The 54,037-nt window shown below is 30.7% G+C and carries 45 protein-coding genes and 7 tRNA genes (1 of these 52 running past the window's edge); 13 read left to right on the top strand and 39 right to left on the bottom strand.

Annotation, left to right across the window (positions count from 1 at the left end; all coding sequences use genetic code 11):
• Positions 1–95 precede the first annotated feature (95 nt).
• The 10 genes from Q0714_RS09845 to Q0714_RS09800 form a co-directional block, all read right to left on the bottom strand.
• Positions 96–929, bottom strand: coding sequence for a DUF4382 domain-containing protein (locus tag Q0714_RS09845; protein ID WP_298264576.1), 834 nt, complete (start codon positions 927–929; stop codon positions 96–98).
• Between the two features lie 159 nt (positions 930–1,088).
• A tRNA-Val gene (locus tag Q0714_RS09840) sits at positions 1,089–1,166 on the bottom strand.
• Positions 1,167–1,261: 95 nt separating this feature from the next.
• Positions 1,262–1,339: transfer RNA gene (locus Q0714_RS09835), tRNA-Val, on the bottom strand.
• A gap of 149 nt (positions 1,340–1,488) precedes the next feature.
• Positions 1,489–2,292 carry a hypothetical protein gene (locus tag Q0714_RS09830; RefSeq protein WP_298264575.1) on the bottom strand — a complete coding sequence of 268 codons (804 nt, stop codon included), beginning with the start codon at positions 2,290–2,292 and terminating at the stop codon, positions 1,489–1,491.
• 296 nt (positions 2,293–2,588) lie between these two features.
• The gene (locus Q0714_RS09825; RefSeq protein ID WP_298264574.1) at positions 2,589–3,806 is read right to left on the bottom strand and encodes a folylpolyglutamate synthase/dihydrofolate synthase family protein; all 1,218 of its coding nucleotides are present in this window, start codon (positions 3,804–3,806) and stop codon (positions 2,589–2,591) included.
• 6 nt (positions 3,807–3,812) lie between these two features.
• On the bottom strand, positions 3,813–4,706 hold the full coding sequence (locus tag Q0714_RS09820; protein ID WP_298264572.1) for an energy transducer TonB: 894 nt from the start codon (positions 4,704–4,706) through the stop codon (positions 3,813–3,815).
• Positions 4,707–4,712: 6 nt separating this feature from the next.
• Positions 4,713–5,105: a biopolymer transporter ExbD gene (locus Q0714_RS09815; RefSeq protein WP_298264571.1), complete on the bottom strand. Its 393-nt coding sequence runs from the start codon at positions 5,103–5,105 to the stop codon at positions 4,713–4,715.
• 1 nt (position 5,106) lies between these two features.
• Complete coding sequence (locus tag Q0714_RS09810) at positions 5,107–5,799, bottom strand: MotA/TolQ/ExbB proton channel family protein (RefSeq protein ID WP_298264569.1); 693 nt, start codon at positions 5,797–5,799, stop codon at positions 5,107–5,109.
• 102 nt (positions 5,800–5,901) lie between these two features.
• Positions 5,902–7,272 (bottom strand): sodium:proton antiporter NhaD, encoded by a 1,371-nt coding sequence (nhaD, locus tag Q0714_RS09805; RefSeq protein ID WP_298264568.1) that lies wholly within the window; start codon positions 7,270–7,272, stop codon positions 5,902–5,904.
• 10 nt (positions 7,273–7,282) lie between these two features.
• Positions 7,283–8,515 carry a Glu/Leu/Phe/Val dehydrogenase dimerization domain-containing protein gene (locus tag Q0714_RS09800; protein WP_298264567.1) on the bottom strand — a complete coding sequence of 411 codons (1,233 nt, stop codon included), beginning with the start codon at positions 8,513–8,515 and terminating at the stop codon, positions 7,283–7,285.
• Between the two features lie 349 nt (positions 8,516–8,864).
• Here Q0714_RS09800 and Q0714_RS09795 point away from each other — a divergent pair, with 349 nt between their 5' ends.
• Positions 8,865–10,004, top strand: a complete 1,140-nt coding sequence (locus Q0714_RS09795) for an acyl-CoA dehydrogenase (protein ID WP_298264566.1) — start codon at positions 8,865–8,867, stop codon at positions 10,002–10,004.
• A gap of 68 nt (positions 10,005–10,072) precedes the next feature.
• On the opposite strand, the gene Q0714_RS09790 is transcribed toward Q0714_RS09795, so the two are convergent.
• The gene (locus Q0714_RS09790; RefSeq protein ID WP_298264565.1) at positions 10,073–11,086 is read right to left on the bottom strand and encodes a thioredoxin-like domain-containing protein; all 1,014 of its coding nucleotides are present in this window, start codon (positions 11,084–11,086) and stop codon (positions 10,073–10,075) included.
• 14 nt (positions 11,087–11,100) lie between these two features.
• Positions 11,101–12,474, bottom strand: a complete 1,374-nt coding sequence (locus Q0714_RS09785) for a TlpA disulfide reductase family protein (protein ID WP_298264564.1) — start codon at positions 12,472–12,474, stop codon at positions 11,101–11,103.
• A gap of 135 nt (positions 12,475–12,609) precedes the next feature.
• On the opposite strand from Q0714_RS09785, the gene hutH reads away from it, so the two are divergent.
• Entirely contained in the window at positions 12,610–14,118 is a 1,509-nt protein-coding gene (gene hutH, locus Q0714_RS09780) for a histidine ammonia-lyase (RefSeq protein WP_298264563.1), read from the top strand.
• Between the two features lie 457 nt (positions 14,119–14,575).
• On the opposite strand, the gene Q0714_RS09775 is transcribed toward hutH, so the two are convergent.
• Positions 14,576–14,896 (bottom strand): DUF962 domain-containing protein, encoded by a 321-nt coding sequence (locus tag Q0714_RS09775; RefSeq protein WP_298264562.1) that lies wholly within the window; start codon positions 14,894–14,896, stop codon positions 14,576–14,578.
• A gap of 68 nt (positions 14,897–14,964) precedes the next feature.
• Here Q0714_RS09775 and Q0714_RS09770 point away from each other — a divergent pair, with 68 nt between their 5' ends.
• On the top strand, positions 14,965–15,447 hold the full coding sequence (locus tag Q0714_RS09770) for a YciI family protein (RefSeq protein WP_298264560.1): 483 nt from the start codon (positions 14,965–14,967) through the stop codon (positions 15,445–15,447).
• Positions 15,448–15,496: 49 nt separating this feature from the next.
• On the opposite strand, the gene Q0714_RS09765 is transcribed toward Q0714_RS09770, so the two are convergent.
• Positions 15,497–17,296 (bottom strand): TonB-dependent receptor, encoded by a 1,800-nt coding sequence (locus tag Q0714_RS09765; protein WP_298264559.1) that lies wholly within the window; start codon positions 17,294–17,296, stop codon positions 15,497–15,499.
• A 66-nt stretch (positions 17,297–17,362) separates the two neighbouring features.
• Between Q0714_RS09765 and Q0714_RS09760 the strand changes: the two genes are divergently transcribed.
• Positions 17,363–18,862 carry a PLP-dependent aminotransferase family protein gene (locus Q0714_RS09760; RefSeq protein ID WP_298264558.1) on the top strand — a complete coding sequence of 500 codons (1,500 nt, stop codon included), beginning with the start codon at positions 17,363–17,365 and terminating at the stop codon, positions 18,860–18,862.
• 36 nt (positions 18,863–18,898) lie between these two features.
• Here the strand turns inward: Q0714_RS09760 and Q0714_RS09755 are convergent, their stop codons facing one another.
• The 23 genes from Q0714_RS09755 to Q0714_RS09645 form a co-directional block, all read right to left on the bottom strand.
• Positions 18,899–19,213 carry a DUF3467 domain-containing protein gene (locus Q0714_RS09755; protein ID WP_298264556.1) on the bottom strand — a complete coding sequence of 105 codons (315 nt, stop codon included), beginning with the start codon at positions 19,211–19,213 and terminating at the stop codon, positions 18,899–18,901.
• A 2-nt stretch (positions 19,214–19,215) separates the two neighbouring features.
• Positions 19,216–23,490, bottom strand: coding sequence for a DNA-directed RNA polymerase subunit beta' (rpoC, locus tag Q0714_RS09750; RefSeq protein WP_298264555.1), 4,275 nt, complete (start codon positions 23,488–23,490; stop codon positions 19,216–19,218).
• Between the two features lie 86 nt (positions 23,491–23,576).
• The gene (gene rpoB / locus Q0714_RS09745; RefSeq protein WP_298264553.1) at positions 23,577–27,392 is read right to left on the bottom strand and encodes a DNA-directed RNA polymerase subunit beta; all 3,816 of its coding nucleotides are present in this window, start codon (positions 27,390–27,392) and stop codon (positions 23,577–23,579) included.
• Positions 27,393–27,511: 119 nt separating this feature from the next.
• A complete protein-coding gene (gene rplL / locus Q0714_RS09740) occupies positions 27,512–27,886 on the bottom strand; it encodes a 50S ribosomal protein L7/L12 (RefSeq protein ID WP_298264552.1) in 375 nt (124 codons plus the stop codon).
• Positions 27,887–27,928: 42 nt separating this feature from the next.
• A complete protein-coding gene (gene rplJ / locus Q0714_RS09735; RefSeq protein WP_298264551.1) occupies positions 27,929–28,447 on the bottom strand; it encodes a 50S ribosomal protein L10 in 519 nt (172 codons plus the stop codon).
• 22 nt (positions 28,448–28,469) lie between these two features.
• The gene (gene rplA, locus Q0714_RS09730) at positions 28,470–29,159 is read right to left on the bottom strand and encodes a 50S ribosomal protein L1 (RefSeq protein WP_298264549.1); all 690 of its coding nucleotides are present in this window, start codon (positions 29,157–29,159) and stop codon (positions 28,470–28,472) included.
• Between the two features lie 14 nt (positions 29,160–29,173).
• Positions 29,174–29,617 carry a 50S ribosomal protein L11 gene (gene rplK / locus Q0714_RS09725; RefSeq protein WP_298264547.1) on the bottom strand — a complete coding sequence of 148 codons (444 nt, stop codon included), beginning with the start codon at positions 29,615–29,617 and terminating at the stop codon, positions 29,174–29,176.
• A 74-nt stretch (positions 29,618–29,691) separates the two neighbouring features.
• Positions 29,692–30,243: a transcription termination/antitermination protein NusG gene (nusG, locus tag Q0714_RS09720; RefSeq protein WP_298264546.1), complete on the bottom strand. Its 552-nt coding sequence runs from the start codon at positions 30,241–30,243 to the stop codon at positions 29,692–29,694.
• A 15-nt stretch (positions 30,244–30,258) separates the two neighbouring features.
• A complete protein-coding gene (gene secE / locus Q0714_RS09715; RefSeq protein ID WP_298264545.1) occupies positions 30,259–30,447 on the bottom strand; it encodes a preprotein translocase subunit SecE in 189 nt (62 codons plus the stop codon).
• Between the two features lie 14 nt (positions 30,448–30,461).
• A tRNA-Trp gene (locus tag Q0714_RS09710) sits at positions 30,462–30,534 on the bottom strand.
• Positions 30,535–30,599: 65 nt separating this feature from the next.
• On the bottom strand, positions 30,600–31,787 hold the full coding sequence (gene tuf, locus Q0714_RS09705) for an elongation factor Tu (RefSeq protein ID WP_298264543.1): 1,188 nt from the start codon (positions 31,785–31,787) through the stop codon (positions 30,600–30,602).
• Positions 31,788–31,843: 56 nt separating this feature from the next.
• A tRNA-Thr gene (locus Q0714_RS09700) sits at positions 31,844–31,915 on the bottom strand.
• An 8-nt stretch (positions 31,916–31,923) separates the two neighbouring features.
• Positions 31,924–31,996 (bottom strand) — tRNA-Gly (locus Q0714_RS09695).
• Positions 31,997–32,045: 49 nt separating this feature from the next.
• Positions 32,046–32,126 (bottom strand) — tRNA-Tyr (locus Q0714_RS09690).
• Positions 32,127–32,148: 22 nt separating this feature from the next.
• Positions 32,149–32,222, bottom strand: a tRNA-Thr gene (locus Q0714_RS09685).
• 97 nt (positions 32,223–32,319) lie between these two features.
• On the bottom strand, positions 32,320–32,619 hold the full coding sequence (gene raiA, locus Q0714_RS09680) for a ribosome-associated translation inhibitor RaiA (protein ID WP_298264541.1): 300 nt from the start codon (positions 32,617–32,619) through the stop codon (positions 32,320–32,322).
• On the bottom strand, positions 32,616–33,512 hold the full coding sequence (locus Q0714_RS09675; RefSeq protein WP_298264540.1) for a tyrosine-type recombinase/integrase: 897 nt from the start codon (positions 33,510–33,512) through the stop codon (positions 32,616–32,618). The genes raiA and Q0714_RS09675 overlap by 4 nt, the downstream gene beginning before the upstream one ends.
• Positions 33,513–33,585: 73 nt before the next feature.
• Positions 33,586–33,783 (bottom strand): 30S ribosomal protein S21, encoded by a 198-nt coding sequence (gene rpsU / locus Q0714_RS09670; protein WP_298264538.1) that lies wholly within the window; start codon positions 33,781–33,783, stop codon positions 33,586–33,588.
• A gap of 93 nt (positions 33,784–33,876) precedes the next feature.
• Positions 33,877–35,034, bottom strand: a complete 1,158-nt coding sequence (locus Q0714_RS09665) for an acyl-CoA dehydrogenase family protein (protein ID WP_298264537.1) — start codon at positions 35,032–35,034, stop codon at positions 33,877–33,879.
• A 37-nt stretch (positions 35,035–35,071) separates the two neighbouring features.
• Positions 35,072–35,935 (bottom strand): helix-hairpin-helix domain-containing protein, encoded by an 864-nt coding sequence (locus tag Q0714_RS09660; RefSeq protein WP_298264536.1) that lies wholly within the window; start codon positions 35,933–35,935, stop codon positions 35,072–35,074.
• A 6-nt stretch (positions 35,936–35,941) separates the two neighbouring features.
• On the bottom strand, positions 35,942–37,546 hold the full coding sequence (locus Q0714_RS09655; RefSeq protein WP_298264534.1) for a sodium:alanine symporter family protein: 1,605 nt from the start codon (positions 37,544–37,546) through the stop codon (positions 35,942–35,944).
• A gap of 109 nt (positions 37,547–37,655) precedes the next feature.
• A complete protein-coding gene (locus Q0714_RS09650; RefSeq protein ID WP_298264532.1) occupies positions 37,656–38,651 on the bottom strand; it encodes a TrkA family potassium uptake protein in 996 nt (331 codons plus the stop codon).
• A 3-nt stretch (positions 38,652–38,654) separates the two neighbouring features.
• Entirely contained in the window at positions 38,655–38,882 is a 228-nt protein-coding gene (locus tag Q0714_RS09645) for a PspC domain-containing protein (protein ID WP_298264531.1), read from the bottom strand.
• A 103-nt stretch (positions 38,883–38,985) separates the two neighbouring features.
• On the opposite strand from Q0714_RS09645, the gene uvrA reads away from it, so the two are divergent.
• From uvrA to Q0714_RS09600, 9 genes are all read left to right on the top strand, one after another.
• Positions 38,986–41,811, top strand: coding sequence for an excinuclease ABC subunit UvrA (gene uvrA / locus Q0714_RS09640; RefSeq protein WP_298264530.1), 2,826 nt, complete (start codon positions 38,986–38,988; stop codon positions 41,809–41,811).
• A 60-nt stretch (positions 41,812–41,871) separates the two neighbouring features.
• On the top strand, positions 41,872–42,582 hold the full coding sequence (locus Q0714_RS09635; protein WP_298264529.1) for a TIGR00730 family Rossman fold protein: 711 nt from the start codon (positions 41,872–41,874) through the stop codon (positions 42,580–42,582).
• A 13-nt stretch (positions 42,583–42,595) separates the two neighbouring features.
• Positions 42,596–45,400, top strand: coding sequence for an aminopeptidase (locus Q0714_RS09630; RefSeq protein WP_298264527.1), 2,805 nt, complete (start codon positions 42,596–42,598; stop codon positions 45,398–45,400).
• Positions 45,401–45,557: 157 nt separating this feature from the next.
• Positions 45,558–48,008: a thiamine pyrophosphate-dependent enzyme gene (locus Q0714_RS09625; protein WP_298264526.1), complete on the top strand. Its 2,451-nt coding sequence runs from the start codon at positions 45,558–45,560 to the stop codon at positions 48,006–48,008.
• A gap of 212 nt (positions 48,009–48,220) precedes the next feature.
• Positions 48,221–48,451: a 4Fe-4S binding protein gene (locus Q0714_RS09620; protein WP_298264524.1), complete on the top strand. Its 231-nt coding sequence runs from the start codon at positions 48,221–48,223 to the stop codon at positions 48,449–48,451.
• A gap of 18 nt (positions 48,452–48,469) precedes the next feature.
• Positions 48,470–49,594 carry a 3-methyl-2-oxobutanoate dehydrogenase subunit VorB gene (locus tag Q0714_RS09615; protein ID WP_298264523.1) on the top strand — a complete coding sequence of 375 codons (1,125 nt, stop codon included), beginning with the start codon at positions 48,470–48,472 and terminating at the stop codon, positions 49,592–49,594.
• On the top strand, positions 49,548–50,321 hold the full coding sequence (locus Q0714_RS09610; RefSeq protein WP_298264522.1) for a thiamine pyrophosphate-dependent enzyme: 774 nt from the start codon (positions 49,548–49,550) through the stop codon (positions 50,319–50,321). Before Q0714_RS09615 ends, Q0714_RS09610 begins: the two co-directional genes overlap by 47 nt.
• A 6-nt stretch (positions 50,322–50,327) precedes the next feature.
• Entirely contained in the window at positions 50,328–50,894 is a 567-nt protein-coding gene (locus Q0714_RS09605; RefSeq protein WP_298264521.1) for a 2-oxoacid:acceptor oxidoreductase family protein, read from the top strand.
• A gap of 78 nt (positions 50,895–50,972) precedes the next feature.
• Positions 50,973–51,875, top strand: coding sequence for a TIGR01777 family oxidoreductase (locus tag Q0714_RS09600; protein WP_298264520.1), 903 nt, complete (start codon positions 50,973–50,975; stop codon positions 51,873–51,875).
• Positions 51,876–51,885: 10 nt separating this feature from the next.
• Here Q0714_RS09600 and Q0714_RS09595 read toward each other — a convergent pair whose 3' ends face one another.
• Together Q0714_RS09595 and Q0714_RS09590 are read right to left on the bottom strand one after the other, a co-directional pair.
• Positions 51,886–52,836, bottom strand: a complete 951-nt coding sequence (locus Q0714_RS09595; RefSeq protein ID WP_298264519.1) for a nitronate monooxygenase — start codon at positions 52,834–52,836, stop codon at positions 51,886–51,888.
• Positions 52,837–52,920: 84 nt separating this feature from the next.
• Positions 52,921–54,037, bottom strand: the 3' portion of a protein-coding gene (locus tag Q0714_RS09590; protein ID WP_298264518.1) for an NAD(P)/FAD-dependent oxidoreductase. It continues 161 nt past the right edge of the window; the window shows 1,117 of its 1,278 coding nt (coding positions 162–1,278); its start codon lies beyond the right edge, outside the window; the stop codon is at positions 52,921–52,923.

Here is a 54,037-nt window from a genome sequence, read left to right as displayed (position 1 = left end):
TGGAATTTTAAAACGGATTAAATAAATATAATTTGACAACCTATAAAAAAAGCTTCTAATTTGGAAGCTTTTTTTATAGGTTAATTGTTCATCAATTATTCTATAATTTTTAACTCTAGAACACCTAAATCGGTTATTACTCCAACTTCAACACTAATATTATTTAATTCGATGGTTTCAAATCCTTCTCTTTCAATTTTTAAATTATAAATATCATTTCCACTAGGAATACCTTGGAATAAAAATTTACCTTCTTCGTTAGTAATAGTGGTCCATTCATTCACCCCATCGGTAAGTAATACTGAAATATCTTGTTGATCAATTTCATCATTATCAACAACTTGGATAACACTTCCTGAAATAGCTCCTGAATTGACTTCAGTATTTACTTTTATCACAGGCTTTAAATTATATTTATTTGAACTACCTGCAGCTACAATAGATTTTTGTACATCCCAATCTAAAATAAATGTATAAGAAAAACCTGCCTCTAACTCAGTATCAATATTTAATTTTAATCCAGATTGCATTGCACTAGGCGTATCTAAATGAACTACATTCTCATTGCCGTCTATTACAAGAGTATTATTTTCTCCTAAAACTAATCGTATTTGTTTTAGCATTCCAGCAGGCATAATTTGATCTGTTAATAGTAGACTATTTCCAGCTATTAATTTAGTAAGATCAACCATTAATGGATACGTTTTCCCTTCAGATAATTCAAAACTTTTCCAGCCACCTTCATTCTCAGAGTCATTAAATAAAATATCTACTATTTCAATATTCACTTCTAAGTAATCTCCAGGAGCATCAATTAATTTTAACTGTACTCTAGCTGTATCATTATTTACGGTATTATTGCTACAACTTTGTAATCCAACTAGAGAGATGAACAAACCTAAAATTAAATAAATTTTTCTCGATAACATATTTTATAGTTTTAATTAATTAAAATTAGCTTCCCCTTTATTAAAAAACGAAAAATTAACAAAATTGTTTTATAGACTTAAATATACTTTATGTAAAGTAAATGGTAAAAGAATATAAAAAGAAATAAAAAAAGCTTCCAAATTGGAAGCTTTAAATTTTGGTGGGCAATGAGGGATTCGAACCCCCGACCCCCTCGGTGTAAACGAGGTGCTCTGAACCAACTGAGCTAATTGCCCTAAGCGGATGCAAATATATAATCTATTTTTAACTTAGCAAAGATTTTTTAATAAAAGAAATAAAAAAAGCTTCCAAATTTGGAAGCTTTAAACTTTGGTGGGCAATGAGGGATTCGAACCCCCGACCCCCTCGGTGTAAACGAGGTGCTCTGAACCAACTGAGCTAATTGCCCTAAGCGGATGCAAATATATAATCTATTTTTAATTTGACCAACATTTTGATAGCAAAAAAATGAATTAACATGAATGTTTTTTTAAATCAAAAACAACTAAAAAAAAACTCCAAACCAAAAGGCTTGGAGTCAACATCTTATCATCAATTTTATTTATGAAGTTCTGGAACATTTTGGTAAATATAATCTCCATGTCCTGAAAATATTTTACTATACTTATCAAAAAATTCTTTTCTTTTATCCTTATCAGCCCAATAGGCTTCAATTAATTTATTATTTTCTTTAAAGGAATTCTCAATGTCAGCAAAATTATCAAATACAAAAACTTCAATAGCATCTTTACTATTTGCCCCCCATAAATGACGATGGGTATAATATCCTTTTATTAAGCTATTTTTATTGGTAATGTTTTCAAAATACTCTTTAAACCCTGCACCTCCTCCATTTCCTAATTGATTTTTTTTAACATAAAAAATCAAAGGCTTATCTGAAGGTTCATGAAATTTTGAAAAAGGTAATGATCTATAAATCTCATCACTATGCATATCTTCATAATAACTTGACTGCTTTTTAAAAAACTTATCTCTTTCGTCTTTATCTGGCCAGCCTTCTTCAATTAATTTATTGGTAACGTCGTTTGCTTTTTCAATATCATCCCAATTCTTATAAACTGACACCAACAATACTTCTGTATCATCTGGTGTAAAATAATGGAAGTAAAAACCTGAACCAATAATTAAATCGTTTTTACTAGTAACTTTTTCATAATACTCTGTTTCTGTCTTCAACCAATCTGAAAAATCCACTGTAGGGTCAGAACTTCTATGCATAGTTGTAACCGTTAAATAAACAGGTTTATTTTCTTCTTTTGGTTCTTCCTGTCCATAGGTTTTAGTAGTAAATAAAAATACAAACACTACTAATACAAGCAATAATTTTTTAATTGTTTTCATGATATATAAAATTTAGTTAGTAATCAAAAACAATTTATTATTCAAAAAAATAATAAACCTATTAGAGGTTAACATCATTAAGCTTGAGGTTAAAAGTATTTAAAAATGGAAAGGAGTGGTTAAAAAATTAATCCATTAAATGAGGTTCAATTTGTTATCTTATTAAAAAGATTTAAAAATATTGAATTACGATATCAATATTTTTTTGATATTTCGATTACTAATATAATAATATTTTTGGAATAAAAAAATTATATTATCAAAATAAAGACAATATAAATAAAATAAAAACAAAATCACACAACTTCTGCAACTACAAATGTACTACCTCCTACAAATATCAAATCATTGGTATTTGCCATTTTTAATGCTGAATCATAAGCATCTTGAACAGAATTATATACATTACCAATTAAATTAAATTGTTTACAAATATTTTTCAACTCTTCAGCATCTAAACCTCTAGGGATATTGGGTTTACAAAAGTAATATATTGCTTTTTGAGGAAACATCGGAAGAATTTCTTTAAGCTCTTTATCATTTACAACTCCGAAAACAATGTGTAGGTTATTGAAATTCTCTTGTTGTAATTGTTTTAAAACATAGGTTAACCCTTCTTTATTATGTCCAGTATCACAAATTACTTTTGGTTGCTCATTTAATATTTGCCAACGCCCCAGTAATGAGGTGTTATTTACCACATTTAATAAACCTATTTTTAAGTTTTGCTTAGAAATTTTATAGCCTAAGTTTGTTAAAACTTTTATAGTTTGTACAACCGTTTTTAAATTATTTTGTTGGTAAGTACCTTTTAAATCTGTTTGTATATTTGAAACATTTAACTTGGATGCTAAATATAGCGGAGCACACTTTTCGTTGGCTATTTTTTCAAAAACAGGAAATACTTCTTTCTGAAATTCACCTATAACAACAGGAGTATTAGATTTAATAATACCCGCTTTTTCAAAGGCTATTTCGGGTAAGGTTTCTCCCAAAAATTGCGTATGATCATAACCTATATTTGTGATAACAGAAACTACAGGAGTAATAATATTTGTTGAATCTAACCTTCCTCCTAGTCCAACTTCTATAATTGCAATATCTACATGGTGCTTTGCAAAATGATTAAAAGCCATTCCAACGGTCATTTCAAAAAAGGAAAGCTGATTTTTCAATAAAAAATGTTGGTTATTTCCAATAAAATCAACTACTTCATTTTTTTTAATTTCAATACCATTAATTTTAATTCGCTCTCTAAAATCTTTTAAATGAGGCGAGGTATACAAACCTACTTTATACCCAGCTTCTTGCAAAACAGACGCCAGCATATGACTGGTTGATCCTTTACCATTTGTTCCTGCAACATGTATAGTTTTAATTTTTTTTTCTGGAAAGTTTAAATGTTTAGAAAGTGCTAAACTATTGGTTAAATCTTTTTTAAAAGCTGTTTTACCTTGCCTTTGATACATTGGCAATTGAGAAAACATCCAATTTAGAGTATCGTTATAGTTCATTAAAAATTATTGAGATAATGAAAATCTGTATTTTATAGTTCCTATTTGTTTAGAAGGTGCGTTAGCGTCTGGTTGCCATCTAGTTTTCAATGCTGCTTCTTTAGCTTGTGTCAATAAACAAGCTGCTGTATTTGTAGAACCCTTAACACCTGCCGTGGCCTTAATTACTCTTCCATTAGTATCAACTTCAATTCTAACAACTACCAATCCTTCTTCATTACAAATATAATTAGGCTTTGGTCTACTTAAAGGCTTTCTATTTCCTAATTGATAGTCTCCGTTACCACCACCTCCACCATTTCCGTAGTAGCCACTTGCATTAGGGTCACCAGTTATTTTACCTTTATCACCAGCCTGATTATCATTCCCTTCTCCTCCAGTTGCTGTACCTTCAGAATTATTAATCCCTCCTATTAAAGCATCTAATTTTTTTCGTTTTGCTTCTTCTTCAGCTTTTTGTTTTGCTATAGCTGCTTGTTTTTCTCTTTCAATTCTTTCTTTTTCTAACTGCGCTTTTTTAGCTTCCTCTTCAGCTTTTCTTTTTTGCTCTTGTGCTTTTTTAATAGCTATAGCCTCTTCATTATTTTGAGTAGCAACTTCTTCAGAAATATCAGTTGTTTGCTTAGAGGTCTCAGGTTCTGAAACTTTTTGTACTTCTTTAACTTCTTCTTGATTTTTTTCTACCTCCTGTTGCTCATTAACAACTGATTTAATAGGTTTTTTAGGTTGAATATTACCGCTTCCAACATTAGAAGTTCCAAAATTTACGGCAATACCATATTCTTCTGGTGGATCTAAATATTTCATCCCAACAAAAAAAAGTGCTACCAACAACAAGCTCATAATTACAGTTGTGATTGCTGCTGATTTACGTTTGTATTTTGTGTCTAATAAACTCAATTTACGTTATTTTGGTCGTACTGCTAATATTACTTTAAACCTATTTCTATTTGCTATATCCATTATTTTCACAGCCTTTTCTATAGGAACTCCTTCTTCAGCTCTTAAAACAATTGTTGGACTTTCTTTACCTGCTAATAAAGACAATAAATCTTGCTCTAAACTAGCTTCACTCACTTTAGAGTTATTAATATAATATGCTAAATTTTTAGTAATACTAACCGAAACTGATTTTCTATTTTCTGTTTTACCACTTGCTTTTGGCAATAAAATATCTAAAGCACTTGTAGTCACTAAAGTAGAAGTTATCATAAAAAATATCAGCAACAGAAATACAATATCCGTCATAGACGACATATTGAAATTAGGATTAATTTTATTTCTACCTCTAATATCCATATTAAATAGGTTCGTTTAACAAATCTAAAAACTCTACAGATTTTGCTTCCATTTCATAAACAACTTTATTTGTTCTAACCACTAAATGATTGTATTGTATGTATGAAATAATACCTACAATTAATCCTGCAACAGTGGTAGTCATGGCTGTATACAATCCATCAGACAGCATTTTTATATCTATTTGCCCACCAGCATTTGCAATTTCATGAATTGCAACTATCATTCCAATAACCGTTCCTAAAAAGCCAATCATAGGTGCAGCTCCTGCTATAGTTGCCAGTACTGGAACATTTTTTTCTAATTTATAAATTTCTAATCTCCCAGCGTTTTCAATGGCTGTATTAATATCTTCTAAAGGTTTTCCTATTCTAGAGATTCCTTTTTCAATTAAACGTGAAGCTGGAGATTTTGTTTGTGCACATAAAATTTTAGCAGCATCTAATTTGCCATGAGACACATGATCTCTAATTTGATTCATAAAATTACTATCCGTTTTTGAAGCTGCTTTTATAGCAAAAAAACGTTCAAAATAAATATACAGGGCAACAGCAAGTAATACAATTAAAATGGCAATAATTATTTGACCTCCTATGCCTCCATCTATTATTAAATTATAAATTGATAGCGTTTTTTCTTCAGAAACATTCTCCGTTAAAGGGTCTGTTACATCTTGTAAAATAGTTAATAACATAAATTAATTTTTAATTACTTTCTTAAACGAAATTAGATGATATAAATTGTGGCTTATTATTTTAATATAAAAACCCCAAGTACAAACTTGGGGTTAAATTATTTAAAAATTTCTTAAAAACATAAAAGCCAAAGCCCCAACAACAAAACCTACTGCCGCTAACCAAGCTATATTTTTAAAATACCAGAAGAAATTGATTTTTTCCATTCCCATTGCCACTACTCCAGCTGCAGAACCAATTATTAGCATACTTCCTCCAGTACCTGCAGAATAGGCTACAAAATGCCATAAATGACTATCTATAGGCTCTTGAAACATTCCCATACTAGCAGCCACTAATGGCACATTATCTACCACTGCAGACCCAATACCTAATAACATAATTACCACATCTGTATTTGGAATAATTGTTTTTAAATGTTCAGCTCCAATAAATAACATACCTAATGATTCTAATGCTGCTACAGCCATTAATATTCCAAAGAAAAACAAAACACTTGGCATTTCAATTTTTGATAAAGACTTATGCACTGGACTATGAAACCCTTGTGAATCATCCCCATCAATATCAACTATATGAGAAATATTAAATTCGGATCTACTATAAATTTCAGCAAAAATTCCAACCACTGCTAAAGATAACATCATACCTACATAAGGAGGTAAATGTGTTACTGTTTTAAAAATTGGAACAAAAATAATTGCTGACAAACCTAAATACAACATGGTAGCTCCGTGTTTACTTTTATTGTTTGAGTCCTGATCATCTACAGAATCTACTTCAATATTCCCTTTAAACGGTTTCATAAATGAAGCTATTAATACAGGAACCACTACACATAATATTGATGGAATTATTAAATACTCAATAAGTTTAGCTGAAGTAACTTTTTTGCCTATCCAAAGCATAGTGGTGGTAACATCTCCAATTGGCGACCAAGCACCTCCAGCATTAGCTGCAATTATTATCAAACTGGCAAACCAAAGTCGAGTATTTTTATCATTAATAATTTTTTGAAGAATTGTTATTAAAACAATTGTAGCTGTTAAATTATCAATAATTGCCGATAATATAAATGCTAAGCTCGCAAAAATCCATAATAACTTTTTCTTATTTTTTGTTTTAATATAGTTTTTAAACGTTGCAAAGCCATCAAAATAATCTATAATTTCAACTATAGTCATTGCACCCAACAAGAAAAATAAAATTTCAGCTGTTTTTCCCAAGTGATGCAGAAGCGTTTCTTCTAATAAATGATGTTTTTCTTCACTTGTAAAACTCGCAAACCCTTCAATTAATTGATGACCTGCAGAATCAAACCAATTTATAAAATCATCTATTCCAAAGGCAACAATTGCCCATAGAATAGCCATCATACCTAGTGCTGGTATTAGTTTATCTAATTTTAAATTATGTTCTAAAGTTATTGCTAAATAACCTAAGATAAAAATGATAATTATTAACGCTTCCATTTATTATTATTTAAATTAATTGTCTTAACGCGATTTCAAACGCAGTTTTACAAATTTCTTTTTTATTGGTATTTTTTTGATAAGTTTTTTCTAATGCTTTTTTAATAGTATTTGAAGTATCTCCAAATATAGCACTATCTTTCATTGGCAACTCAACTTTAGACTCCATTAAATAAGCAAATACTCTTGCTATTCCACAATTTGATATAAAATCTGGCAATAAACTAACTTGACTATCTGTATATTCCATAATTGGTCCAAAGAAAATTTCTTTATCCGCAAAAGGAACATTTGCACCTGGAGAAATAACCTCTAAATTAGATTGTATCATTTGAGTTATTTGATCTTTAGTAACCAACCTTGATGCAGCAGCCGGAATAAAAATTTCAGCAGGTATAGACCAAATTTCCTGATTTATCTCATCAAAAGGAATTAAGTTTTCGGCACGTAATTTATTTCCATCTTTTTGAAGAAACAAAGTGGTCATTTCATCTAAGGTAAAACCTTCCTCTTTAATTAAACCTCCAACCCTATCTATAATACCTACAACTTTAGCTCCGAGCTGAGTTAAATAATATGCAGCAGCTGAGCCAACATTTCCAAACCCTTGAACTATAGCTCTTTTTCCTTTAATAGAGCCTCCATAAATGTTATAATAGTGTTTTACAGCTTCAGCAACTCCATATCCAGTTAACATGTCAGCTACTGTATATTTTCTAGACAAATCAGGTGAAAATCGCTTATCTTCAATCACTTTTATCACTCCATGTCTTAATTGACCAATTCTATTAATTTTCTCTGCCTCAGTTGGCTTAAAATGACCGTTAAAAACTCCTTCTTGCGGATGCCAAACACCACAATCTTCAGTCATAGGAATTACATCATGAATTTCATCTACATTCAAATCTCCACCTGTTCCATAGTAATGTTTGAGCAATGGAGTAACTGCCTGATACCATCTTCTTAAAACATCATTTTTTCTTGGATCATTTGGATCAAAATTAATTCCTGACTTTGCACCTCCTATTGCTGGTCCTGAGACTGTAAATTTCACTTCCATAGTTTTTGCTAAGGAAAGTACTTCATTCATATCCAATCCCTTACGCATTCTGGTTCCTCCTCCTGCAGCACCACCTCTTAATGAATTTATAACTGTCCAACCTTCTGCTTCTGTTTCTGGATCATTCCAATAAAAAACAATTTCTGGTTGCTTATTTTCGTATTTTTTTAGTAATTCTTTCATTTTAATTTTAAATAATAATTTTAGATTAACGACTTAACTTTAATATATACAGGTAATTAACTCATAAAAAACTCCTCCCAAAGGAGGTTACATTTGTGTCATAGTTATCAGTTTAAAATTATTATTTTAATGCTTGTAAAGTAAAAACAAATATAACAAAACTTATGAGCTTTTAAGGAAGATTTTATCTAATCTAAACGCTTTTAAAACAAGCATTATTTTTTACTTACAATTAATTTCATTTTTTCATTAGGAATCTAAGTAACAATTTACACATATAATAAATTTTCACTAAGAAATCTCTTATATTTGAAAAAAAAATAATCAATTATTATAAATAGTATTAAATATGGATTTTAATTTAACTGAAGAACAAATTATGATACGGGATGCAGCTCGTGATTTTGCTCAAAATGAGTTATTACCAGGAGTTATTGAACGAGATGAAAAACAACAGTTCCCTGCTGAACAAATTAAACAAATGGGTGAACTAGGATTTTTAGGAATGATGGTTGACCCAAAATACGGAGGAAGTGGATTAGATACGGTATCTTACGTATTAGCAATGGAAGAAATTTCTAAAGTAGATGCTTCCGCTTCGGTTGTAATGTCAGTAAACAACTCTTTAGTTTGTTGGGGACTCGAAACGTTTGGAACAGAAGAACAAAAACAAAAATATTTAGTACCACTTGCTAAAGGTGAAATTATTGGTGCTTTTTGTTTAAGTGAACCTGAAGCTGGTTCTGATGCAACTTCACAAAAAACCACAGCAATAGATAAAGGCGACCATTATTTATTAAATGGAACCAAAAACTGGATAACAAATGGTAACAACGCTAGCGTTTATCTTGTAATTGCACAGACCGACGCTGAAAAAGGACACAAAGGAATTAATGCCTTAATTGTTGAAAAAAACATGGAAGGTTTTGTTGTTGGTCCTAAAGAAAATAAACTAGGAATTCGTGGATCTGATACACATTCATTGATGTTTACTGACGTAAAAGTTCCAAAAGAAAATAGAATTAGTGAAGATGGTTTTGGATTTAAATTTGCAATGAAAACATTAGCTGGAGGAAGAATTGGGATTGCTTCTCAAGCATTAGGAATTGCATCAGGAGCCTATGAGCTAGCTTTAAAATACTCTAAAGAAAGAAAGGCTTTCGGAAAAGAAATTAGCAAACATCAAGCCATTGCTTTTAAATTAGCAGATATGGCTACTCAAATTGAAGCAGCAAGGCATTTATGTATCAAAGCTGCTTGGGATAAAGATCAACATCTAAATTATGATTTAAGCGGTGCAATGGCAAAATTATATGCTGCGGAAATGGCTATGCAAGTTACTGTAGAAGCTGTACAAATCCATGGTGGATATGGATTTGTAAAAGAATATCATGTAGAACGTTTGATGCGAGATGCTAAAATTACTCAAATTTATGAAGGAACTTCTGAAATTCAGAAAATTGTAATTTCTAGAGCAGTTTTAAGTTAATTAAAATACCAACCCATAAAAAAAGCGCTGAATACAACCAGCGCTTTTTTTTATAATTTTTAAAAATTTTAAATTCCTAATTCTGTAAAAAGATCTTTTAAATTTGGACTTGATGGTCTTGGAGCATCCGCTTGAACAATTTTACCGTCAGGGTCTATTAAAATAAATCTTGGTATAGCGTTTATTCCATATTCAGCAATAAATTTAGATTCAAAATTATTATCAGCATATAGTTGAATTCCTCCTAACTCTTCATCTTTCACCATTTGTTTCCAAGTTTCATAAGCATCTTGCTTATCTACAGAAATACTCACAAATTCAATATTCTTTCCATGATATTGTTTTTCTAAAGATTTTAAATGAGGGATTTCAGCTTTACAAGGTGCACACCAAGTTGCCCAAACATCTATATACACATATTTCCCTTTTAAATCGTCTAAAGAAGTAGTTCCTCCTGCAAAATTTTCATAATTCTCAAATTTTGGTGATATCTTACCTTTACCTAAACGAGCCATACTCTCGTGCATTCTTTCATAATTAGATTCAATATATCCAAAAAACATTTGATCATTTCTATCATCCATTTTTACAATAATAGAGTCTAAGTTAGGTGCATTATCTTTGTATTCTTTAAGCAACGTTTTTGCTTCTGATAATCTTGCCTCAAATTGTTCTTTATCTAATTGAAAATATGAATTTGGATTTGCAAAATCACTGGTATAGAACGAACGCTTATTTTCAATAAAATTATTTGTTACAGATCCTTCACCTTTAAATATTACTCCATTTGAGAATTTTTCGCCTTTAAATTCTATATCTAAGTTATATCCATTTTTTAAAAATAGGGTAACTCTATCATTCCCATTAGAAATGGCAAAAACACCTTCTTCAACCTTTAAAGTGTCAGAAAAACTACCATCTTTATTTACAATTACATCTTTTGAATAATTTTTTCCTTGAATTGTAAACTTATCCAAATTAGAGATTTTAACTTTTCCTTCAATTTTAGCATAGTCTTTTACCTCTTCTTTACCACAAGAAATGGCAATGAAAACAGCTAAAATTCCAATTATATTTCTCATTTTAAAATATCTTATTAGATGTTAAGTTCGTTAAATAAGCTAATTAATTTTGGACTTGATGGTCTTGGTGCGTTTGAACTTACTATATTTCCTTCAGTATCAATTAAAATAAAACGAGGAATTCCTTTAATTAAATAATCTTTAACAAATTGAGAATTCCAATCGTTATCAGCAAACAACTGTACACCTTTCAATTCCTTTTCTTCAACCATAGTTTTCCATTTATCATGATCTGCTGCTTTATCAATTGAAATACTTACAAATTCAATATTTTTGTCGTGGTATTTTGCCTCTACTTCTTTTAAATACGGTATTTCAGCTTTACAAGGTCCACACCAAGTTGCCCAAACATCAACATAAACAAATTTTCCTTTTAAGTCATCTAAAGATGTTGTGCCTCCAGCATAATTTTCATAGTTTTCAAATTTAGGAGATGGCTGACCTTTAGCAACTACTTTAAGTTTGTTATAAGTTTCTGTAATTTCTTTTTTGTTATCTTCATTTGTTGAAGCATTAATAAAAGCAGTATAATACTCTTCTAAGTTTTCAGTATAAGTTATTCCATATTTAGCGTTTTCAAAAAGTAAGCTATTTTTTATGGTTTCACCTTGAATTTGAGCTGCTGTTTTTAAAAATGCCAAGTCTGCGTCTATAGAATCTTTTTCAGCTAATTTTGAAGCTTGCTTAAAATAATGACTAGAAACTAAATTTTTATAATCAGAAGAAAATAAAAAATCTTCTTCATTAGAATAATCCATCCCATCTAACTCAGCTAAAAATCCTTCAGAAACTTTAAATTCAGGTTTTTTTGCAAAATGAGCATGATATCTTTCATAGATATTGATACTTTTTAAATATCCATAATTTATATTACGTTGTTCTTTTGATTTAAATTCTTCAGAAATACCTTCAGTAGAAGTTAAAAGATTGTTTAAAGCTGTTTTAATTTCATTAAATTTAGCTTTGTATTCATCTTCTTCAAGTTCATAAACTCCCATACCTTCTCCCATTATTTCTTTCTCTGTCTTACTTTTAGCTTGCAAATAGTTACTTATTTCAGAACCTTCACCTGTAAAAGCTAGAGTGTTCTTAAAATCGTTTGCATCATAAGCTACATTAACATTAAAACCTTCACTTAAATAAACTGGTGTTGCATTTTTTCCATCATACAACATATAAGTACCTGCTTTTAAAGTTAACGTATCAACAAAACTACCATCTTCAGCAATTTCAATTGTTTCTTTAAAAGATCTATCCATACTATTTACAGTAAACTCTCCTGGTAATTTATTTGTGATTTTTCCAGTTAAAACTGCATATTTAATTGGAGCTTCGTTTTTACATGAAACTATTGCAACTGCTGCAATAAGTAACCATATTTTTTTCATAATTAGTTATGTATTTTATTAATAATTTCCCAAAGATAAAATTTATTATTCAATAAAATTAATCCTAAATTACTTTAACAATTAATTTGCATATATTGATAGTATTGTGGAATTTTGATAACTCAAAAATTTCATATGGACAACATACATTTTATAAATGCTAAAAGAATAGATTTCACAATTTTAAGTGATATAATTTATAACGAAAAAAAAATAAAACTATCTAAAGAAGCCATTGATAAAATTGAAAAATGCAGGAATTATTTAGATTCTAAAATAAAACAAGATTCTTCACCTATTTATGGTATTAATACTGGATTTGGCTCATTGTGTAATGTAAAAATTAGCAGTGATAATTTACGTCAACTACAAGAAAATTTAGTGATGAGTCATGCTTGTGGCACTGGAGAAGAAGTTCCTCAAAGCATTGTAAAGTTAATGCTATTTTTAAAAATTCAATCTTTGAGCTACGGACATTCAGGTGTTCAATTAGAAACTGTTGAACGTTTAGTTGATTTTTACAATAACAATATTATTCCTGTTGTATATACCCAAGGTTCATTAGGAGCTTCAGGAGACCTTGCACCTTTAGCACATTTATCGTTACCCTTAATTGGTAAAGGTGAAGTTTATTACAACAACCAACGAATTAGTGGCGAGGATATTTTGAAAAAATTTGGTTGGGATAGTATTCAATTAAAATCTAAAGAAGGGCTAGCTTTATTGAACGGAACCCAATTTATGAGTGCTTATGGAATTCATTTAATTTTGAAATCTTATAAATTATCGTACCTAGCAGACTTAATTGGGACACTTTCATTAGAAGGATTTGATGGGAGAAATTCTCCATTTAATGAGCTCATTCATTTTATTAGACCTCATAATGGTCAAATAAATACCGCTGAGCGTATTAACGAGTTTTTAGAAGGTAGTGAGTTGATAAATCAACCTAAAGAACATGTACAAGATCCATATTCATTTAGATGCATGCCTCAAGTACATGGTGCAAGTAAAGATGCTCTTTCCTATTGTAAAAAGATTTTTTTAACTGAAATTAATTCCGTTACTGATAATCCAAATATTTTTGTTGATGCAGATGAAATTATTTCTGGAGGTAATTTCCACGGACAAACTTTGGCATTAGCGTTTGACTTTTTAGGTATTGCTATGGCTGAATTAGGAAATATTTCTGAAAGAAGAACTTTTCAATTAGTTTCAGGATTAAGAGGTTTACCTCCATTTTTAGTAAAAAATCCTGGCCTTAATAGTGGTTTTATGATTCCACAATATACAGCAGCCAGTATAGTTAGCCAAAATAAACAACTGGCAACACCTTCATCTATAGACTCTATAGTTTCTAGTAATGGTCAAGAAGACCATGTAAGTATGGGAGCTAATGGAGCAACTAAAACAAAACGAATTGTTGATAATTTAGAAACAATTTTAGCTATTGAATTATTAAATGCTTCACAGGCTTTACATTTTAGACAGCCTTTAAAAAGTTCTCCTTTTTTAGAAACATTTTTAGCAATGTATAGAACCGATGTTCCTTTTGTAGAAAATGATAAAGTATTAAGTGATGAAATTAAAAAAACTGTTTCTTTTATAACTAACTTAGCTATTGATATTGAAGAACTTTTTTAATTTTAAAATACACTAAAATTTGAACCATAAAAAAAGCGGTAGGTTTGCCTACCGCTCTTAATTCAAACAATTTACAATGTATTTTTTTCTATTCTTATATTCCGAATCTTCTTTTATTATTCCAGGTTAAACTTTTCGTATTTTTAAAATCAACATTTATTGACCTTCTTTTTGAGTCTTGGCTTTTTACTTTTTTGATAATTTTCATATCAGCTTCTTTTAGTAGTTAATTATGGTACAAAAATACGATAACTTTAAATTTTGGACAAGATAAATATTAAATATTTATCATTATTTTAACTATTTTTCAAGTATATGTTAAAATAACATCAACGAAAACGTTTGAAATTTAACATATTTGTAATTTAATTAAAAATAACAATTAAAAATATGTTAATAAGTCTTTAAGATTTAGATATACAAATTGTCGAAATAATTTTAAACAATTACAAAAAGATTAATCTTTTGATGAATCCAAAGATAATTTTCCAGTTACAATATCAAAATACATTTTAAAATCTGATCTTAAACTCCAAAGAGGATATTGAAATGTAGCTGGCTTATTTTTTTCGAAAAAGAAATGCCCTACCCAAGCAAAACCATAACCAGCAATAGGTACAAAAAACCATAATATAGGTTCATTATGGTAAACTGCAGTAATGGCTAGTGCAATAACAATTGTAGTTCCAACCACATGCAATAACCTACAAACTTTATGACTATGTTGCTTTAAATAAAACGGATAAAACTCTTCGAAGGATTTGATATTTTCTTTCATTTTGTATTAAAAAAATCAATTTACAAATAATTATTATATTTTAGTTATAACTTTATAAAACCTTCATTATGAAAACTATTTTATATATAACTTTAATTTCGTTAGTGGCTTTGTCATGTACAAATACTGATAAAAAACCATCCGATAACAGCCCTAAGAATAATTCTAACTTTAATGAAACATTAGCAAAAAAATTAGGGGCTGATACTTATGGTATGAAAACTTATGTAATTGCTTTTTTAAAAAAAGGGCCTAGCCGGTTTAAAGACTCTATAACTTCTGCTAAGTTACAAAGAGCTCATTTAGACAATATCATAAAATTGGCTGAAGAAGGTACATTGGTTTTAGCAGGACCATTTCTAGAAGAAGGAGAATTAAGGGGAATTTATATTTTTGATGTTAAAACTATTGAAGAAGCCAAAAAATTGACCGAAACGGATCCTGCAATACAAGCTGGTTCACTAAAAATGGACTTAAAACTATGGTACGGTTCAGCCGCATTACTTCAAATAAATGATATTCATCAAAAAATTGCTAAAATTAAAATATAAAAAAAGCTGTTTAAAATTTCAAACAGCTTTTTTATTATTTAGGAAGTACCTAGTAAATTTTATAATTTAAACCGAGCATTATATTTCCTTTTGGCATAGGTACTATATTTGTTTCGGTATATGCTGTATTAAAAATATTATTTGCTGCCAATGAAAGTTGAAATCCGTTTTTTAAACTAGCTAAAACTTTTGCATCAACCACATTATAACTTGTTCCATCAGTTCTTTCTACATATCTATATGAAATATTTTGACTAAATATCGTATTAAATTTGGTATCTAAACTTGATGTAAACTGATGTTTAATGCTATTTAAAGAATACCGAGTATATTCAATATTACTATCTCTAATATCATCATCAATAAAACTATATCCAATAGTTAATGTTTGGGTGTAATTTGCTAAATTAAATTTATATAATACAGCCGTTTCTATACCTTTTGTTACAACTTTACTAAAATTTCTAGTTTCCCATTTATCAGCTTCATTATCCTTAGTCCAATCAATTAAGTCATCTGATTTTCTATGAAACAGAGCTATATCTAAATTAAATTTCCCGCTAGTGTATTTAAACCCAATTTCTTTAGATAGGGCTGATTCAGGTTTTAAATTTGGATTTCCTAATGTTGTTGGTCCAACATAATATAAATCTGTATAAGTAGGAGTTCTATAAGTATATCCTATATTTCCATACAATTTAAAAAAGTCAGAAATTCTATATCCTAAATCCAAACCTGGAAAAGCTTTTGTGTCAAAATCAGAATAAGAGCTAATGGCAATCCCTGGAGCAATATCAAAATTATTAACTTCAAAACGATGCTCTAAAAACCCAGTTACAATTGTTCTGTTATGGTTTCCTAAGTTATTACTAACCAAAAATATTCTTGAAACATCAATACCAATTCCAGTTTTACCTAATGAAGAATTAATTACCATATTTGTTTCAGCTCCAACTTTATTAGAAATGTGAAGATTTCTATATGCTGGGGGATTATGACGTAAAAACAAATACATATCCTGATTTCTTCTCCAATATAAACGAGGTTTAATAGTTACATTACCCGAATTATATGTTGCTCCTAAAGCTATTAAACTTGTTTGAGTTTCTTCATATTGATCTTTATAATTTGGGTTTGCATAAAATCCGTTTGCACCAAACTTACGCTGCGTAAATGATGCTAACAAATTATAATTTTTAACATCAGATTTTAAAAAAGCAGCTACATTTTCAAAATCTGTATTAAATCTATACCCATCAGACTCCTGATAACCAACAGAGGCTAATATTCCACCATTATCAAAAGTTTGACTAAAGGTTGCTCCTCCTTTTTTATTTTCATAAGAACCATACCCTAAATCTACTTTTAATGAGTTGCTATGAATTTTTTTAGTCACAATATTGATTGCTCCAGTAAATGCATTTTGACCATAAATACGAGCTGCTGGTCCTTTAATAATTTCAATTCTTTCAATATTATCTAAAGCTAAAATTGCATTCATTGAATGGTGACCTGTTTGTGGATCATCCATTTTTACCCCATCAATTAAAACTAGTGTTTGATCAAAGTTTCCTCCTCTAATATAAAGGTCAGATTGCATACCATCAACACCTCTTCTTCTAATATCTATTCCTATAATATTTTGTAATAAATCAGCAACATTTGAAGCTGGTGAATTTTGAATCTGTTCTGAAGTAATTAGGTTAATTGTTCTTGATTCTTTTGAAAAAGGCAATGCAATTCTATTAGAAGTAATTTGTACTTCCTTTAACTTAATTGTGTCATTTTGTGCATATACCGAGGCACAAGTACATAATAAAATGTATATTAATTTAATCGAAATTTTCATAAATAATGATTTAAAACGCAGCAAAATTAGTAACTTTCCGGACGATTAAAATAGTCCAGATTCAAAATGATAGATAGTCCGGTTAACACTCTTTTTAGACAGTTAATTAATTTAGATAAATCTAAATCACAACCTCTATATCTTCAGGTATCTGGACAAGTTGTAAACGCTATTCAGCGTGGTTATTTAACCAAGGGCACTAGGCTACCAGGAACTCGTGTATTAAGTCAATTATTAAAGGTTCACAGAAATACTGCTGTTGCAATCTATGAAGAATTAGCCTCTCAAGGTTGGGTAGAAATTATTCCAAATAAAGGCACATTTGTTTTAGAACCAGAACAAAAAACAGCAAAGATAAAAGCAACTTCTCAAAAAATAAATGAAGCATATATCTATGCTAAAACCACAGGTTTCCCTTTTCAACAGTCATTTCATTTAGCTTCAACAGTTGAATATACAAACGCTAAATATACTATTAATGATGGTAAACCTGATATACGTTTACATCCTGTACATCAATTTACAAGATGGTACAGTGCTGCTATGAAACGAAAAACGTTAATAAATAAATGGAACAAATCAAACGATTTTTTCAACTCTTCATTTCAAACTCAACTATGCAATTACTTAAATGCAACTAGAGGCTTTCATATAAGTCCAAATAACTTAATAAATACACGTAGTATAGAAATGAGTTTATACGTAATCTCACAACTTTTAATAAAACAAAACGATGTTGTATTAGTAGGGCAATTAAGTAATTATGCTTCAAATATGATCTTTCAACAAACAGGTGCAAGTATAAAAACAATCCCTGTAGATAATGAAGGCATAGATGTTGAGTACATTAAAAAGCATTTTGTAAAAAATAGTATTAGATGTATATATATATGTTCCCATAGAGATTATCCAACAGTAGTAACTTTAAGTGCAGAACGCCGTTTAAAATTACTACAACTTGCTAAAGAATACGGATTTGCTATTATTGAAGATGATTATGATTACGATTTTCAGTTTGAAGGTTCAGCAATGTTACCTATGGCAAGTGCTGACGCCAACGGTATGGTTATTTATTTAGGAAAATTTGGGCAATCCTTATTTCCAAGTTTTCAAACTGGGTTTGTAATAGCACCTGAAAATTTAATTTCAGAAGCTAAGAATTATTTAGAGTTACTTGATAAACAAGGTGATTTAATACAAGAACAAATGCTATCAGAATTAATTAATGAAGGTGAAATTTACCGGCTTACTAAAAAGAATATTGTTATCTATAAAAAAAGACGTGATTTAATATGTAATCTTTTAACTAAATATTTTTTTGAAACAATACAATGGAAAATTCCTTCAGGTGGATTGGCCATTTGGTTACGATTTCATCCTAAAATTTCGCTAGTAAAACTATCCAAAGAAGCTGAAAAAGATGATTTATTTTTGCCAAAAACAATTCTTTATCAAGATAAAAATACTTGTGCTATTCGTTTTGGTTTTGGACATTTAGACGAAAATGAAATTGAACTTGTGATTAAAAAATTAAAAAAAGCTTATGATAAAGTAATTTTAAACTAAAAAAATCCCGAACAAATGTTCGGGATTTTTTTAGTTTTATGCTTCACCTGTTGGTCCAAAATTCATTGGAATTGGAGGCTGTTCATAGTCTTTTATTTCTCCGTGATTATTTTCAAACCTTTTCACGTTCTCTGCCAAAGCTTTTACCAAACGTTTAGCATGTTGAGGAGTTAAAATTATTCTCGATTTTACTTTAGCTTTAGGTTGCCCTGGCATTACACTTATAAAATCTACAATAAATTCTGAAACCGAATGATTAATAATGGCTAAGTTCGCATAGGTTCCTTCAGCAGTTTTATCATCCAATTCAATATTAATTTGTCCTTCGTTTTTAGGTTTTTGATCACTCATAATTAAAAGTTTGAATCCATTTCTTCTTTAGACCCTACAATAATATTATCATATTGTCTCATTCCTGTACCTGCAGGTATACGTTTACCTACAATTACATTTTCTTTCAATCCTTCTAAGTCATCCACTTTACCACTTACAGCAGCTTCGTTTAAAACTTTGGTTGTTTCTTGGAATGATGCTGCAGAAATAAATGATTTAGTTTGAAGCGATGCTCTTGTAATACCTTGCAGTATTTGTTCTGCAGTTGCAGGTTGTGCATCTCTAGCTTCAACTAAAGCTTTATCTTCTCTACGTAAAACAGAATTTTCATCACGTAATTGACGAGGTGTAATAATTTGTCCTTCTTTTAAGTTTTCAGAATCTCCTGCATTTTCAACTACTTTCATTCCATAAATTTCGTCATTTTCTTCAATAAAGTCATTTTTATGAACTAATTGATTTTCTAAGAACAATGTATCTCCAGAATCAATAATTCTAACTTTACGCATCATTTGACGTACAACAACTTCAAAGTGTTTGTCGTTAATTTTTACCCCTTGTAAACGGTACACCTCTTGAATTTCATTTACTAAATATTCTTGAACCGCTGCTGGACCTTCAATATTTAATATATCATTAGGTGTGATTGCTCCTTCTGAAAGTGGCATACCCGCTTTGATAAAGTCATTCTCTTGAACTAAAATTTGATTAGAAAGTTTAATTAAATACTTCTTAATTTCTCCTAATTTAGATTCAACTATTATTTCACGGTTACCTCTCTTAATTTTTCCAAAAGTAACAACACCGTCAATTTCAGAAACCACAGCAGGATTAGATGGGTTACGTGCTTCAAATAACTCAGTAACTCTTGGTAAACCACCCGTAATATCACCTGCTTTACCAGATTTACGTGGAATTTTTACAATTATTTTACCTGAAGGTATTTTATCTCCATCTTCAACAATTAAATGAGCTCCAACAGGTAAATTATAAGATCTAATCACATTATCATTATCATCCTTAACTAATAAAGTAGGAATTAATTTTTTATTTTTAGATTCAGTAATTACCATTTCTTGGAAACCAGTTTGTTCATCAATTTCCACAAGGTAGTTTACACCTTTTTCAATATTCTCAAACTCAATAATTCCTGCAAATTCAGAAACAATTACACCATTAAATGGATCCCATTTACAAATTACATCATTTTTCTTAAGCTTTTGACCATCAGTGATATAGATAAATGAACCATAAGGTATATTATTAGTACTTAATGTTAATCCAGATTTTTCATCAACTAATTTAACTTCTGAAGTTCTAGAAATAACAATATCTACCTCGTTTCCATCTGAATCAATACTTTTTACAGTTCTTAAATCTTCAATTACCGCTTTTCCAGCAAATTTAGATGTTAATGTGTTTTCTTCAGAAATATTTCCTGCAACCCCACCAACGTGGAAAGTTCTTAAGGTTAACTGAGTACCAGGTTCTCCAATAGATTGTGCTGCAATTACACCAACAGCTTCTCCAATTTGAACCATATTTCTGGTTGATAAACTTTGACCATAACACTTAGAGCAAATTCCTTTTTTAGCTTCACAAGTTAATGCAGAACGAACTTCAACACTATCTACTGCTGAATTTTCAATTCTCTTAGCAATCTCAGTAGAAATTTCTTGTCCTGATTTTACTAATACTTCTTCTGTAATTGGATCAATAACATCATGAAGTGATACACGTCCTGAAATTCTTTCGCTTAGTGTTTCAACAATTTCATCATTCTTTTTAAGTGGTTGTACATTTAACCCTCTTAAAGTACCACAATCAAACTCATTTACAATAACATCTTGTGAAACATCAACTAAACGACGTGTTAAGTAACCTGCATCGGCTGTTTTTAAAGCCGTATCTGCTAAACCTTTACGAGCACCGTGAGTAGAAATAAAGTATTCTAAAATTGATAAACCTTCTTTAAAGTTTGATAAAATTGGGTTTTCAATAATTTCTCCACCTCCTGCTGTCGATTTTTTAGGTTTTGCCATTAAACCACGCATACCTGTTAACTGGCGAATTTGTTCTTTAGAACCCCTTGCACCAGAATCTAACATCATATACACCGAGTTAAATCCTTGTTTGTCTTCACGTAATCGCTTCATAGAAAGTTCTGTTAAACGATTGTTTGTAGAACCCCAAATATCAATAACCTGATTGTAACGTTCTTTATTAGTTAACATACCCATGTTATAGTTAGCAATAATATGGTCAACTTGGTCGTTAGCATCAGCTATCATTTTGTGTTTTTCTGGTGGAATAATAATATCACCTAAACTAAATGATAATCCTCCTTGGAATGCAAATTTATATCCCATCCCTTTCATATCATCTAAGAATTTTCCTGTTGTAGGAACATCAGTCACTTTTAAAATTTGACCAATAATATCTCTTAATGATTTTTTATTCAATACCTCATTTACATAACCTGCTGATTCTGGAACTACTTCGTTAAATAAAACTCTACCCACAGTAGTTTCAATAATTTGATCAACTAACTCTCCATTTTCATTAAAGTCTTTAGTTCTAACTTTAACACAAGCATTTAAATCAACAGCTTTTTCGTTAAAAGCAATGGTTACTTCTTCAGGAGAATAGAAAGTTAACCCTTCTCCTTTTACAGGAGCTTCAGGAGTTGATTTTCTTTCTTTTGTCATATAATATAAACCTAATACCATATCCTGTGAAGGCACTGTAATAGGTGCTCCATTAGCTGGGTTTAGTATATTATGTGATGCTAGCATTAGTAACTGACATTCTAAAATAGCTTCAGGTCCTAATGGTAAGTGAACTGCCATTTGGTCACCGTCAAAATCGGCATTAAAAGCTGTACATACCAATGGATGTAGCTGAATTGCTTTTCCTTCAATTAATTTAGGTTGGAATGCTTGAATACCTAATCTGTGTAAGGTAGGAGCACGGTTTAACATTACAGGATGTCCTTTTAAAACATTCTCTAAAATATCCCATACTACTGGTTCTCTTTTATCTATAATTTTTTTTGCAGATTTTACTGTTTTAACAATTCCTCTTTCAATTAATTTTCTAATTACAAAAGGTTTGTATAATTCAGCTGCCATATCTTTTGGCAATCCGCATTCGTATAACTTTAACTCTGGTCCAACAACAATTACTGAACGTGCAGAATAATCAACACGTTTCCCTAACAAGTTTTGACGGAAACGTCCTTGTTTACCTTTTAAGGAATCAGATAGTGATTTTAAAGGTCTGTTAGACTCTGTTTTTACAGCTGATGATTTACGAGTGTTATCAAATAATGAATCTACAGATTCTTGTAACATACGTTTTTCATTACGTAAAATTACTTCTGGAGCTTTGATTTCAACCAATCTTTTTAAACGATTGTTACGAATAATAACTCTTCGGTATAAATCATTTAAATCTGAAGTTGCAAAACGTCCTCCATCTAATGGTACTAATGGACGTAATTCTGGAGGAGTTACCGGAATTACTTTCATTATCATCCATTCTGGACGGTTCTCTCTGTTTTTATTAGCATCTCTAAATGATTCTACAACATTTAGTCTTTTTAAAGCTTCAGTTTTACGTTGTTTTGAAGTTTCTGTATTTGCTTTATGACGTAATTCATAAGATAATTGATCTAAATCAATTCTATTAAATAAGTCAATTAAACATTCTGCTCCCATTTTAGCGATAAACTTTTCAGGATCGCTGTCATCTAAATATTGATTTTCAATAGGGAATGTTTCAAGAATATCTAGATATTCTTCTTCTGTAAGGAAATCCATTTTTTGCAATGGTTCTCCGTCAGCATTTTTAGCACCAGCTGGCTGAATTACTACATATCTTTCGTAGTAAATAATCATATCTAACTTTTTAGATGGCAATCCTAAAAGGTATCCCATTTTGTTAGGTAATGATTTAAAATACCAAATATGAGCTACTGGAACTACTAAATTAATATGTCCTACTCTATCTCTACGAACTTTTTTCTCTGTTACTTCAACACCACATCGGTCACAAACTATCCCTTTATAACGAATTCTTTTGTACTTTCCACAAGCACATTCAAAATCTTTTATAGGTCCAAAAATTCTCTCACAAAATAATCCATCTCGTTCTGGTTTATGAGTTCGGTAGTTAATAGTTTCAGGTTTTAAAACTTCTCCGTTTGATTTCTCTAGAATTGCTTCTGGAGACGATAAACCAATCGAAATTTTATTAAATTTTTTTACAGTGTATTTATCGGTTTTTCTTGCCATAATAATATTGATGGATTCGAATTTAAAAATGTAAAAATATGATTACTTAGAAAGTTAAACCTTAACCGTCTAAGTAATCTTAGTTATTATTCCTCTAATCTAACGTCTAAGCCAAGTCCTCTTAACTCATGCATTAATACGTTAAATGATTCTGGTAATCCTGGCTCAGGCATTGAATCACCTTTAACAATAGCTTCATATGTTTTTGCTCTACCTAGAACATCGTCAGATTTTACTGTTAAAATTTCACGTAATGTACTTGATGCTCCATAAGCTTCAAGTGCCCATACCTCCATCTCTCCAAAACGTTGACCTCCAAATTGAGCTTTACCTCCTAATGGTTGTTGTGTTATTAAAGAGTATGGTCCAATAGAACGTGCGTGCATTTTATCATCAATCATATGACCTAATTTAATCATATAAATTACACCTACAGTTGCTGGTTGATCAAAACGTTCTCCTGTTCCTCCATCATATAAATATGTATGACCGTATTGAGGAACTCCTGCTTCATCAGTTAACTTTGTTATTTGATCAATAGTTGCACCATCAAAAATTGGAGTGGCATATTTTTGATCTAATTTTTGACCAGCCCATCCAAGAACCGTCTCATAAATTTGACCAATATTCATACGAGAAGGTACTCCTAATGGATTTAATACAATATCTACTGGTGTTCCATCTTCTAAGAAAGGCATATCTTCTTGACGAACAATACGGGCAACAATACCTTTGTTTCCGTGACGTCCTGCCATTTTATCACCTACTTTTAATTTACGTTTTTTAGCAATATAAATTTTTGCTAATTTTAAAATTCCTGCTGGTAATTCATCTCCAACTGAAACTGTAAATTTCTCACGACGTAACGACCCTTGTAAATCATTTACTTTTATCTTGTAATTGTGAATTAATTCATTTACAAGTGAGTTTATGTGATCATCTGTAGTCCAAACTCCTTTTGTTAAATAAATAAAATCAGGTACTGCGTTTAACATTTTTAATGTAAACTTCTTTCCTTTTTGAAGAATTTCTTCTCCTAAATCATTTTGTACACCTTGTGACGTTTTACCACTAATTAATGTAAATAGCTTTTCAATTAATATTGATCGTAACTCTTCTAATTTAGCAGTATATTTACTTTCTAAGTTGGCTATACTAACTTTATCTTTAGCTCTTTTAGATTTATCTTTTACAGCGCGTTCAAATAATTTTTTATCAATAACAACACCTCTTAAAGATGGAGAAGCTTTTAATGATGCATCTTTTACATCTCCAGCTTTATCACCAAATATTGCTCTTAATAATTTTTCTTCTGGTGTTGGATCTGATTCTCCTTTTGGTGTAATTTTACCTATTAAAATATCACCAGGTTTTACCTCAGCACCAATACGAATCATTCCGTTTTCATCTAAATCTTTTGTAGCTTCTTCTGAAACGTTAGGAATATCGTTTGTTAATTCTTCTGCTCCTAATTTTGTATCTCTTACTTCTAAAGAATACTCATCAATATGAATAGATGTAAAAATATCTTCTTTTACAACTTTTTCAGAAATTACAATTGCATCCTCAAAATTATACCCTTTCCAAGGCATAAAGGCTACTTTCATATTTCTACCTAAAGCTAATTCACCTTTTTGGGTAGCATAACCTTCACAAAGTACTTGACCTTCTTCAACTCTATCTCCTTTTTTAACAATTGGTTTTAGGTTAATTGAGGTTCCTTGGTTGGTTTTTCTAAACTTAATTAAATCATATGTTTTGCTATCTCCATCAAAGCTTACCATATGATCTTCTTCAGATTTATCGTATTTAATTTTAATGGTATTTGCATCAACATATTCTACAACTCCATCTCCTTCAGCATTCATTAAAATTCTGGAATCTTTAGCAACTCTTCTTTCTAAACCAGTACCAACAATTGGAGATTCTGGTCTTAATAATGGAACTGCTTGACGCATCATATTCGACCCCATTAATGCACGGTTGGCATCATCATGTTCTAAGAATGGAATTAATGACGCAGAAATTGATGCAATTTGGTTTGGAGCAACATCCATATAGTTAACCTTTTCAGGTTCTACTACAGGATAATCTGCTTCTTCACGAACAATTACTTTATCATTAACAAACTTACCATTTTCATCTAAAGGAAGGTTTGATTGCGCAAACTTCATTCCTTCTTCTTCTTCTGCGCTTAAGTATCTAGGCTCATCGGTAATGTTAACATTTCCTTCTTTTACTTCTCTATAAGGAGTTTCTATAAATCCTAAATTATTCACTTTTGCAAAAACAGCCAATGAAGATATTAAACCAATATTTGGTCCTTCAGGAGTTTCAATTGGACATAAACGTCCGTAATGTGTATAGTGAACATCTCGTACCTCAAACCCAGCTCTTTCACGGGATAAACCTCCAGGTCCTAATGCAGATAATCTTCTTTTGTGAGTTATTTCAGCTAATGGATTTGTTTGATCCATAAATTGAGATAACTGGTTTGTTCCAAAGAACGAATTAATTACCGATGATAAAGTTTTAGCATTGATCAAATCAATGGGCGTAAACACCTCATTATCACGAACATTCATACGCTCACGAATGGTACGAGCCATACGAGACAATCCTACACCAAACTGACTAGCTAATTGTTCGCCAACAGTACGTACACGACGATTAGAAAGGTGGTCAATATCATCTACTTCAGCTTTAGAATTAACTAACTTAATTAAATTTTTGATAATTGTAATAATATCAACTTTAGTTAAAACTTTTTGATCGATATCTTCGTTAAGTCCAAGTTTTTTATTCATTCTGTAACGTCCAACTTCACCTAAATTGTAACGTTGTTCAGAAAAGAACAATTTATCAATAATACCTTTAGCTGTTTCAAAATCTGGCGGTTCAGCATTACGTAATTGTCTGTAAATATGCTCAACAGCTTCTTTTTCAGAGTTTGTTGGATCTTTTTGTAAGGTATTGTGTATAATGGCATAATCGGCCATTTCATTGTCTTCTTTATGAAGCAATATAGTTTTTGAGCCAGATTCAATAATCTCCTCAATTTGTTCTTTTTCTAAAATAGTATCTCTATCTAATACTATTTCATTTCTTTCAATAGAAACTACTTCACCAGTATCTTCATCCACAAAATCTTCAAACCAAGTTTTTAAAACACGGGCTGCTAATTTTCTACCTAATACTTTTTTAAGTCCACTTTTTGAAACTTTAACTTCTTCAGCCAAGTTAAATATTTCAAGAATATCTTTATCTCTTTCGTAACCAATAGCTCTAAATAATGTGGTTACAGGTAATTTTTTCTTTCTATCAATATAAGCATACATTACTTGATTGATATCTGTTGCAAACTCTATCCAAGAACCTTTAAAAGGAATTACTCTAGCTGAATATAATTTAGTTCCGTTTGCGTGGAACGACTGTCCAAAGAATACTCCTGGTGAACGGTGTAGCTGAGATACTACAACTCTTTCAGCACCATTTATAACGAAAGTACCACTGTTAGTCATATAAGGAATTGTACCTAAATATACATCTTGTACGATAGTTTCAAAATCTTCGTGCTCAGGATCAGTACAGTACAATTTTAAGCGTGCCTTTAAAGGAACACTATAGGTTAATCCTCTTTCAATACATTCTTGTATAGAATATCTTGGTGGATCAACAAAGTAATCAATAAACTCTAACACAAATTGGTTACGAGTATCTGAAATTGGGAAGTTGTCAAGGAAGGTTTTATATAATCCTTCGGTACTTCGTTCGTCAGCTTTAGTTTTTAATTGGAAAAAATCTTGAAACGATTTTACCTGAATATCTAAAAAATCAGGATATTCAGTTACCAATTTAGCTGATGCAAAGTTTATTCTTTCGGTGAATTTTTTTGTGGCCAATGGACAAAAACTTTAGGTTAAAAAACTATTAAAATATAAGAACGAATATATACGCAAAATGGTTTAGGTCTAAGGGTATCCCCAGACCTAAACCTTAAATTGTTTTAGCTGTTGAAAGCTTATTTAAGCTCAACCTCTGCTCCAGCTTCTTCTAATGAAGCTTTTAATCCTTCAGCTTCGTCTTTAGAAATTCCTTCTTTGATTGGTGCTGGCGCGCTATCAACGATACCTTTAGCTTCTTTTAATCCTAAACCAGTTAATTCTTTAACTAATTTAACAACTGCTAATTTTGAACTACCTGCTGCTTTTAAAATTACATCAAATTCTGATTTTTCTTCAGCTGCTGCTTCTCCACCTGCTGCTGGACCTGCAACTGCTACTGCTGCTGCTGCTGGTTCAATACCGTATTCGTTTTTTAAAATATCAGCTAACTCGTTTACTTCTTTAACTGTTAAGTTAACAAGTTGTTCTGCGAAATCTTTTAAATCTGCCATTTCTCTTTGTTTAAATTTTATTATATTAGTTTATTAGTGCGCTTATTCTTTTTCTGATAAAGTTTTTAGAATACCTGATAATTTACTTCCTCCAGACTGTAATGCTGAAATAACATTTTTAGCTGGTGATTGTAATAATGTAATGATATCTCCAATAACCTCTTCTTTAGATTTAATGTTAACTAGTGAATCTAATTGGTCATCACCAATATAAATTGCCTCTTCAACATAAGCTCCTTTTAATAAAGGTTTGTTTGATTTCTTACGGAATTCTTTAATTAATTTTGCTGGCGCATTACCTGTTTCTGAAAACATTAAAGAAGTATTTCCTTTTAATGTAGATGGTAAGTCACCAAAATCTTTATCAGATTTTTCCATTGCTTTTGAAAGCAATGTATTTTTAACAACTGCCAGTTTTATATTTGCTTTAAAACATGCTCTACGTAAATTAGAGGTGTCTAAAGCATTTAAACCAGAAATATCTGCTAAGTAGATAATGTTTCCATCAGTTAACTGTGTTGTTAAAGCTTCGATTACTTGTGATTTTTCTTCTCTCGTCATAATTACTAAGTTTTAACTTTAATTAAACTGATTTTGGATCTATACCTACTCCAGGACTCATAGTACTTGACATAAAAATACTTTTAATATAAGTTCCTTTTGCAGCTGTTGGTTTTAACTTTATTAAAGTTTGAATTAATTCATTTGCATTTTCAGCAATTTTATTAACGTCAAATGATGCTTTACCAATTGCAGCATGTATAATACCTGTTTTATCAACTTTAAAGTCAATTTTACCAGCTTTTACTTCTGTTACTGCTTTTGCCACATCCATAGTTACAGTACCTGTTTTTGGGTTAGGCATTAACCCTCTAGGACCTAATATACGTCCTAACGGTCCTAATTTACCCATAACACTCGGCATTGTAATTATTACGTCAACATCAGTCCATCCTTCTTTAATTTTTTGAAGGTATTCATCTAACCCAACATAATCAGCACCTGCTGCAGTAGCATCTGCTTCTTTATCTGGAGTTACTAATGCTAAAACTTTAACATCTTTACCTGTTCCGTGAGGTAATGTTACTACCCCTCTAACCATTTGATTAGCTTTACGAGGATCTACTCCTAACTTAACAGCTAAATCAATAGATGCATCAAAATTTACACTAGTAATTTCTTTTACTAAAGCAGAAGCATCTTTTAAAGAATATGCTTGAGTTTTATCAACTTTAGCATGTGCTTCCTTTTGCTTTTTAGTTAATTTTGCCATTTTTAATAACTGTTTTATTGTTTTACTGGAGCTTCTCCTTTTACTCTAATACCCATTGATCGTGCCGTACCCGCCATCATTAACATAGCTGATTCTACTGTAAAAGCATTTAAATCTGCCATTTTATCTTCAGCAATCACTTTCAATTGATCCCAAGTAACTGTAGCTACTTTATTACGATTAGGCTCAGAAGAACCTTTTTTTACTTTAGCTGCTTCTAAAATTTGCACAGCTGCTGGTGGAGTTTTAACAACAAAGTCGAAAGATTTATCCTTGTATACAGTAATTGCAACTGGTAAAACTTTTCCTTGTTTGTCTTGAGTTCTAGCATTAAATTGCTTACAGAACTCCATAATGTTAACTCCGGCAGCACCTAAAGCAGGTCCAACTGGTGGTGATGGATTTGCAGCACCTCCACGAACTTGTAATTTTACTACTTTACTAACTTCTTTTGCCATTTTTTAATCTTAAATTAGATATTACACATTATTTGGAAGCGATATGTAATACCACAAATTATATTATGTAACAATTATGAAATTTTTTCAACTTGCATATAACTTAGTTCTAATGGTGTTTTTCTTCCGAAAATTTTAACCATTACTTCAAGTTTACGCTTTTCTTCATTTATTTTTTCTATAGTACCATCAAAACCATTAAATGGTCCATCAATTACTTTAACTGTTTCTCCTACTACATATGGTATTGCAACATTATCATTTTGAACTGATAACTCATCAACTTTACCTAACATACGGTTGATTTCAGATTTTCTCATTGGAACAGGATCTCCTCCTTTAACTTCTCCTAAAAACCCAATAACACCAGGAATAGATTTAATTATATGTGGTAATTCTCCACTCAAGTTAGCTTCAATCATAACATAACCTGGAAAGTAAACTCTTTCTTTATTTATTTTCTTTCCATTACGTACTTGAATTACTTTTTCTGTAGGCACTAAAACTCTATCAACATAATCAGTCATTCCCAAACGAGCAATTTCATTTTCAATATAAGATTTTACCTTATTTTCTTGCCCACCAATAGCTCTAACTACGTACCACTTTTTAACAGAATCAGTCATAATAACTTTTTATAATTAAAATAGTTTAAAATACTCCGTCAAACCTGTTTGAAAAACTTTATCTACAAGAAATACTGCCAATGCAAATAAAACTGTAAAAATAGCAACAACTACTGTAGATTTTTGAGCTTCTTCCCAAGAAATCCAAGATACTTTATTGCGTAACTCTTCAAATGAGTCTTTAATATATTTAACTAAATTCATTTTTTCAAATTTTGCACGGGTGGAGAGGCTCGAACTCCCGACACCTGGTTTTGGAGACCAGTGCTCTACCAACTGAGCTACACCCGTAAACATAAGGTGCTCCTCTAAAAAGAAGCACCTATGATTTTATTTTATAACAAAGGTGTATCAGATTAATCTAATAATTCAGTTACCTGACCTGCACCTACTGTTCTACCACCTTCACGGATTGCAAAACGTAAACCTACGTTTAATGCAATTGGTTGGTGTAAATCTACAGTAATAGTTAAGTTATCACCTGGCATTACCATTTCAACTCCATCAGGTAAGTTAATAGTACCTGTTACGTCAGTTGTACGTACGTAAAACTGTGGACGATAGTTGTTGTGGAATGGAGTGTGACGTCCACCTTCTTCTTTTTTAAGGATATAAACCTCAGCTTTAAATTTAGCATGTGGAGTAACTGATTTTGGCTTACAAATTACCATACCTCTACGAATATCTTCTTTTGCAATACCTCTTAATAAGATACCTACGTTATCTCCAGCTTCACCTCTATCTAATATTTTACGGAACATTTCAACTCCAGTAATAGTAGAAGTTAATTTTTCAGCACCCATACCAATAATATCAACAGGATCTCCAGTATTAGCCACACCAGTTTCAATACGACCAGTTGCTACAGTACCACGACCAGTAATTGAGAATACATCTTCAATTGGCATTAAGAAATCTTTATCAACATCACGCTTTGGTAATTCAATCCAGTTATCAACTGCATCCATTAACTCCATAATTTTCTCAACCCATTTAGGCTCTAAATTTAAACCACCTAAAGCAGATCCTTGAATTACAGGAGTATTATCACCATCATATTCGTAGAATGATAATAAATCTCTAATTTCCATCTCTACTAATTCTAGTAACTCTTCATCATCAACCATATCCACTTTATTCATGAATACAACTAATCTTGGAATACCTACCTGACGACCTAATAAGATATGCTCTCTTGTTTGAGGCATTGGACCATCAGTTGCAGCTACTACTATAATAGCACCATCCATTTGAGCAGCACCAGTTACCATGTTCTTTACGTAATCCGCGTGACCTGGACAGTCAACGTGAGCATAGTGACGGTTAGCTGTTTGATATTCTACGTGAGCAGTATTAATTGTAATACCTCTTTCTTTTTCCTCAGGTGCATTATCGATTTGATCGAAATCTTTTACTTCAGAAAGTCCTTTCTCTGCTAATACAACAGTAATAGCAGCTGTTAAGGTTGTTTTACCGTGATCAACGTGTCCAATAGTACCAATGTTTAAATGTGGTTTCGAACGATCGAAGGTTTCTTTAGCCATAATTATTAATTTTTAAATCTTAGTTATATATAGTGTTAAATTCAATTCTTTACTTGAGCCAATGACGGGATTTGAACCCGTGACCTCTTCCTTACCAAGGAAACGCTCTACCCCTGAGCTACACCGGCCAAAAAAGAGCGAGAGACCGGGCTCGAACCGGCGACAGTCAGCTTGGAAGGCTGAAGCTCTACCAACTGAGCTACTCTCGCAATAATTTTTTCAAATCATCATTGGTAATAATTTCTTATTACTTTTTTGTGGTGAGAGGAGGATTCGAACCTCCGAAGCTTGCGCAGCAGATTTACAGTCTGCCCTCGTTGGCCACTTGAGTATCTCACCATTTTAATTTTTCAAAGACCTGAGCCGATGGAGGGACTCGAACCCACGACCTGCTGATTACAAATCAGCTGCTCTAGCCAGCTGAGCTACATCGGCATTTTACTCCACAAAAGAAGTCCGCTATTTCTAACGGACTGCAAATGTATTAAAGTTTTATTTTTAAACAAAACTTTTCTAATTATTTTTTAATAATTTATTTAGCACTTACTTTCTCTTTCATTTTAATTAAAGTTCGCTTTAAAGAATCAACAGCTAATGAAGTTCCTTCTTCAAAAGTTTTACATTGTTTTTTTACTACCATATCATTCCCTGGTACATTCAATTTTATATCTACTGTTTTATTTTCTTTTTCGCTGGTTTGTTGTACCTTTAAAAACACTTCACAATCTACTATTCTATCATAATATTTTTCTAAATTATTTACTTTTTTCTCAATAAATTCGATAAGCTTCTTATCTGCATTAAAATTAACCGACTGTACATATACTTTCATAAGAAATTAGTTTTTTTGCTCCTTGGGTGAGCTTGGTTATATACTTCTTTTAACTTACCCAAACTACTGTGGGTATATACTTGTGTTGACGCTAAACTAGAATGCCCAAGTAATTCTTTAACCGAGTTTAAATCTGCGCCTTCATCTAATAGGTGTGTTGCAAAAGAATGCCTAATAATATGTGGGCTCTTTTTAACTTTTGACGACACACAACTAAAATAATTATTTATTATACGATACACAAGTGTATCATAAATTTTTTTACTTTTTTTTGTAAGAAATAAATAAGCTTCTTTTTTAGTTAGCTCTTCTCTTAAAATAATATATTTTTTTAAGGATTCTTTTACTGATTTTAACAACGGAATATAACGTTCTTTATTTCTTTTTCCTAATACTTTAACAGTATCATTAACAAAGTCAATATCTGTTATTTTAATATTAGTCAATTCGCTTCTTCTTATCCCTGTTGAATAAAATAATTCGACTATTACTTTATTTCTAACAGTTTCAAAATCAACCACACCAACATCAAAATTTATAACATCTGAAATTTCCTTTTTTGAAAAAGGAACTTGAACTTGCTTTGCAACTTTTAAAGCCTGATGCTTTTGAAGTGGATTTACCTTTATTTGGCTTGTTTTTAAAAGGAATTTATAAAATGATTTTAAGGAAGAAATTTTTCTATTTATAGTTCTATTTGAAATGTTCAATTCCACTAAACTTACAATCCAACTTCTAATTTGAGCGTAATTTACAGATGTAATATTACTAGAATGAAATTCTTTTTCGCAAAACTGTTGAAAAGTACAAAGGTCATTTTTATAGGCTGTAACCGTATGTTCTGAGTATTTTTTTTCTAAAGATAGGTATTTTAAAAAGGAAGTTATAGGCATAAAAAAACCGTTAGCACACAAATTTACGAATTGTTATTTGCATTTACTAACGGTTTAGTATTTTAATCAAAAATTAACCTTGCTCTTCTGCTGTTCTTAATCTTTGAATATATTGAGCTTTTATGTTTTGCGCACGTTTTGTAACTGATGGCTTATTGAATTGTTTACGGTTACGTAAATTTTTCATTGTTTTAGTACGATCAAATTTTCTTTTATAACGTTTTAACGCTCTATCAATATTTTCTCCGTCTTTAACTGGTATGATTAACATATTTTAGCACCTCCTTTCAAACTGTTCTTTTTAAATTTTGGATTGCAAAGATACAAACAATTTAAATACCTACAATAAATAAATTTATTTTATTTAAGCTAATGGTTTGTATTCTTTTTTATCAATAATAATTTTAGCTATAATTTCGCGTAAAATTTCAGAAGTACCTCCTCCAATTGGTCCTAATCTACTATCTCTTAAAAGTCTTGCCATTGGATACTCTTCCATATATCCGTAACCTCCAAGTAGCTGCAAACAGTTATAAATTACTTCATCAGCAATTTTTGTAGATATTAGTTTAGACATACTCGCCTCCTTGACAACATATTGTCCCTTATTTAACCTTCTAACAACAGAATAATTAAACTCTTTACACATTTCAATTTCACTAGCCATATCTGCCACTTTATGTCGTAACGCTTGAAATTTATCAATTGTTTTTCCAAACGCCATTCTTTCAGACATATAATTTAGCGCATAATTTAATGCGTATTCTGCTCTTGCATGTGCATTTACTCCCATAATAACTCTTTCAGAAGCAAAGTGCTGCATAATATATCCAAACCCTTTCCCTTCTTCACCCAACATATTTTCTTTAGGGACTTTTACATTATCAAAAGCTATTTCTGCTGTATCAGATGCTTTCCACCCTAATTTGACTAGCGGAGTAGCCGAAAGACCAATAGATTGGCGATCAACTACAAAAATACTCATGCCTTTATTTCCTAGTTTAGGACTTGTTTTTGCAGCAACAACTAAATAATCTGAATAAACCCCATTGGTAATAAATGTTTTTGATCCATTTAAAATATAAGTATCTCCTTTTTTAGTCGCTGTAGTTCTCATAGCTGCTACATCTGAACCTCCAAAAGGTTCAGAAATACACAAACAACCTACTTTATCGCCTTGTATACTAGGTGCTAAATATTTTTCTTTTATTTTTTGACTTCCTTCAGCATTTAAATGCGTCATTGCCAAATAAACATGCGCCCACATAGCAGCAGCAACCCCTCCTGAATTTACTTTTTGTAATTCTTCTAAAAAAACTACCATATAAAATAGATCTAGATTTAGTCCTCCAAATTCTTCAGGATAACTCAACCCAAAATACCCCATTTCACCAAATTTTTTAAAAACCGTTTTATCTATAAAACCGTCTTTTTCCCATCTATCAACATTTGGTACTACTTCTTTTTGTAAAAAATCTCGAAAACTTTGTCGAAATACTTCGTGTTCTTCTGTAAAATACATATTTTGAGTTTCAGGCTTACCGAATTATTATAAAAATTTATTTAGCGTCCAAATATAAGGCTATTCTACTAAATTTTTCTAAAGGAAAACCATCTATTTTTTTCAACTCTTCAATAGACTGTATTTCAGCAACTTCATCTCTATAATTAAAAATCTTTTTAGTAAGCTCATAATCTAAGTATACAATTGCTAAAACTTCTTTAAACGTGGCTTGATTGATGTTAATTTTTTGAATGATTGGTTTTTCTCTAATTTCAAAATAATCAAAAATTTTACCAACCAATAACGAATCTAAATTCCACACTTCATATACTTGTTCATTCATTGAAAAACCTTTTAATTTAGTCCTATAACTAACTATTCGATTTGCAATTTTATCGCCAACTCCATAAATTATTTTAAAATCAGATACACTTGCTGTATTGATATTTTGCTTTTGAATTGGCTTTGATGTTACTTTAGTTGAATTTGTTTGTTGATTAGTTGTTACCCAACTTGGAAATTTAAAAAATGGACTTATATTTTTAAGCAAACTATCTGAAACTCCTGTTACTTTTTGAAACTCACCAGCTGAATTTACAAACTTCCCTTCAGCCCTAAATTTGAGCAGCTTATCAATTTCTTCAACACTCATCCCTAACTGATAGCCTTTAAAATCAGTTATATAATTGGGATTGAATGGATATATTTTAGGTTCTTTCTTTTTTAATTGAATTAATTTTAAAGAATCTAATTCTTTTTGAAAGTTTTGAACTTTATATTCTTTAAAATCTATTTTATCTGTTGAAGAAAAATCAACAAAAAAATAAATGAGTTGCAATAAAACGATCATAGTTAATAAAAAGAAAACCCCATTTCTTTGGCGTTTATTATACCAGAAATGGGATTTAAATATTTTCATAAAAGCTTATTTAATAAAGGTTAATTTTATTTTAAGCGCCTTTAAATATTTGATTAATTCTTTTCTAACTATTGGGAATAAGAATAGCAATCCTATCATATTTGGAAACACCAACGCTAAAATCATTGCATCGGAAAAAGCAAATACCGCTTGCATAGATGCAGCAGCACCTATAATAATAAAGGCAATAAATAACAATTTATAGGTCATATCTGCTGTTTTACTTTTTCCAAATAAAAATTTCCATGATTGCAAGCCGTAATATGACCAAGAAATCATTGTTGAAATAGCGAAAAGAACAACTGCTAAAGTTAACACATATGGAAACCATGGGATTACCGATTTAAATGCCATAGATGTTAAATTAACACCTCCAACAGAAACTCCATCAATAATAACATTCCCTGTTCCATCACCTCCATATACAAATAAGCCATCACTATTATAAAAAATAATAACTAAGGCTGTCATAGTACAAATTACAACTGTATCAATAAATGGTTCTAATAAGGAAACAATCCCTTCAGATGCTGGATATTTAGTTTTTACAGCTGAATGTGCAATTGCTGCAGATCCAGCACCAGCTTCATTAGAAAATACAGCTCTTCTAAAACCTGTGATTAACACTCCAAAAAAGCCACCTAAACCAGCACTTGGACTAAAAGCTTCTCTAAAAATTAGAGCTATGGCATCATCAATATAACTTGCGTGAGCAAACATTACTATTAAGCAAGCTAAAATATAAATTACCGCCATGAAAGGTACAATTTTTTCTGTAACAGAAGCTATTCTTTTGATTCCTCCAATAATCACAAATCCAACAACAATAGCAATCAACACACCAATTAAAGTTCCTGTGTACCCACCTTGCATTCCTAACATTGCAGATAATTGTTCTGCAGCTTGGTTGGCTTGTACAGCATTTCCTCCACCAAACGAAGCTCCCACACATAATATAGCAAATAAAACAGCCAATACTTTTCCAAAATTTTTAAACCCTCTCTCACTCATTCCTTTTGAAAGATAGTACATTGGCCCACCATAAACTGTTCCATCTGGACCAACATCTCTATATTTCACACCTAAAGTACATTCAACAAATTTGGTTGACATACTTAATAAGCCGGCAACAATCATCCAGAATGTAGCTCCAGGACCTCCAATTGAAATTGCTAAAGCTACCCCAGCAATATTACCTAACCCTACTGTACCCGAAACAGCTGTAGCCAAAGCTTGAAAATGACTCACTTCACCTTCCTTACTTTCATCTCTTATTGTATCTGGAATATCACCATCTACAATATTAATTTCAGCTTTTTCTACACCATGACCCTCAACTTCATCATATTTGCCCCTAACTACATTAATAGCTAAAGGAAATCTTCTAAGATTGATAAATCTAAAATAAATGGTAAAAAACAAAGCTCCTACAACAAGTAAAATAACAACTAAAGGAACTCCAGTACCAGGAACTACCCAAAACACTATTCCTTCCCATTTAGCAGTTATTGGTTCAAACCAATCGTTAATTTTTTCATCAATACCTTTTTCTTGAGCTTTAGTAATAAATGGCACTACTAAGAGTAGTAGTGATAGAAGTTTTTTGTTCATAATTACTGGTTAGTTTATAAAAGTGGATGCAATATGGCAAAAAAATGAGCTTACTACAAATTTTTAACAATAAACTTGTAAAGTTATCATTAACTAATAATCATGAAAATTATAAAATTTGACGAAGTTTCTGAATTTGATTTGGCCTGCCTAAAACAATCAGGTTAGAATTTTGTTTTAATATAGTTTCAGCTTCAGGATTTATAATGTATTCATTATCAGCTGTTTTAAAACCTATTACGTTACAACCTGTTTTTTTTCTTAAATCTAAATCTAAAATAGTTTTATTCAAATATTTTGATGGCAAGTCATTTATTGATATTTCTTCTAAATTAGCAGACTCATCATCTAAAAGTGTTAAACGATCCACAAATTCAACTAAATCTGGAGTAACCACCAAAGAGGCCATATGCATGCCCCCAATTTTATCTGGCATAATAATATTTGTTGCACCTGCAATTAATAGTTTTTTATAAGATGATTCGTTTGAAGCTCTACTTATTATGGTTAAATCTTTGCTTAATTGCCTTGCTGATAAAACTACAAACAAATTATCAGCATCAGATGGCAAGGCTGTTATTAAACTTTTAGCGTTTTGAATTGAAGCTTTCTGTAAAGCTTCATCATCGGTCGCATCACCTTCAATAAATAATATATTATCACGTTCTAACTCTTCTATAAGTTCTTTATCTTTTTCAATAACAACGCAAGGCATTTTAAAATTTTTCAATTTTATGGTTGCTTGCTTCCCATTTCTACCATAACCACATACAACGGTATGATTTTTTAAATTATCAATTTTTTGTTGCACTTTTTTATATTTTAAACGTTGAAGAATTTTTCCATTCGCTAAATATTCAGTCAAAGCCGAAACCGCATATCCATAAACAACAATACTAATTAAAATTAAAAATATAGTAAATATTTTTTCTGTATTATTTAAAGGATGTACTTCACCAAAACCTACCGTTGTCATTGTAATTATGGTCATATACAACGAGTTGATAAAAGTATCGTTTGAAATTAACATATAGCCTAACACCCCAATTGACATTACAATTAGTAACAATGATATTGAAATGTATAGTTTTGTTTTTTTCAACATATATTACAAATCAAAAACAGATTTTCGCTTAGTATAAATCATATCTTTTAAGCGTAATAAAAACGCTAGTGTTAAATAAATTCCGAAAGAAAATCCAAGGGTAACAAAAGAAATATAAATAAAAAACAAGCGCACATAAGAAACATTAATACCCAATCTATCCGCAAATCTCGAAGAAACTGCGAATCCATGTTTTTCAAAAAAATGTCTTATAGAATCAATCCACTTCAAAGGCTACAAATTTGAACGCAATATACTAATTTTCAAAATAAGAAATGAGTGTTAACTAAATTTTAGCTTCATTTTTTCTACCTTTGCAACTTTCCAAAAAATTATGAAAAAAAACGATGAGTATATTGAAATTCTAGGAGCAAGAGTTCATAATTTAAAAAATATTGACGTTCGTATTCCTAGAGAAAAACTAGTTGTTATTACTGGTTTAAGTGGTAGCGGAAAATCTTCATTAGCCTTTGATACTATTTATGCAGAAGGACAGCGAAGATATATTGAAACATTTTCAGCATATGCTCGACAATTTTTAGGAGGCTTAGAACGACCTGATGTTGATAAAATTGATGGACTTTCTCCAGTGATTTCTATTGAGCAAAAAACCACCAATAAAAGTCCACGTTCAACAGTTGGAACCATAACAGAAATATATGATTTCTTAAGATTGTTATACGCTCGTGCAGCTGATGCCTATTCTTACAACACCAATAAAAAAATGGTAAGCTATAGCAATGAACAGATAAAAGAACTTATTTTAAAAGAGTTTGATGGTAAAAAAATTGTAATTCTAGCTCCCATTATAAAATCTAGGAAAGGTCATTACAGAGAGCTTTTTGAACAAATTGCCAAACAAGGTTTTTTACGTGTGAGAGTTGATGGTGAGATAAAAGAAATTGAAAAAGGAATGCGTCTTGACCGTTATAAAACTCATGATATTGAAATTGTAATAGACCGATTATTAGTAAATTCATCTTCCTTAAAAAGACTGGAAGAAACTATTACCACCGCCCTATACTCTGGCGAAAATGTTTTAATGGTTTTGGAGCATAACACCAATACGCCTCGATATTTTAGTAGAGAATTAATGTGTCCAGATACCGGTATATCTTACCCAAACCCTGAACCAAATTCATTTTCTTTTAATTCACCTAAAGGAGCTTGTACAACCTGTAATGGATTAGGTAGAATTCATAAAGTTAATATTAAAAAAATAATTCCTAATCCTGAAATTTCAATTAGAAAAGGAGGAATTGCTCCTCTTGGTGAACAAAAAAATAGTTGGATTTTTAAACAATTACACTTAATTGCAGAACGCTATAAATTTCAATTAACAGATCCTATTTCAAAAATACCTAAAGAAGCTTTGGCTATTATTTTAAATGGCGGAAACGAAAAATTTGAAATTGCTTCAAAAACTATGGGGATAACTCGCACTTATGAAATTGATTTTGAAGGTATTACAAATTTTATTCAAAATCAATATTCAAATAGCGAATCTACTTCAATAAAAAGATGGGCGAATGATTTTATGGATGATGTTGTTTGCGACACTTGTTATGGAAATCGTTTAAAAAAAGAAGCTCTATATTTTAAAATCAATAAAAAAAATATTTCTGAACTTGCTCAGTTTGATATTACAGAACTCGCTAATTGGTTTTCTAAAATTGAAGAAAAACTATCTAAAAAACAACTTAAAATAGCTTCAGAAATTATTAAAGAAATTAGCACCCGAATTCAATTTTTATTAGATGTTGGTTTAGATTATTTAACGTTGGACAGAAGTTCAAAATCGCTTTCTGGAGGAGAAGCTCAACGAATTAGATTGGCCACTCAAATAGGCTCTCAATTAGTAGGAGTACTTTATATTTTAGATGAGCCTAGTATTGGTTTACATCAAAGAGATAATGAAAAATTAATAAAATCGCTATTAAATCTTAGAGATGTTGGAAACTCTGTTATTGTTGTTGAACACGATAAAGATATGATTGAACATGCTGATTTTGTACTTGATATTGGTCCAGGAGCTGGAAAACACGGAGGTGAAATTGTTAGCGAAGGAAGTTTTGAAGAATTAAAAACACATCACACGCTTACATCAGATTATTTGAATGGAAGCAAAAAAATTGAAATCCCTAAAAAAAGAAGAAAAGGAAATGGGAAAACAATTAAACTTAGCGGGGCTACAGGCAATAATTTAAAAAATATTACCGTAGAATTTCCTTTAGGAAAACTTATTTGTGTTACGGGGGTTTCAGGAAGTGGAAAATCTACTTTAATTAATGAAACCTTATACCCTATCTTAAACCATCATATTTATAGAGGTGTAAAAAAACCAATGCCTTACCAATCAATCAAAGGTTTGGAACATGTTGATAAAGTAATTGATATAGACCAATCTCCTATTGGTAGAACACCTCGATCAAATCCAGCAACTTATACAGGAGTTTTTAGTGAAATACGAAATTTATATGCAAAAACTAATGAGGCTACCATAAGAGGTTATAAGCCTGGAAGGTTTTCATTCAATGTTAAAGGAGGAAGGTGTGAAACATGTCAAGGTGGAGGCGTAAGAGTTATTGAAATGAATTTTTTACCTGATGTTCATGTAGAATGTGAAACCTGTCAAGGAAAAAGATTTAATAGAGAAACCCTTGAAATTCGCTACAAAGGAAAATCAATTTCAGACGTTTTAAACATGACTATTGAAGAAGCAGTTGATTTTTTCCAACACATCCCTAAAATTTACAGAAAACTAAAAACAATAAACAACGTTGGTTTAGGTTATATAACTTTAGGACAGCAATCAACTACCCTTTCTGGTGGAGAAGCTCAACGTATAAAATTAGCTGCAGAATTATCTAAAAGAGATACTGGAAATACTTTTTACATCCTTGATGAACCAACTACTGGCCTGCATTTTGAAGACATTAGAGTATTAATGGAAGTTTTAAATAAATTAGCAAATAAAGGAAATACCATTTTAGTAATTGAGCATAATTTAGATGTGATAAAACTTGCCGACCATATTATTGACATTGGAATGGAAGGTGGAAAAAAAGGTGGCGAGTTAATTTGTTTTGGAACACCAGAAGAAGTTAGTTTGAATAAATTTAGTTATACCGCCAAATTCTTAAAAAAAGAATTAAATTAGTCGCCAATACTTTTTTATAATTCCAAAAATCATTTTATTTATAAAGAAAATTAAGAGAATATGACTCCTAACGAAGATAGAAAAATACGAGAAAAATTTAAACAAAAAACTTGGAATGAAATTAAAACCAACGATTCTTGGGCTATTTTTAAAATTATGGCAGAATTTGTTGAAGGTTTTGAACGTTTAAGTAAAATTGGACCTTGTGTAAGTATTTTTGGTTCAGCAAGAACCAAACAAGATCATCATTATTATAAACTAGCAGAAAATATAGCTTACAAATTAACAAAGCACGGTTATGGAGTAGTTACTGGTGGAGGGCCTGGAATTATGGAAGCTGGTAACAGAGGGGCAAACAGAGGAAAAGGAACCTCTGTTGGATTAAATATTGAACTCCCTTTTGAACAACATGACAACCCCTATATTGATGCTGATAAAAGTTTAGATTTTGATTACTTTTTTGTTAGAAAAGTAATGTTTGTAAAATACTCACAAGGGTTTGTAGTTATGCCTGGTGGCTTTGGAACTATGGACGAATTATTTGAGGCAATCACACTTATTCAAACCAAAAAAATAGGAAAATTTCCAATAATTTTAGTTGGAAGAAAGTTTTGGGCTGGTTTATTTGATTGGATAAAAAACACTTTAATTGATGAAGGGAATATTAGCCCTAAAGATTTAGATTTAATTTCACTTGTAGATACTGAAGAAGAAGTATTAGAAGTTATTGATACATTCTATAAAAAATATAGTTTAAGTCCTAACTTTTAAAAACCTCCCTCTTTTGAAAAAGCAATTATTTTTAATTTTATGTTTGGTTTGTTTGAATACTTTGTATTCTCAAACTAATACTATAAAAATAAATGCCATTTTCAACCCTTATGATAAAGAACTTAGAATTCAACAAAGCATAACGTATTACAATAACTCTGGTGAAATTTTAAATGAAATATATCTTCATAATTGGCCAAATGCTTATAAAGATAAAAATACACCCTTAGCAAAACGATTTATTGAAAACTATTCTAAATCATTTCATTTCGCTAATGAAAAACATCGAGGGCATACCAATATTAAAAGTATTTCTGTTGATTATGAATTGAGCAATTGGGAAACATCAGAAAATCAACCTGATATTATTAAAATTAGCTTAAAAGAACCTCTTCATTTAAACGGATCGGTAAAAATTAACGCAACTTACACGGTAAAAATACCCAAAGATAAATTTACAAATTATGGTGTAGATATATATACTTATAATTTGCGCTACTGGTATTTAGCACCTGCAATTTATAACAATGGATGGAAAACTTACAGTAATTTGGATATGGACGATTTGTATATTGATTATTCCAATTACGAAATTGATTTATTAACTCCTTTTGATTATGTAGTTAATACTGATTTAGAAACCACACTAAGCGTTAAAAAAAATATTAATGTTTATAAATTAACTGGAAAACACAAGTTAGATATGGAATTAAATATCAGTTCTCAAAATGACTTTATTCAGTTCAATACCAGTCCTGTTTCAATTATTACAAATTTAAATTCTGAAAAATTAAACAATACTGTTCAAACAGATATATTAAATAGAGAACTCGCTTTTATCGAATCTTATTTAGGTAAGTTTCCGCATCAAAAATTGCTTGTCAATAAAATTGAATACGATAAAAACCCTGTGTATGGATTTAACCAATTACCTTCCTTTTTAGCTCCTTATGCAGATAATTTTGAGTGGGACATCAAACTCTTCAAAGTAATATCTAAAAAATACATTGATCAACTTTTTTTATTTAACATGAGAGAAGATGCCTGGTTAGCTGATGGACTACAAACTTATTTAATGCTCAAATATGTTGAAAAATATTACCCAGAAATAAAAGCTATAGGAACTGTTTCTAAAATTTGGGGCATAAGAAATTTTAACTTAGCTAAAATTTCATTTAATCAAAAATACCCTTTTGTTTATCAATTTGCTGCTCGAAAAAACTTAGATCAAGCATTAACAACTCAAGCAGATTCATTATCAAACTTTAACAGAAAAATAGTAAATAAATATAAAGCTGGACTAGGCTTACAATATTTAGAAAATTTTGTTGGAGATTCAATAATTACAAATGCCATAAAAAATTACTCCAAAAAATATACTGGAAAAATGACAACAAGTCTATTGTTTTTTAACGAAATTAATACCGAAAAAAATATTGACTGGTTTAAAAATGATTATATAAAAACCAATAAAAAAGTTGACTATACTATTCAAAAAGTGAAAGAGAAAAACGATTCGCTTGAAATTACTATTTTTAACAAACGAAATTTTACCACACCTATTCAGCTTTATGGGATTAAAGATGATGAAATAAAGTATAAAAAATGGTTAATTGATATTGACTCAATAAAAAAAATAACCATTCCAAAAGATGGTTTTAATCGTATTTCATTAAATTATGAATCACTTTTACCTGAATATAATTTAAGAAATAACTGGAAAAATATTGACAAAAAAATATTTAACAGACCTCTTCAATTAAAATTTTTAAAAGATATTGAAAACCCTTATTATAATCAGTTTTTTTACACCCCAGTTGCAAGGTATAATTATTATGACGGATTAGTATTAGGGCTTGCCATATCTAATAAAACACTTTTACGAAAAAGTTTTAATTACAAAGTAACCCCTTCATATAGTACCAAAAGTAATTCATTTTCAGGCTCCTTTGCTTTTCAATATGAATACTTGCCAGAAAATAAAAAAATTGAAAAATTTTCTGCAGGTATAACTGGAGTTAGCTATCACTACGCTGAAAATTTAACCTATAATACTTTAACAAACTATGCATTATTAGAGTTTAAAAGAAAAAATTTAAGAGATGTTGAAAGCAAAGTTTTAGGAGCTTCATATACAGTTATAGACAGGGAAAAAACACCTACTTTAGATCAACATCCCGAAACCAATAAATACAATGTATTTAATTTTGGTTTTGGATATTCCAAACCAGGTATTATAAATGATGTTCGCTTTTCAACAAATATGCAAGTAGCTAATAAATTTAGCAAAGTATCACTTACAGGTCAATATAGAGTCTTGACGGATGCTAATAGACAGTTTGATTTCAGATTTTTTGCTGGCGCATTTTTAACTAATAAAACCGAAACTAACTTTTTTGATTTTGCTTTAGATAGACCAACAGATTATTTATTTCAATACGATTATTTAGGTAGATCTGAAACCACAGGTATTCTTAGTCAGCAAATAATTATTAATGAAGGAGGATTTAAATCTAAACTCCCAGTTGCATATGCAAACCAATGGTTAAGCACTATAAACACTAGCGTAGGATTATGGAGATGGCTTGAGGTTTATAACGATATAGGTTTTGTAAAAAACAAAGGGAAAAGTGCTTATTTTGCTTATGAGAATGGAATACGTCTTAATTTTGTACCTGATATTTTAGAAGTTTATTTTCCTTTCTATTCCAATTTAGGGTGGGAAATTACCGACCCTAGCTATAGCTCTAAAATTAGATTTGTTTTAGTAATTAAACCTAAAAAAATATACAATTTTATTAGAAGAGGTTTCTACTAACTTTTAAAATAATCTTTTATTTTTTTAAAAGTCATTAAACATATCTTAATTTTTATGATATATTCTCAATATTTTTTAAGATATTTCAACTGATTGAAGTTATTTTTAAATATCATTTAAAATCATTAACTTTGCAAAACTAAAAAAATCATAATATATGACTGTAAAATCTTCATCTACAAGCCATCAACAATTATCTTTTTCAGAATTTAAAAAAGAAGTACTTCAAGACTACAAAATAGCAGTAATAAGCAGAGAATGTAGTTATTTAGGACGTAGAGAAGTTTTAACTGGAAAGGCAAAATTTGGGATTTTTGGTGATGGTAAAGAAGTTCCTCAATTAGCTATGGCAAAAGCTTTTAAAAAAGGTGATTTTAGATCGGGATATTACAGAGATCAAACATTTATGATGGCTATTGGCGAATTAACACCTCAACAATTTTTTGCAGGGTTATATGCAAATCCAAGTATTAATGAAGATCCTATGTCGGGTGGACGCCAAATGGGAGGACATTTTGCAACTCATAGCTTAGATGAACAAGGACAATTTAAAAATTTAACAGAACAATACAATTCGAGTAGTGATATTTCACCAACAGCAGGTCAAATGCCTAGAATGTTAGGAATTGCTCAGGCTTCAAAAATGTTCCGTAACCTTCCTGAATTAAAAAATTCAAAATTCTCCAATAATGGAAATGAAGTTTCTTGGGGAACTATTGGTAATGCAAGTACTTCTGAAGGTGTGTTTTTTGAAACCATTAATGCAGCAGGTGTTATACAAGTTCCTATGATTATTAGTGTTTGGGATGACGATTATGGAATTTCTGTGCCTGCAAAATTTCAAACCACCAAAGAAAGTATCTCTGAAATCTTAAAAGGGTTTCAAAGAGATGAAAATACTGATGGATATGAAATTATTGTAGTGAAAGGCTGGGAATATCCACAATTAGTAGAGGCTTATTCAAAAGCATCTAAAATTGCTCGTGAAGAGCACGTTCCAGTATTAATTCATGTAAAAGATTTAACACAACCACAAGGACATTCTACCTCTGGGTCACATGAACGTTATAAATCTAAAGAACGATTGATTTGGGAAAAACAACATGATTGTATTTCTAAAATGCGTGACTGGATTATTGAATTTGAACTTACTGATGAAAATGATAACGTATTAAAATTTGTAGATTCTGAGGAAGCTTTAATTCGAATTGAAAAAGATGCAAAAAAAGAAGTTAATCAAGCTAAAAGAGAAGCGTGGAATAACTTCTTAAACCCAATAAAACAACAACGAAGTATTTTAGCTCAGCTATTAGAAAATCTAGCCTCAAAAAGTAATAATAAATCCTTTATTTCAAAACTTAAAAACGACTTAACTGCTATCAGTGATCCTTCAAGAAAAGATCTTTTATCAACGGCAAGAAATGCTATTATTTACGTTAGAAATGAAAGCTCTTCTGAAAAAAAACAACTGCAAAACTGGATTACTAATTATTTTGAAACAGAGCAACCAAGATTTAGTTCTCATTTAAATAGCACTACCGATAAAAATGTATTTCATGTAAAAGAAGTATTACCTACTTATAATGAGAACCCTGAATTAGTTGATGGAAGAATTATTATAAAAGATAATTTTGATTGTATTTTTTCTAAATATAATGATGTGTTTATTTTTGGTGAAGATTCAGGTAATATTGGTGATGTAAATCAAGGTTTGGTTGGACTTCAAGAAAAATATGGAAAATTAAGAGTTTCAGACACTGGAATTAGAGAAGCTACAATTATTGGACAAGGAATTGGAATGGCAATGAGAGGTCTTCGACCAATTGCCGAAATTCAATATTTAGATTATCTACTTTATGGCTTACAAATTATGAGTGATGATTTGGCTACCCTACACTATAGAACAGCAGGTAAACAAAAAGCTCCTTTAATTGTTAGAACTAGAGGGCATAGACTAGAAGGTATTTGGCACTCTGGATCTCCAATGGGCGCTATTGTACATTTATTAAGAGGAATGAATATTTTAGTTCCAAGAAATATGACTAAAGCTGCTGGTTTTTACAACACCTTATTAGAATGTGACGAACCTGCTCTTATTGTTGAAAACCTAAATGGATACCGTTTAAAAGAAAAATTACCAAACAACTTTGGAGAGTTTAAAACTCCTATCGGCATTGTTGAAACCATTAAAGAAGGAAAAGATATTACCGTACTTTCTTATGGTTCAACTTTAAAAATTGTGGAAGATGTAGTAAGTAAATTAAATCAGGTTGATATTGATATCGAAATAATTGATGCACAAAGTTTACTACCTTTTGACATTAAACAAGATGTTGTAAAAAGCATCCAAAAAACCAATAGAATTATAATTATAGATGAAGATGTTCCTGGTGGAGCTTCAGCCTATTTACTTAACGAAATTTTAGAAAAACAAGATGCGTATAAATATTTAGATAGCAAGCCAGTAACTTTAAGCGCTAAAGAACACAGAGCAGCGTATGGTACAGATGGGGATTATTTTTCTAAACCAAATGCTGAAGATATTTTTGAAGCTATTTACCAAATAATGCACGAAGCTAACCCTTCAAAATATAACAAACTTTATTAATGTAATATTTGTTACATAAAAACTTAAAATTTTAAAAAGCACCTTGTAGGTGCTTTTTTTATTGAAAAAACATTGAAATTAATACAAAATAATTTTCAAAAAAAGATGACAATTATCACAGATTGACATTTATCATACTTTATACAATAAAATAGCTATATCTTTGAGAATACCCAAATAAGAAGTTACTAATCACTAATAAAATTATTAAAATGGCAAAAGTTAAAGGTGCAATTGTAGTTGACACTCAAGCATGCAAGGGCTGTGAAGTTTGCGTCCCTGTTTGTCCTGAAGACGTTATTGGAATGACTACAGACGTTAACAGAAAAGGCTATCATTACGCATATATGAAAAACCCAGAAGCTTGTACTGGATGTACAAACTGTGGTATAGTATGCCCTGATAGAGCTATTTCAGTGTATAGAGTAAAAGTTTCAGCATAATTTAATAAATCTATTAAAATGTCAGAATTAAAATTAATGAAAGGAAACGAAGCGTTAGCTGAGGCTGCTATTAGAGCAGGTGTTGATGCTTACTTCGGTTATCCTATTACACCACAATCAGAAGTAATTGAGTATTTAATGACGGAACGTCCTGAAGAAAGAACAGGAATGGTTGTGTTACAAGCAGAAAGTGAAATTGCTGCAATAAATATGGTATATGGTGCTGCAAGTACTGGAAAAAAAGTAATGACCTCATCATCAAGCCCAGGTATTTCACTAAAATTAGAAGGTATCTCCTACTTAGCTGGAGCTGAATTACCAGCAGTTATTGTAAATGTTGTTAGAGGTGGGCCTGGCTTAGGAACCATTCAACCCTCACAAGCAGACTATTTTCAATCTGTAAAAGGTGGTGGTCATGGAGATTATAAGCTTTATGTTTTAGCTCCTGCATCTGTTCAAGAAATGTCAGATTTTATAGAAGATGCTTTTGATATAGCATTTAAATATAGAGCTCCTGTATTAATTCTTTCAGATGGGTTAATTGGCCAAATGATGGAAAAAGTTCAGTTAAAAGACCAAAAAGAAAGAATTAGCAACGAAGAGTTAATCAAAAGACATGATAGCTGGGCGGTAACAGGTAAAACTAACAGAGAACGAAATATTATTACATCTCTTGATCTTCAATCTGAAAAAATGGAAGCTAGAGTTCATAGGTTAATGAAAAAATATGAACAAATGGAAAAAGAAGATCTTCGATTTGAAAAAATCAACTGTGATGATGCAGAATACTTAATTGTCGCTTATGGATCAAGTGCACGTATTGCACAAAAAGCAGTTGAATTAGCAAGAGAAAAAGGAATAAAAGCTGGTTTACTTAGACCAATTACTTTATTTCCATACCCAAAACAAGAACTATTTAAATTAGCTGACCAAGTAAAAGGAATTTTAAGTGTAGAACTAAATGCAGGGCAAATGGTGGAAGATGTTAAACTTTCAGTAGAACATAAAGTACCTGTTGAACACTTTGGAAGAACTGGCGGTATTATCCATACACCAGAAGAAATTTTAGAAGCCTTAGAACAAAAAATTATAAACCATGAACGTATTAGATATAGTAAAACCAGAGAATCAAGTATTCTGTAAAACAAAATTAATGACGGACACTACCCTTTCGTATTGTCCAGGATGTGGTCATGGAACCGCTCATAATTTAACCATGGAAGTTATTGATGAAATGGGAATTTCTGAAGATACTATTGGTGTTGCACCTGTTGGTTGTTCTGTTTTGGCTTATGATTTTATGAATATTGACATGACACAAGCCGCTCACGGAAGAGCACCAGCTGTAGCCACAGCTATTGCTAGAACTTGGCCAGAAAAGTATGTTTTTACATACCAAGGTGATGGAGATTTAGCAGCTATTGGTACCGCAGAAACTATTCATGCGTGTAATAGAGGCGAAAATATAGTAATCATTTTTGTAAATAATGGTATTTATGGAATGACTGGAGGACAAATGGCTCCAACTACATTAGAAGGCATGAAATCATCAACTTCTCCTTATGGTAGAGAAATTGCCTCTATGGGATCTCCTTTAAAAATGACTGAATTAGTTGCTAATTTGCCTGGTGTATATTATGTTACTCGCCAATCAGTTCATACTCACAAACACGCACGTAAAGCTAAAAAAGCTATTAAAAATGCTTTTGAAAATACTAGATTAAAAAAAGGACTATCTTTTATTGAAATAGTTTCAAATTGTAATTCAGGATGGAAAATGACTCCAAATGAATCTAATATTTGGATGGAAGAAAATATGTTCCCTTACTTCCCATTAGGAGATATTAAAGTTAATGGAAAATTAAAATAACAAATTATGACAGAAGAAATTATTATAGCAGGTTTTGGAGGGCAAGGAGTCCTTTCTATGGGAAAAATTTTAGCATACTCTGGCATAATGCAAAATCAAGAAGTTAGCTGGATGCCATCATATGGACCAGAAATGCGTGGAGGAACTGCAAACGTTACAGTGATATTAAGTGACGATAGAATTAGCTCTCCATATTTAAAGATTTTTGATACGGCTATTATTTTAAACCAACAATCTATGGATAAATTTGAAGAGAGTGTAAAACCTGGTGGAGTTTTAATTTACGACCCTAATGGAATTTCTCATCATCCAACCAGAACAGACATTAATATTTACCAAATTGAAGGTACCAAGTTAGCTGCCGAAATGGGAAATAAAAAAATATTCAACATGGTAATTTTAGGTGGATTTTTAAAAGTAAAACCTATTGTTCAATTAGAAAATGTAATTGAAGGTTTAAAAAAATCATTATCTGAACGCTACCATCACTTAATTCCTTTAAATACAGAGGCTATATCGACAGGAATGAATAAGATCACCCCATTTAAAGTTGAAAAACAAGTTTTTTCATAAATTAGTTTTTAGTTGTTCAATTTTTTTTTGAATTCGGTTATTTTGTAATATATTCAACTACAAAATAACCGAATTTTTATGGCCTCAATATTGGTAACAGGTGGAACTGGATTAATTGGAAAACACCTCATAACTTTATTAAAGAAAAAAGGACATCATGTATCCATTTTAAGCAGAAATAATTCTAACGAAGAAAACATATTTCAGTGGAATATTGAAGAAAAATATATAGATGAGGAAGCAATTAAAAATGCTGATTATATTGTTCATTTAGCTGGTGCAGGTATCGCAGACAAACGATGGACGAAGAAAAGAAAAGAAATTATCATTAATAGTCGAGTTTTTTCAACTCATTTATTATTTCAAAAAGTTAAAGAGTTAAATCCAAACCTAAAAGGTTTTATTGCAGCATCTGGTGTGGGGTTTTATGGTGCAACCACTTCAACTAATATTTATACTGAAAATGACGTCGCTGGAAATGATTTTTTAAGTAAAACTTGTTCTCTTTGGGAAGAATCTTCTTTACATTTTAATTCTCTCAACATTAGAACTGTAATTTTTAGAACAGGAATTGTTTTAAGCAAAAAAAAAGGAGCTCTAGAAAAAATTGTTAAACCAATTAAAATGGGTTTTGGTGCTATACTAGGAAATGGCAAACAATACGTTCCTTGGATTCATATTACTGATTTATGTAATATGTATATAGCTGCTATTGAAAACGAAAAATATCAAGGAATTTATAACGCAGTTACTCCTGAACATACTACGCATCAAAACTTAACCAAACAAATTGCTTTAATTTTTCAAAAACCATTATGGTTACCAAATATACCAAAGCTATTTTTAAAAATAATTTTAGGAAAAATGGCTGTTATTATTTTAGAAGGAAGTAGAGTTTCCTCTCAAAAAATAACAGATATAGGATTTAAATTTAGTTTTCCTTCTTTAGAAAATGCACTGAATGATTTATTAAAAAAATAGCATACTAGAGCTATTCAATAAGCTGTTGTATGATTTTTGAAACAGGCAAAATTTCTTTGGTATGCTCAATACTAGGTCCTGCTACCCACACCGTTTTATAAGTAGCTTTTTTAGCTGCTTTTTCTGTTGCCTTCATTCCAATTGAAAAACGAATCATTTTAACCCATTTTTTCAATTTTTTATTTTTATTTAAAATGCGTTCAATCCAAGTTTGTTTCGTTCCAATTTTTTGAACATAAGGTGTGTTAATTACGGTGCAAGGCGTTCCTGAAATACGTTCAGTCATTACTATATCATTTGCTCCATACTTTACACAAGCTTGTTTATATTCTTCAGTTACATTAGCCTCTTCAGAAGCTATAAATGGACTTCCTACCGAAACTCCTTCCGCTCCTAAAATTAGCATTTTATCTATATCTTTTTTACATCCAACTCCTCCAGCAGAAATAACAGGAATGGCACAGTTTTTAACTAATTCAGAAATCAAAACTTCAGGAGAATGATTTCCTCTATGCCCTCCAGCCAAATTATTTACAGCAATTAAAGCATCTGCTCCTAAACCTTCAACCTTTTTAGCAAAATTTAAATCAGTTACATCACAAAACACTTTGATATTTTTTTTGTGAGCTCTTTTAATGCTCTCTTCTGGACTTCCTAATGAGGTGATAATAAAATCTACCCCTTCTTCACAAATAATTTGCAACTGGTCTTTGTATTTTATATTGGATTTGTTAACAATTAAATTAAATCCAAAGGCACCACCTTCAATTTTAGCCGCCTTTAATTCTTTAATGGCTGCGCGTAATTCATCTAAAGTTCTATAATTTAAAGCAGGGATACAGCCAGCTATACCATTTTTCATAGCTTCAATAACCATTGCAGTATTAGACACCAAAAACATAGGCGCTTGAATAATTGGATGCTTAATATTTAAAAGCTGAGTTAATTTAGTTACTGCCATAATAGAGTTTTAGCCAAATATAGAAAATTACTATGTATGCATAATAATTTCACTAAAAAAATTAAATGATATATAATATATATTTTAGGGTTTCTTTTTAAAAGGTCTAATTATCAATCTAGTTTCTCTATCAAACCGAATGTAATTATATACCCAGTTTAAAAAAACAACAGCTCTATTTCTAAAACCAATGAGTGAAAACAAGTGCACAAACATCCACACAAACCAGGCAAAAACTCCTTGAAACCTTATTTTTTTTAAATCAACTACGGCTTTATTTCTTCCAATGGTTGCCATAGCTCCTTTGTCTTTATATATAAAGGGTTTTAAAGGTTTATTAGTTATTTCTGCTATCATATTATATGCTAAATGTTTTCCTTGTTGTATGGCTGGTTGTGCCATCATTGGATGCCCTTTTGGATACTGATTAGTACTCATACATGCAACATCGCCAATAGCAAAAACATTCTTATACCCTTTTACTTTATTAAATTCATCTACTTTAATACGCTCTGCTCTTTCAATAATACATTCATTTTGTAAACCATTTACAGTTGCTCCTTTAACTCCAGCAGCCCAAATAACCGTCGCTGCTTCAAAATTTAAATCAGTATTTGTATCAACTTTATAACCATCATAATCTACTACATGAACATTTTTATAAATATTTACCCCTAAATGAATTAAAAAGTCTTCGGCTTTTTCCGAAGCAATTTCACTCATAGTATTTAACAAGCGATTCCCTCCTTGTACAATATTAATTTGCATTTGTCTGATATCTAAATCTGGGTAATCTTTAGGTAAAATTCCTTTCTTCATTTCTGCTAAAGCACCAGCTAACTCAACTCCAGTAGGGCCTCCTCCAACAATTACAAAATTCATTAAAGCATTACGTTCTTCAAGATTTGAGGTGAGTAAGGCGTCTTCAAAATTTTCGAGTATTAAACTTCTTAAATTTAAAGATTGTGGGACACTTTTCATAGCCATACTAAATTTCTCAATTTTAGTATTTCCAAAATAATTTGTTTTAGAACCTGTTGCTATTACTAAGTAATCGTATTTTAATTTACCAATGTTGGTTATTATTTTTCTTTTATTAGTATCTATCTCTGAAACTTCAGCTAATCTAAAATAAAAATTAGGGATATCTTTAATTACTTTACGTATTGGAAAAGCAATAGAATCAGGTTCTAAGCCTCCA

It is taken from the genome of uncultured Lutibacter sp. (assembly GCF_947493565.1).
GTDB lineage: Bacteria > Bacteroidota > Bacteroidia > Flavobacteriales > Flavobacteriaceae > Lutibacter > Lutibacter aestuarii.
This window is presented reverse-complemented; position numbering and strand designations above follow the sequence as displayed.

Excerpts from the sequence above, each read along its gene's own strand:
- Q0714_RS09845 (WP_298264576.1), bottom strand. The coding sequence starts at position 929 with ATGTTATCGAGAAAAATTTATTTAATTTTAGGTTTGTTCATCTCTCTA.
- Q0714_RS09830 (WP_298264575.1), bottom strand. The coding sequence starts at position 2,292 with ATGAAAACAATTAAAAAATTATTGCTTGTATTAGTAGTGTTTGTATTT.
- Q0714_RS09825 (WP_298264574.1), bottom strand. The coding sequence starts at position 3,806 with ATGAACTATAACGATACTCTAAATTGGATGTTTTCTCAATTGCCAATG.
- Q0714_RS09815 (WP_298264571.1), bottom strand. The coding sequence starts at position 5,105 with ATGGATATTAGAGGTAGAAATAAAATTAATCCTAATTTCAATATGTCG.
- Q0714_RS09810 (WP_298264569.1), bottom strand. The coding sequence starts at position 5,799 with ATGTTATTAACTATTTTACAAGATGTAACAGACCCTTTAACGGAGAAT.
- nhaD (WP_298264568.1), bottom strand. The coding sequence starts at position 7,272 with ATGGAAGCGTTAATAATTATCATTTTTATCTTAGGTTATTTAGCAATA.
- Q0714_RS09800 (WP_298264567.1), bottom strand. The coding sequence starts at position 8,515 with ATGAAAGAATTACTAAAAAAATACGAAAATAAGCAACCAGAAATTGTT.
- Q0714_RS09795 (WP_298264566.1), top strand. The coding sequence starts at position 8,865 with ATGGATTTTAATTTAACTGAAGAACAAATTATGATACGGGATGCAGCT.
- Q0714_RS09790 (WP_298264565.1), bottom strand. The coding sequence starts at position 11,086 with ATGAGAAATATAATTGGAATTTTAGCTGTTTTCATTGCCATTTCTTGT.
- Q0714_RS09785 (WP_298264564.1), bottom strand. The coding sequence starts at position 12,474 with ATGAAAAAAATATGGTTACTTATTGCAGCAGTTGCAATAGTTTCATGT.
- hutH (WP_298264563.1), top strand. The coding sequence starts at position 12,610 with ATGGACAACATACATTTTATAAATGCTAAAAGAATAGATTTCACAATT.
- Q0714_RS09775 (WP_298264562.1), bottom strand. The coding sequence starts at position 14,896 with ATGAAAGAAAATATCAAATCCTTCGAAGAGTTTTATCCGTTTTATTTA.
- Q0714_RS09770 (WP_298264560.1), top strand. The coding sequence starts at position 14,965 with ATGAAAACTATTTTATATATAACTTTAATTTCGTTAGTGGCTTTGTCA.
- Q0714_RS09765 (WP_298264559.1), bottom strand. The coding sequence starts at position 17,296 with ATGAAAATTTCGATTAAATTAATATACATTTTATTATGTACTTGTGCC.
- Q0714_RS09760 (WP_298264558.1), top strand. The coding sequence starts at position 17,363 with ATGATAGATAGTCCGGTTAACACTCTTTTTAGACAGTTAATTAATTTA.
- Q0714_RS09755 (WP_298264556.1), bottom strand. The coding sequence starts at position 19,213 with ATGAGTGATCAAAAACCTAAAAACGAAGGACAAATTAATATTGAATTG.
- rpoC (WP_298264555.1), bottom strand. The coding sequence starts at position 23,490 with ATGGCAAGAAAAACCGATAAATACACTGTAAAAAAATTTAATAAAATT.
- rplL (WP_298264552.1), bottom strand. The coding sequence starts at position 27,886 with ATGGCAGATTTAAAAGATTTCGCAGAACAACTTGTTAACTTAACAGTT.
- rplJ (WP_298264551.1), bottom strand. The coding sequence starts at position 28,447 with ATGACGAGAGAAGAAAAATCACAAGTAATCGAAGCTTTAACAACACAG.
- rplA (WP_298264549.1), bottom strand. The coding sequence starts at position 29,159 with ATGGCAAAATTAACTAAAAAGCAAAAGGAAGCACATGCTAAAGTTGAT.
- rplK (WP_298264547.1), bottom strand. The coding sequence starts at position 29,617 with ATGGCAAAAGAAGTTAGTAAAGTAGTAAAATTACAAGTTCGTGGAGGT.
- nusG (WP_298264546.1), bottom strand. The coding sequence starts at position 30,243 with ATGACTGATTCTGTTAAAAAGTGGTACGTAGTTAGAGCTATTGGTGGG.
- secE (WP_298264545.1), bottom strand. The coding sequence starts at position 30,447 with ATGAATTTAGTTAAATATATTAAAGACTCATTTGAAGAGTTACGCAAT.
- tuf (WP_298264543.1), bottom strand. The coding sequence starts at position 31,787 with ATGGCTAAAGAAACCTTCGATCGTTCGAAACCACATTTAAACATTGGT.
- raiA (WP_298264541.1), bottom strand. The coding sequence starts at position 32,619 with ATGAAAGTATATGTACAGTCGGTTAATTTTAATGCAGATAAGAAGCTT.
- Q0714_RS09675 (WP_298264540.1), bottom strand. The coding sequence starts at position 33,512 with ATGCCTATAACTTCCTTTTTAAAATACCTATCTTTAGAAAAAAAATAC.
- rpsU (WP_298264538.1), bottom strand. The coding sequence starts at position 33,783 with ATGTTAATCATACCAGTTAAAGACGGAGAAAATATTGATAGAGCGTTA.
- Q0714_RS09665 (WP_298264537.1), bottom strand. The coding sequence starts at position 35,034 with ATGTATTTTACAGAAGAACACGAAGTATTTCGACAAAGTTTTCGAGAT.
- Q0714_RS09660 (WP_298264536.1), bottom strand. The coding sequence starts at position 35,935 with ATGAAAATATTTAAATCCCATTTCTGGTATAATAAACGCCAAAGAAAT.
- Q0714_RS09655 (WP_298264534.1), bottom strand. The coding sequence starts at position 37,546 with ATGAACAAAAAACTTCTATCACTACTACTCTTAGTAGTGCCATTTATT.
- Q0714_RS09650 (WP_298264532.1), bottom strand. The coding sequence starts at position 38,651 with ATGTTGAAAAAAACAAAACTATACATTTCAATATCATTGTTACTAATT.
- uvrA (WP_298264530.1), top strand. The coding sequence starts at position 38,986 with ATGAAAAAAAACGATGAGTATATTGAAATTCTAGGAGCAAGAGTTCAT.
- Q0714_RS09635 (WP_298264529.1), top strand. The coding sequence starts at position 41,872 with ATGACTCCTAACGAAGATAGAAAAATACGAGAAAAATTTAAACAAAAA.
- Q0714_RS09625 (WP_298264526.1), top strand. The coding sequence starts at position 45,558 with ATGACTGTAAAATCTTCATCTACAAGCCATCAACAATTATCTTTTTCA.
- Q0714_RS09620 (WP_298264524.1), top strand. The coding sequence starts at position 48,221 with ATGGCAAAAGTTAAAGGTGCAATTGTAGTTGACACTCAAGCATGCAAG.
- Q0714_RS09615 (WP_298264523.1), top strand. The coding sequence starts at position 48,470 with ATGTCAGAATTAAAATTAATGAAAGGAAACGAAGCGTTAGCTGAGGCT.
- Q0714_RS09610 (WP_298264522.1), top strand. The coding sequence starts at position 49,548 with ATGAACGTATTAGATATAGTAAAACCAGAGAATCAAGTATTCTGTAAA.
- Q0714_RS09605 (WP_298264521.1), top strand. The coding sequence starts at position 50,328 with ATGACAGAAGAAATTATTATAGCAGGTTTTGGAGGGCAAGGAGTCCTT.
- Q0714_RS09600 (WP_298264520.1), top strand. The coding sequence starts at position 50,973 with ATGGCCTCAATATTGGTAACAGGTGGAACTGGATTAATTGGAAAACAC.
- Q0714_RS09595 (WP_298264519.1), bottom strand. The coding sequence starts at position 52,836 with ATGGCAGTAACTAAATTAACTCAGCTTTTAAATATTAAGCATCCAATT.